General features: G+C 66.6%; 47 protein-coding genes and 1 tRNA gene (1 of these 48 running past the window's edge). 28 read left to right on the top strand and 20 right to left on the bottom strand.

Annotated elements, in window-relative coordinates; translation table 11 throughout:
- Nucleotides 1–82, top strand: a tRNA-Leu gene (locus tag LL964_RS14960); it begins 5 nt to the left of the window's first position.
- Between the two features lie 375 nt (nucleotides 83–457).
- Here LL964_RS14960 and LL964_RS14965 read toward each other — a convergent pair.
- The gene (locus tag LL964_RS14965; protein ID WP_146092387.1) at nucleotides 458–1,981 is read right to left on the bottom strand and encodes a platelet-activating factor acetylhydrolase IB subunit; all 1,524 of its coding nucleotides are present in this window, start codon (nucleotides 1,979–1,981) and stop codon (nucleotides 458–460) included.
- A 288-nt stretch (nucleotides 1,982–2,269) separates the two neighbouring features.
- On the bottom strand, nucleotides 2,270–3,388 hold the full coding sequence (locus LL964_RS14970; RefSeq protein WP_228329464.1) for an acyl-CoA dehydrogenase family protein: 1,119 nt from the start codon (nucleotides 3,386–3,388) through the stop codon (nucleotides 2,270–2,272).
- A gap of 153 nt (nucleotides 3,389–3,541) precedes the next feature.
- Here LL964_RS14970 and LL964_RS14975 point away from each other — a divergent pair, with 153 nt between their 5' ends.
- The 3 genes from LL964_RS14975 (at nucleotide 3,542) to metH (ending at nucleotide 8,668) form a co-directional block, all read left to right on the top strand.
- A complete protein-coding gene (locus tag LL964_RS14975; protein WP_167395366.1) occupies nucleotides 3,542–4,537 on the top strand; it encodes an ArsR/SmtB family transcription factor in 996 nt (331 codons plus the stop codon).
- Complete coding sequence (locus LL964_RS14980; protein WP_104587927.1) at nucleotides 4,534–5,673, top strand: homocysteine S-methyltransferase family protein; 1,140 nt, start codon at nucleotides 4,534–4,536, stop codon at nucleotides 5,671–5,673. Before LL964_RS14975 ends, LL964_RS14980 begins: the two co-directional genes overlap by 4 nt.
- A 241-nt stretch (nucleotides 5,674–5,914) precedes the next feature.
- A complete protein-coding gene (gene metH, locus LL964_RS14985) occupies nucleotides 5,915–8,668 on the top strand; it encodes a methionine synthase (RefSeq protein WP_104587928.1) in 2,754 nt (917 codons plus the stop codon).
- A 135-nt stretch (nucleotides 8,669–8,803) separates the two neighbouring features.
- Here metH and LL964_RS14990 read toward each other — a convergent pair whose 3' ends face one another.
- The 10 genes from LL964_RS14990 to LL964_RS15035 form a co-directional block, all read right to left on the bottom strand.
- Nucleotides 8,804–10,009 (bottom strand): AGE family epimerase/isomerase, encoded by a 1,206-nt coding sequence (locus tag LL964_RS14990; RefSeq protein WP_104587929.1) that lies wholly within the window; start codon nucleotides 10,007–10,009, stop codon nucleotides 8,804–8,806.
- Nucleotides 10,006–10,992, bottom strand: coding sequence for a carbohydrate kinase family protein (locus LL964_RS14995; protein ID WP_104587930.1), 987 nt, complete (start codon nucleotides 10,990–10,992; stop codon nucleotides 10,006–10,008). Before LL964_RS14995 ends, LL964_RS14990 begins: the two co-directional genes overlap by 4 nt.
- Nucleotides 10,989–12,299, bottom strand: a complete 1,311-nt coding sequence (fucP, locus tag LL964_RS15000) for an L-fucose:H+ symporter permease (protein ID WP_104587931.1) — start codon at nucleotides 12,297–12,299, stop codon at nucleotides 10,989–10,991. Before fucP ends, LL964_RS14995 begins: the two co-directional genes overlap by 4 nt.
- 13 nt (nucleotides 12,300–12,312) lie before the next feature.
- Entirely contained in the window at nucleotides 12,313–13,443 is a 1,131-nt protein-coding gene (locus LL964_RS15005; RefSeq protein WP_228329463.1) for a LacI family DNA-binding transcriptional regulator, read from the bottom strand.
- Between the two features lie 410 nt (nucleotides 13,444–13,853).
- On the bottom strand, nucleotides 13,854–14,681 hold the full coding sequence (locus tag LL964_RS15010; protein ID WP_104587932.1) for a transporter: 828 nt from the start codon (nucleotides 14,679–14,681) through the stop codon (nucleotides 13,854–13,856).
- 335 nt (nucleotides 14,682–15,016) lie between these two features.
- Complete coding sequence (locus LL964_RS15015; RefSeq protein WP_323132951.1) at nucleotides 15,017–15,727, bottom strand: DUF2058 domain-containing protein; 711 nt, start codon at nucleotides 15,725–15,727, stop codon at nucleotides 15,017–15,019.
- Between the two features lie 18 nt (nucleotides 15,728–15,745).
- The gene (locus LL964_RS15020) at nucleotides 15,746–15,982 is read right to left on the bottom strand and encodes a SlyX family protein (RefSeq protein WP_104587934.1); all 237 of its coding nucleotides are present in this window, start codon (nucleotides 15,980–15,982) and stop codon (nucleotides 15,746–15,748) included.
- Nucleotides 15,975–16,391, bottom strand: coding sequence for a hypothetical protein (locus LL964_RS15025; protein ID WP_104587935.1), 417 nt, complete (start codon nucleotides 16,389–16,391; stop codon nucleotides 15,975–15,977). The genes LL964_RS15020 and LL964_RS15025 overlap by 8 nt, the downstream gene beginning before the upstream one ends.
- Nucleotides 16,392–16,415: 24 nt before the next feature.
- The gene (locus LL964_RS15030; protein WP_146092389.1) at nucleotides 16,416–17,387 is read right to left on the bottom strand and encodes an FKBP-type peptidyl-prolyl cis-trans isomerase; all 972 of its coding nucleotides are present in this window, start codon (nucleotides 17,385–17,387) and stop codon (nucleotides 16,416–16,418) included.
- A gap of 89 nt (nucleotides 17,388–17,476) precedes the next feature.
- The gene (locus LL964_RS15035; RefSeq protein ID WP_104587936.1) at nucleotides 17,477–18,034 is read right to left on the bottom strand and encodes a glutathione peroxidase; all 558 of its coding nucleotides are present in this window, start codon (nucleotides 18,032–18,034) and stop codon (nucleotides 17,477–17,479) included.
- Nucleotides 18,035–18,170: 136 nt separating this feature from the next.
- Here LL964_RS15035 and LL964_RS15040 point away from each other — a divergent pair, with 136 nt between their 5' ends.
- The 7 genes from LL964_RS15040 (at nucleotide 18,171) to LL964_RS15070 (ending at nucleotide 22,738) form a co-directional block, all read left to right on the top strand.
- Entirely contained in the window at nucleotides 18,171–18,419 is a 249-nt protein-coding gene (locus LL964_RS15040) for a hypothetical protein (RefSeq protein ID WP_104587937.1), read from the top strand.
- A 2-nt stretch (nucleotides 18,420–18,421) separates the two neighbouring features.
- A complete protein-coding gene (locus tag LL964_RS15045; RefSeq protein ID WP_104587938.1) occupies nucleotides 18,422–18,784 on the top strand; it encodes a GntR family transcriptional regulator in 363 nt (120 codons plus the stop codon).
- Complete coding sequence (locus LL964_RS15050) at nucleotides 18,781–19,656, top strand: ABC transporter ATP-binding protein (RefSeq protein ID WP_104587939.1); 876 nt, start codon at nucleotides 18,781–18,783, stop codon at nucleotides 19,654–19,656. Before LL964_RS15045 ends, LL964_RS15050 begins: the two co-directional genes overlap by 4 nt.
- Complete coding sequence (locus LL964_RS15055) at nucleotides 19,653–20,639, top strand: ABC transporter permease (RefSeq protein ID WP_104587940.1); 987 nt, start codon at nucleotides 19,653–19,655, stop codon at nucleotides 20,637–20,639. The genes LL964_RS15050 and LL964_RS15055 overlap by 4 nt, the downstream gene beginning before the upstream one ends.
- 12 nt (nucleotides 20,640–20,651) lie before the next feature.
- Nucleotides 20,652–21,476 (top strand): GIN domain-containing protein, encoded by an 825-nt coding sequence (locus tag LL964_RS15060; RefSeq protein ID WP_104587941.1) that lies wholly within the window; start codon nucleotides 20,652–20,654, stop codon nucleotides 21,474–21,476.
- A 19-nt stretch (nucleotides 21,477–21,495) separates the two neighbouring features.
- A complete protein-coding gene (locus tag LL964_RS15065) occupies nucleotides 21,496–22,032 on the top strand; it encodes a DUF2884 family protein (RefSeq protein ID WP_208621458.1) in 537 nt (178 codons plus the stop codon).
- Nucleotides 22,033–22,315: 283 nt separating this feature from the next.
- Nucleotides 22,316–22,738 carry a hypothetical protein gene (locus LL964_RS15070; protein ID WP_167395371.1) on the top strand — a complete coding sequence of 141 codons (423 nt, stop codon included), beginning with the start codon at nucleotides 22,316–22,318 and terminating at the stop codon, nucleotides 22,736–22,738.
- Nucleotides 22,739–22,862: 124 nt separating this feature from the next.
- On the opposite strand, the gene LL964_RS15075 is transcribed toward LL964_RS15070, so the two are convergent.
- Nucleotides 22,863–24,269 (bottom strand): class II fumarate hydratase, encoded by a 1,407-nt coding sequence (locus LL964_RS15075; protein ID WP_104587982.1) that lies wholly within the window; start codon nucleotides 24,267–24,269, stop codon nucleotides 22,863–22,865.
- Between the two features lie 282 nt (nucleotides 24,270–24,551).
- Here LL964_RS15075 and LL964_RS15080 point away from each other — a divergent pair, with 282 nt between their 5' ends.
- From LL964_RS15080 to LL964_RS15090, 3 genes are all read left to right on the top strand, one after another.
- Nucleotides 24,552–25,874: a hemolysin family protein gene (locus tag LL964_RS15080; RefSeq protein WP_104587943.1), complete on the top strand. Its 1,323-nt coding sequence runs from the start codon at nucleotides 24,552–24,554 to the stop codon at nucleotides 25,872–25,874.
- Between the two features lie 35 nt (nucleotides 25,875–25,909).
- The gene (gene purB / locus LL964_RS15085; RefSeq protein ID WP_104587944.1) at nucleotides 25,910–27,277 is read left to right on the top strand and encodes an adenylosuccinate lyase; all 1,368 of its coding nucleotides are present in this window, start codon (nucleotides 25,910–25,912) and stop codon (nucleotides 27,275–27,277) included.
- A gap of 197 nt (nucleotides 27,278–27,474) precedes the next feature.
- Nucleotides 27,475–27,972 carry a DUF3060 domain-containing protein gene (locus tag LL964_RS15090; protein ID WP_104587945.1) on the top strand — a complete coding sequence of 166 codons (498 nt, stop codon included), beginning with the start codon at nucleotides 27,475–27,477 and terminating at the stop codon, nucleotides 27,970–27,972.
- Between the two features lie 170 nt (nucleotides 27,973–28,142).
- Here LL964_RS15090 and LL964_RS15095 read toward each other — a convergent pair whose 3' ends face one another.
- Nucleotides 28,143–28,406 (bottom strand): PDZ domain-containing protein, encoded by a 264-nt coding sequence (locus LL964_RS15095; protein ID WP_104587983.1) that lies wholly within the window; start codon nucleotides 28,404–28,406, stop codon nucleotides 28,143–28,145.
- Nucleotides 28,407–28,896: 490 nt separating this feature from the next.
- Here LL964_RS15095 and LL964_RS15100 point away from each other — a divergent pair, with 490 nt between their 5' ends.
- The 13 genes from LL964_RS15100 to LL964_RS15160 all read left to right on the top strand — a co-directional run bounded on the left by LL964_RS15100 (nucleotide 28,897) and on the right by LL964_RS15160 (nucleotide 46,560).
- Complete coding sequence (locus LL964_RS15100) at nucleotides 28,897–30,375, top strand: ribosomal protein uL16 3-hydroxylase (protein WP_104587946.1); 1,479 nt, start codon at nucleotides 28,897–28,899, stop codon at nucleotides 30,373–30,375.
- Nucleotides 30,372–31,301 carry a GNAT family N-acetyltransferase gene (locus LL964_RS15105; RefSeq protein ID WP_104587947.1) on the top strand — a complete coding sequence of 310 codons (930 nt, stop codon included), beginning with the start codon at nucleotides 30,372–30,374 and terminating at the stop codon, nucleotides 31,299–31,301. Before LL964_RS15100 ends, LL964_RS15105 begins: the two co-directional genes overlap by 4 nt.
- Nucleotides 31,302–31,481: 180 nt before the next feature.
- A complete protein-coding gene (locus LL964_RS15110; protein ID WP_104587948.1) occupies nucleotides 31,482–34,310 on the top strand; it encodes a 2-oxoglutarate dehydrogenase E1 component in 2,829 nt (942 codons plus the stop codon).
- 40 nt (nucleotides 34,311–34,350) lie between these two features.
- Nucleotides 34,351–35,568, top strand: a complete 1,218-nt coding sequence (gene sucB / locus LL964_RS15115; RefSeq protein ID WP_104587949.1) for a dihydrolipoyllysine-residue succinyltransferase — start codon at nucleotides 34,351–34,353, stop codon at nucleotides 35,566–35,568.
- A gap of 111 nt (nucleotides 35,569–35,679) precedes the next feature.
- Entirely contained in the window at nucleotides 35,680–37,122 is a 1,443-nt protein-coding gene (gene lpdA, locus LL964_RS15120; protein WP_017156789.1) for a dihydrolipoyl dehydrogenase, read from the top strand.
- 300 nt (nucleotides 37,123–37,422) lie between these two features.
- On the top strand, nucleotides 37,423–38,016 hold the full coding sequence (locus LL964_RS15125) for an LOG family protein (RefSeq protein WP_104587950.1): 594 nt from the start codon (nucleotides 37,423–37,425) through the stop codon (nucleotides 38,014–38,016).
- Between the two features lie 431 nt (nucleotides 38,017–38,447).
- Entirely contained in the window at nucleotides 38,448–39,050 is a 603-nt protein-coding gene (locus tag LL964_RS15130) for an IMPACT family protein (RefSeq protein ID WP_167395368.1), read from the top strand.
- The gene (locus LL964_RS15135) at nucleotides 39,047–40,816 is read left to right on the top strand and encodes an ABC transporter transmembrane domain-containing protein (RefSeq protein WP_104587951.1); all 1,770 of its coding nucleotides are present in this window, start codon (nucleotides 39,047–39,049) and stop codon (nucleotides 40,814–40,816) included. The genes LL964_RS15130 and LL964_RS15135 overlap by 4 nt, the downstream gene beginning before the upstream one ends.
- Before the next feature lie 89 nt (nucleotides 40,817–40,905).
- Nucleotides 40,906–41,805, top strand: a complete 900-nt coding sequence (locus tag LL964_RS15140; RefSeq protein ID WP_104587952.1) for a hydrogen peroxide-inducible genes activator — start codon at nucleotides 40,906–40,908, stop codon at nucleotides 41,803–41,805.
- 88 nt (nucleotides 41,806–41,893) lie between these two features.
- Nucleotides 41,894–43,582, top strand: a complete 1,689-nt coding sequence (locus LL964_RS15145) for an ATP-binding cassette domain-containing protein (RefSeq protein ID WP_104587953.1) — start codon at nucleotides 41,894–41,896, stop codon at nucleotides 43,580–43,582.
- The gene (locus LL964_RS15150) at nucleotides 43,566–44,651 is read left to right on the top strand and encodes an efflux RND transporter periplasmic adaptor subunit (RefSeq protein WP_104587954.1); all 1,086 of its coding nucleotides are present in this window, start codon (nucleotides 43,566–43,568) and stop codon (nucleotides 44,649–44,651) included. Before LL964_RS15145 ends, LL964_RS15150 begins: the two co-directional genes overlap by 17 nt.
- Nucleotides 44,648–46,051, top strand: a complete 1,404-nt coding sequence (locus LL964_RS15155; protein WP_104587955.1) for a TolC family protein — start codon at nucleotides 44,648–44,650, stop codon at nucleotides 46,049–46,051. The genes LL964_RS15150 and LL964_RS15155 overlap by 4 nt, the downstream gene beginning before the upstream one ends.
- A gap of 314 nt (nucleotides 46,052–46,365) precedes the next feature.
- Nucleotides 46,366–46,560 carry a hypothetical protein gene (locus LL964_RS15160; protein WP_104587956.1) on the top strand — a complete coding sequence of 65 codons (195 nt, stop codon included), beginning with the start codon at nucleotides 46,366–46,368 and terminating at the stop codon, nucleotides 46,558–46,560.
- A gap of 283 nt (nucleotides 46,561–46,843) precedes the next feature.
- Here the strand turns inward: LL964_RS15160 and LL964_RS15165 are convergent, their stop codons facing one another.
- The 6 genes from LL964_RS15165 to hrcA all read right to left on the bottom strand — a co-directional run bounded on the left by LL964_RS15165 (nucleotide 46,844) and on the right by hrcA (nucleotide 54,226).
- Nucleotides 46,844–47,971, bottom strand: a complete 1,128-nt coding sequence (locus tag LL964_RS15165) for a prephenate dehydrogenase (protein WP_104587957.1) — start codon at nucleotides 47,969–47,971, stop codon at nucleotides 46,844–46,846.
- The gene (gene pdxY / locus LL964_RS15170) at nucleotides 47,968–48,876 is read right to left on the bottom strand and encodes a pyridoxal kinase (RefSeq protein ID WP_104587958.1); all 909 of its coding nucleotides are present in this window, start codon (nucleotides 48,874–48,876) and stop codon (nucleotides 47,968–47,970) included. Before pdxY ends, LL964_RS15165 begins: the two co-directional genes overlap by 4 nt.
- Before the next feature lie 350 nt (nucleotides 48,877–49,226).
- Nucleotides 49,227–50,351: a molecular chaperone DnaJ gene (gene dnaJ, locus LL964_RS15175; RefSeq protein WP_104587960.1), complete on the bottom strand. Its 1,125-nt coding sequence runs from the start codon at nucleotides 50,349–50,351 to the stop codon at nucleotides 49,227–49,229.
- 160 nt (nucleotides 50,352–50,511) lie between these two features.
- Nucleotides 50,512–52,437, bottom strand: coding sequence for a molecular chaperone DnaK (gene dnaK, locus LL964_RS15180; protein WP_104587961.1), 1,926 nt, complete (start codon nucleotides 52,435–52,437; stop codon nucleotides 50,512–50,514).
- A gap of 140 nt (nucleotides 52,438–52,577) precedes the next feature.
- Nucleotides 52,578–53,096, bottom strand: coding sequence for a nucleotide exchange factor GrpE (grpE, locus tag LL964_RS15185; protein WP_167395369.1), 519 nt, complete (start codon nucleotides 53,094–53,096; stop codon nucleotides 52,578–52,580).
- Between the two features lie 98 nt (nucleotides 53,097–53,194).
- On the bottom strand, nucleotides 53,195–54,226 hold the full coding sequence (hrcA, locus tag LL964_RS15190; protein ID WP_167395370.1) for a heat-inducible transcriptional repressor HrcA: 1,032 nt from the start codon (nucleotides 54,224–54,226) through the stop codon (nucleotides 53,195–53,197).
- A 138-nt stretch (nucleotides 54,227–54,364) separates the two neighbouring features.
- Here hrcA and recN point away from each other — a divergent pair, with 138 nt between their 5' ends.
- Complete coding sequence (gene recN, locus LL964_RS15195; RefSeq protein WP_104587964.1) at nucleotides 54,365–56,029, top strand: DNA repair protein RecN; 1,665 nt, start codon at nucleotides 54,365–54,367, stop codon at nucleotides 56,027–56,029.
- Nucleotides 56,030–56,522: the final 493 nt, after the last annotated feature.

The following is a 56,522-nucleotide window of genomic DNA, read 5'->3' on the forward strand; positions in this document are numbered from 1 at the left end:
GGTGGCGGAATTGGTAGACGCACTAGCTTCAGGTGCTAGCGGGGGCAACTTCGTGGAGGTTCGAGTCCTCTTCTGGGCACCAGTTTAAAAAGACCTCCGAGCGATCGGGGGTCTTCTGGTTTCTGGGGTCCGATGTCTTCCGGCACCTCTGATCACCTCGGCCTGCACCATGCCCCTGCCTGTTCGATCAGTTCAACGGCCGCTGGCGACGGCGCAGCGTGCAAGCGGCTCTCGCATCGGCCCCACGCATGCCAGGACGGCCAACGATCATGCGCTGTGTCGTATCGGCGCCAATGCTTCCGGATCAGCCTGGCTGACGATTTAGCCGCGCAGTCCACTCGAGCGGATACAAGCGAACGCAAGCCGCAGCGCGACCCGCGATACTCACTGACCGGCACGCGCAGTCGATGTCAGCGCAGCCCTGGACTGCGCCACGCCTGGCACCTGCCCGACCACCTCATCGCCCCGCGGTGATGCCTGCAGCGCGCAAGGCCTGGGCCCAGATACGGTAGCCGGCGTCGCTGGGATGGGTGCTGTCGGGCATCAAGGCTTCGGGCAGGGATCCGTCCGGTTGCAGCATCCGCGGCCCGATATCCAGTAACTGCACCGACGGATCCCTGGCGAAACGGGCGGCAAGCAGACGATTGGTTTCGGCGATCGGCGCACGCAGCGGACTGTCGGCACGGAAGCCGCGCGGCATGATCGCCATCAGGATCAGCTTGCTGCCGGGCAACCGGCGGCGCACCTCGGCGACCACCGCCTCTACGCCCTTGGCAGCTTCGGCCGGCGTGCTGGCGCGCGCCTGCGCGGTGCCGGTGAGATTGTTGGTCCCGATGTGCAGCACCACCCAGCGCGGATCCAGGCCGTCGAGTTCGCCCTGGCGGATGCGCCACAACACGTTCTGGGTGCGATCCCAGCCGAAGCCCAGATTCAGCACCCGCCGTTTGCCGTACAGCCATTGCCAGGAATCCAGGCCGCTGACGCGGGTGGCCTGCGGCGGACCGGCCCAGAAATGGGTGATCGAGTCGCCGATCATCACCACCTCGGGCTTGAGCGTGCGCGCCTCGGCCAGCGCGGCATGGTGGCGGGCGTACCAGTCGTAGGAATCCTGTTCCAGCCAATCGACCGGCATCAGCGAGGTCGCCGCATCGCGGCCGAGCTCGGCCACCGGCTTGACCGGCGGCTCGCCTAGCAGCCGCGCAAGGGTCGGCTCGATCGCCTCGGCCAGCATGCGCTGACCCTGCGTATCCGGATGCAGGGCACCGGCGGCAGGGCGCAGGCGCGGGTCGTAGAACAGCTCGGTGCGCAGTGCGCCGCCGCGCTGGAATACCGAACTCACTTCCAGATAGGTCACGCGCGGATTGTCGCCGTAGCGCACGGCCAGCCCCTGATTGACCTGCGCGTCGCGCCGCGACTTCTCCACCGAGATCTCGCTGGGCAGCACGCTCAGCAGCAGGATGTGGGTGCGCGGCAACTTCTGTTCGAGCGCCGCGACCACCGCATCGATACCCAGTTGGGTCTGCTCGGCGCTCTGGTCGAGGTGACCGGTGTTGTTGGTGCCGATCAGCACCAGCGCGACCTTGGGCTGCAGACCATCCACTTCGCCATTGGCCAGCCGCCACAGCAGGTTTTCGGTGCCATCGCCGCTGAAGCCCAGATTCAGGGCGCCGCGACTGCCGTAGAAGGTTTGCCAGGTGGACTGGAAGTCTTCGTCTGGCAGCTTGGCTTTCTCGTAGTTCTGGGTGATCGAATCGCCGATCAGCAGCAGCCTGGTGTTCGGGTGCTGTTTGACCTGCTCCAGCACCTGCGCATGCCGCTGCACCCACCAGGGCTCCTGCAGCCGGTCGGTGGGCACGATGGAAGGCGGCGGCGTCTGCGCCCCTGCGGTGGCGCAGGCCAGCAACAGCCCCCCGCACATCAGCGCAAGCGCGATGGCAGACAGCGAAGCGCGGAAAAGCGCAATATGCAACGACCGGAACATGCGCGCACCAGAAACGGAGAGAAGCGGCGATTGTGGTCCGCTGCCGCGGCGAACGACAAGCGCCATCGCGCAGCATCTGCACTCAGGCGCGGCGCGATGGCTAATGTGCGCCACTGGCCCGATAACGCTGCTGCATCCCATCCTGCGCACCGGCCGATGCAGGAGCGTGCCGACACGCGATCACCAGGCGCTGGATTTGGGAGGCCTTCGTAGACATCGGTGATCTTCGCATCTCTGTGAGCGCTCCAGCGTTGCCGCGCCTGCGGCAGCGCTGGAGCGCGGCCGACCTCAGCGCAGCCCGGTCTCGCCACGCGCGATCACCAGGCGTTGAATCTCCGAGGTGCCTTCGTAGATCTCGGTGATCTTCGCGTCGCGGAAGTAGCGCTCCAGCGGCATTTCCTTCGAATAGCCCATGCCGCCGTGGATCTGCACCGCCTGGTGGGTGATCCACATCGCCGCTTCGGACGCGGTGAGCTTGGCCACGGCCGCCTCGGTGCCGAATTTCTGCCCCTGACCCTTGAGCCAGGCCGCGCGCAGCGTCAGCAGCAGTGCTGCGTCCAGCTTGCACTTCATGTCGGCGATCTTGGCCTGGGTCATCTGGAAGGTGCCGATCGCTGCACCAAAGGCCTTGCGCTCCTTCGCATAGGCCAGCGTCGCCTCATACGCGGCGCGCGCGATGCCCACCGCCTGCGAGGCGATACCGATACGGCCGGCATCGAGCACGCTCATCGCGGTCTTGAAGCCCTCGCCTTCGGCGCCCAGCACTTCGTCCGGCTGCGCCACGTAGTCGGTGAACTCGATCTCGCAGGTGGCCGAGGCGCGAATGCCGAGCTTGGGCTCGGTCTTGCCGCGGTGGAAGCCGGCGCGCTCGGTATCGACCATGAACGCGGTGATGCCGCGCGAGCCCTTGTCCGGTTCGGTCACCGCGAACAGCACGATGTACTTGGCCACCGGGCCGGAGGTGATCCAGCTCTTCTTGCCGTTGATGACAAAGCTGCCATCGCCCTGCTTGACTGCACGGCAACGCATCGCCGACGCATCGGAGCCGGACTGCGGCTCGGTCAGCGCGAACGCGCCGATGTGGGTGCCCTCGGCAATTGCGCGTACGTACAGCTGCTTCTGCGCCTCGGTGCCGTTCTTCAGGATGCCGGTGCAGAACAGCGAGTTGTTGACCGACATGATGGTCGAGTGCGCACCGTCGGCGGCAGCGATCTCGATCATCGCCAGCGCATAGCTGATCGGGTCCATGCCCGCGCCACCGTACTCGGCCGGCACCTCGATGCCCATCAGGCCGTTCTCGCCCAGCAACTGGATGTTTTCCAGCGGGAACTCGCCGCTGCGGTCGAAGTGCTCGGCACTGGGGGCGATCTTTTCCTGGCCGATCCGGCGGGCCACGTCCTGGATCATCAGTTGTTCTTCGGTAAAGCTGAAATCCACGTTCGACCCCTCCCGGGTATTGACTGTGCGCCCATTGTAGCCACAACCATTCGCATGCGTATGTAGTTGACCCCACTCCCTGCCCGGCCGAAAATATCTCCATATCGCGATATAGAGATATTCATGGATCTGGAAGACTGGTCGGCCCGCCTGAAGGTGTTCGCCGACGCCACCCGGGTACGCCTGCTGGCCTTGCTGGAACAGGAAGAGCTCACCGTGGCCGAGCTGTCGGCCATCACCCGCCTGGCCCAGCCGCGCGTGTCCACCCATCTGGCCAAGCTCAAGGAAGCCGGGCTGGTGCGCGACCGCCGCGCCGGTGTCTCCGCGTATTACCGCTACGACGAGGTCTCGCTGGATCCGGCCCAGCGCGCACTGTGGCTGGCGCTGAGTACCGGCAGCGACGACCCGCTGCTGCGTCAGGACGCCGAACGCGTGGCCGCCGTGCTGGCCAATCGTGCCGCCGACCAGAACTGGGCCGATTCGGTGGCCGGCGACATGGAGCGCCACTATTCGCCCGGCCGCACCTGGGAAGCGCTGGCACGCACGGCCCTGCCCTTGCTGGAAACCGGCGACGTGCTGGACATCGCCTCCGGCGACGGCGTGCTGGCCGAACTGGTGGCGCCGCACGCCACCCGCTACATCTGTATCGACACCAGCGCCCGCGTGGTCGCCGCCGCCAGCGAACGCCTGCGCAAGCTGGGTAACGTGGAAGTGCGCGAAGGCGACATGCATGCGCTGCCCTTCCCCGATGCCAGCTTCGACCTGGTGGTGCTGATGCACGCACTCACCTACGCCGCCAAGCCGGCGCAGGCGGTGGCCGAATCGGCGCGCGTGCTGCGCCCGGGCGGCCGCTTGCTGCTGTGCAGCCTGGCCAAGCACGAGCATCGCGCCGCAGTGCAGGCCTATGGCCACGTCAATCTTGGTTTCGCCGCCAAGGAATTGCGCCGATTCGTCGAAAAGGCCGGGCTGGACGTCTCCAGCCTGGAGACGGTCACGCGCGAGAAGCGCCCGCCGCATTTCGAAGTGATTTCGTTGATCGCGGTGAAGCCGGTATTGGGGAATCGGGATTCGGGATTGGTGGAACACACAGACACTGCGGCGAGGAGAACCGGACCATGACGCACGCGCGAATCCCCAATCCCGAATCCCCGATCCCGTTCTCGCTGCCGTGGCTGCATCCGGAGCGTGCAGCCAAGCTCACTGCCGCGCTTGCCGAACGCATCCTCATCATCGATGGCGCGATGGGCACCATGATCCAGCGCCACAACCTGCAGGAACCGGATTACCGCGGCACCCGTTTCGCCGACGGCTACGACAGCGCGCACGTGCATGGGCCTGGATGCGATCACGCGCATGCGCCGGAAGGCCACGACCTCAAGGGCAACAACGACCTGCTGCTGCTGACCCGCCCGGAGATCATCGCTGGCATCCACCGCGCCTACCTGGACGCCGGTGCCGACCTGCTGGAAACCAATACCTTCAACGCCACCTCGGTCAGCCAGGCCGACTATCACCTGGAACACCTGGTGTACGAGCTGAACAAGGCAGGTGCCCAGGTCGCGCGTACCTGTTGCGATGCGGTTCAAGCGCTGACCCCGCACAAACCGCGCTTCGTGATCGGGGTGCTGGGCCCCACCAGCCGTACGGCCTCGATCAGCCCGGACGTCAACGATCCCGGCTACCGCAACACCAGTTTCGACGCGTTGCGGGAAACCTACCGCGAGGCGATCGAAGGGCTGATCGACGGCGGTGCCGACACGCTGATGGTGGAAACCATCTTCGACACCCTCAATGCCAAGGCAGCGCTGTACGCCATCGAAGAAGTCTTCGAAGCGCGCGGCGGGCGCCTGCCGGTGATGATTTCCGGCACCATCACCGACGCCTCCGGACGCACGCTGTCCGGGCAGACCGCCGAAGCGTTCTATGCTTCGGTGGCGCATGGACGGCCCTTGTCGGTCGGCCTGAACTGCGCGCTCGGCGCCAAGGATCTGCGCCCGCACGTGGAGACGCTGGCGCAGATTGCCGACGCCTATGTCAGCGCGCATCCGAATGCAGGCCTGCCGAATGCATTCGGCGACTACGACGAAACGCCGGAAGAGATGGCGCACACGCTGCGCGAGTTCGCACAGGCCGGCCTGCTCAATCTGGTCGGCGGTTGCTGCGGCACCTCGCCCGACCACATCCGCGCCATCGCCGAGGCGGTGGCAGATCTACCGCCGCGGCAGTTGCCTGGCTCGCGGGAGCTGGCCGCGTGAGGCGCCAACCGCCCCCTCATCCGCCCTTCGGGCACCTTCTCCCGCAAGCGGGAGAAGGAAAGGGCGTCGCGTCGCCTGCCACGATGGCGCTCCGAGGACAGCGCACTTCCCTTCTCCCGCTAGCGGGAGAACGTGGCGCGAAGCGCCGGATGAGGGCTGCTTCGCGTCACCTTCCGTGGCACAGCCGTGAACACCGGTTCACCACCACCGATCGCGCCCTCAACGTCCGGCAGAGCCTTGCATGAGCACTCCCCGCTACACCCGCCTGTCCGGCCTGGAGCCTCTGGTCATCACCCAAGACCTGTTGTTCGTCAATGTGGGCGAGCGCACCAACGTCACCGGCAGCGCGCAGTTCCGCAAGCTGATCAAGGAAGAGCGTTACGAAGAGGCGGTGGAGGTGGCGCGCCAGCAGGTCGCCAACGGCGCGCAGATCCTCGACGTCAACATGGACGAGGGCCTGATCGACTCCGAAAAGGCGATGACCCGCTTCCTCAACCTGATCATGTCCGAGCCGGATATCGCGCGCATCCCGGTGATGGTCGATTCGTCCAAGTGGACGGTGATCGAAGCCGGTCTGAAATGCCTGCAGGGCAAGAGCGTGGTCAATTCGATCTCGCTCAAGGAAGGCGAAGCGGTGTTCATCGAGCAGGCCCGCAAGGTGCTGCGCTACGGTGCCGCCGCGGTGGTGATGGCCTTCGATGAGGCTGGCCAGGCCGACACCTGTGCGCGCAAGGTGGAGATCTGCACGCGCGCCTACAAGGTACTGACCGAGCAGGTCGGCTTCCCCCCGCAAGACATCATCTTCGACCCGAACATCTTTGCCGTGGCCACCGGTATCGAAGAACACGACAACTATGCGGTGGATTTCATCGAAGCCACCCGCATCATCAAGGACACCTTGCCGCATTGCCACGTATCCGGCGGCGTCTCCAATGTCTCGTTCTCGTTCCGCGGCAACGAGACCGTGCGCCAGGCGATCCATTCGGTGTTCCTGTTCCACGCGATCAAGGCCGGCATGGACATGGGCATCGTCAATGCCGGCGGCATGCCGATCTACGACGACCTGGACCCGGAGCTGCGCGAGCGCGTGGAAGACGTGATCCTCAATCGCCGCCGCGATGGCACCGAACGTCTGCTGGAGATCGCCGAGCGCTACAAGGGCAGCAAGGGCGCCGCGAAGACCGAAGACCTGGCCTGGCGCGACAAGCCGGTGCGCGCACGCCTGGCGCACGCGCTGGTGCACGGCATCGATGCCTATGTGGACATCGACACCGAGGAAGCGCGCCAGCAGTCGACGCGCCCGCTGGACGTGATCGAAGGCCCGTTGATGGACGGCATGAACGTAGTCGGCGACCTGTTCGGCGCCGGCAAGATGTTCCTGCCGCAGGTGGTCAAATCCGCACGCGTGATGAAGAAAGCCGTCGCCTACCTGCTGCCCTTCATCGAGGCGGAGAAGTTGCGCACCGGCGATGTCGGCAAGTCCAACGGCAAGATCATCATGGCCACGGTCAAGGGCGATGTGCACGACATCGGCAAGAACATCGTTGGCGTGGTATTGGCCTGCAACAACTTCGATGTGGTCGACCTGGGCGTCATGGTCAGCGCGCAGGTGATCCTGGACCGCGCCCGCGAAGAGAATGCGGACTTGATCGGCCTGTCCGGATTGATCACCCCGTCACTGGAAGAGATGTCGCATGTGGCGCGCGAGATGCAGCGCCAGGGCTTCGAGATTCCACTGCTGATCGGCGGTGCCACCACCTCGCGCGCGCATACCGCGCTGAAGATCGACCCGCATTACACCGCGCCCACCGTCTGGGTGAAGGATGCCTCGCGCGCGGTAGGCGTGGCGCAATCGCTGATCTCGCGCGACCTGCGCGAGGCCTTCGTGGCCGCCAACGACGCCGACTACGCCGAAATCCGCGCCCGCCACCGCAACCGTGGCGACGCCAAGCGGTTGGTGTCGCTGGAGAAGGCGCGTGCGCAGCGGTTCGATGGCGACTGGAGCAACTACACGCCACCGACGCCGCGTCAGCCGGGCCTGCACGTGTTCGACGACTACCCGCTGGCCGAGCTGGTCGAGCTGATCGACTGGACCCCGTTCTTCCAGGCCTGGGAACTGGCCGGCAAGTTCCCGGCGATCCTCAGCGACGAGATCGTCGGCACCCAGGCCAGCGAGCTGTACCGCGACGCGCGGCGCATGCTCACGCAACTCGTCGACGAACAATGGCTGAGGGCCAAGGCCGTGTTCGGCCTGTGGCCGGCTAATGCGGCTGGCGATGATGTTGAAGTGGTCCTGACCGACCACCGGGTTTCGGCAACCGAGATTGGGGATTCGCAGCAGCCTGGCCAATCTCCAATTCCCAATCCCGAATCCCGGCGTTTACTGCATTTCCTGCGCCAGCAAGTCGACAAGCCCATCGATCGTCCGGACTTCTGCCTGGCCGATTTCATCGCCCCCAGGGACAGCGGAAAACAGGACTGGATCGGTGCGTTTGCCGTCACTGCCGGCATCGGCATCGACCCGCATGTCGCCCGCTTCGAGGCTGCGCACGACGACTACAACGCCATCCTGCTCAAGGCACTGGCCGACCGTCTGGCCGAGGCGCTGGCCGAGCGCCTGCACCAGCGTGTGCGCACCGAATTCTGGGGCTATGTCGACGATGAGAACCTGGACAATGAGGCGTTGATCGCCGAACGCTATCGCGGCATCCGCCCGGCCCCCGGTTACCCGGCCTGCCCCGAGCACAGCGAGAAACGCACGCTGTTCGACATGCTCGACGCCGAGCGCAATGCCGAAATGTCGCTGACCGAGAGCTTTGCGATGCTGCCCACGGCGGCGGTGTCCGGCTATTACTTCAGCCATCCCAAGAGCCAGTATTTCGTGGTCGGGCGGCTGGGCAAGGAACAGGTGGCCGACTACGCAAGGCGCAAGGGCATTACCGTGGCACTGGCCGAGCGCTGGCTGGCCTCCAACCTGGATTACGACCCGGAATAAGAGCATCTGCAGACTGCAGACATCGCAGGAGCGCACCCGGCGCGACGGGCGTTATCGGAAAAGCTTCATCGCACCCGCGTGCGCCCCTAGGCGCCACCGACGCATCGCGCGGCGGCGCCCTTGATCACGCCAGCATCAAGCAACCGGCCGCAACACGTTCAAGACTTCGTAGCACGCGCCCATGGTGTGGTAATCGGTCTTGCCGGCGGGGCTCTTTTCGTCGCTGTACTTGCGGTTGTCCGCATCCAGAATGCGGTACCACGCGCCATGACGGTGGTCGATCATGTGTGTCCAGGAGTAGTCCCACAGCTTGTCGTACCACTGCCAATAGCGCGCATCGCCGCTGCGTTGAGCGAGCAAGGCAGCGGCGGCCAGCGATTCGGCCTGCACCCAGAAATACTTGTCGTCGTCGCAGACCTGGCCATCCGGCGCGAAGCCGTAGTACAGACCGCCGCGCTGTGCATCCCACGAGCGCTCCACCGCCACATCGAACAGGTGTCGGGCGGTGGGCAACAACCAGTCGGCCGGCGCATAGCGATCCAGCAGCATCAGCAGCTTGGCCCATTCGGTCTGATGGCCTGGCTGGAAGCCCCAGGGCCGGAACAGATGCTTGGGATTGTCGCGGTTGTAGTCCCAGTCGATGTTCCACTGCGGGTCGTAATGCTCCCACACCAGTCCATCGGCCTTGGCCGCCTGGCGCCGGGTCATGTGATCGGCCAGCTGCAGCGCGCGGTCGAGATAGCGCTGCTCGCCACTGGCCTCGTACGCGGCGATCATCGCCTCGCACATGTGCATGTTGGCGTTCTGGCCGCGATACGTGGTGAAGTTGAACCGCGCGTCGGCCTCGTCGCGATACAGGCCGAATTCCGGCTCCCAGAAGTATCGCTCCAGCAGCTGCCAGGTTTCGTCCATCCATGCGCGCGCCTCGGCGATGCCGGCCTTCAGTCCGCACGAATAAGCGAGCAGCACGAACGCAACGCCGTAGCAGTGGTTCATGTCGTCTTCGACCACGCCATCGCGCAAGGTCCAGGCATAGCCACCGGTGGCGGCGTTACGATGCACGTTGCGCAGGTAATCCAGGCCGTGGCGCACCGCATCCAGGTACTCGGCATTGCCGAATTCGCGGTAGGCCATCGCGTAGTTGAAGACGAAGCGCGTGCTGCTCACCAGATGCCGGTGGCCGGCGTCGTACACGGAGCCGTCGTCGCGGAAGTAGTGGAAGAAGCCGCCGGCAGGGTCGATCGCGCGCGGGTGGTAGAACGCCATGGTGTCTGCGATGTGCTGACGCAGGACATCGGCCGAACGGAAATCGGGTGTGGGGGATGCGGGCAACGGGCTCATGCTTGTTCCTGGATCAGGGTATGGACGTCATCGATACCGGGCATGGCGGCGAACGCGCCCTTGCGCGTGACCGCCAATGCGCCAACGGCAGCAGCGAAACGAATCACCTCGGCCATCGCCGCAGGATCGACGCACAGCCGCTCGAGCGGGAGCGCGCGCGCAGCCAGTTGGTACAGCAGGCCGCCCACGAAGGCGTCGCCTGCCGCAGTGCTGTCGCGCACCTGCACGTCGAAGGTCGGCACCTGGCCCGCGTCGGTACGCGTCTGCCAGTGCACCGGGCCACCGCCATCGGTGACCAGCAGCCAGCTCGCCCTTCCCTGCCAAAGCTTCTGCGTCACCGCGGATGCATCGGCGTTCAAGCTGCCGGCCAGGTAGTCGAGTTCTTCGCGCGAAAGCTTGACCACATCGGCCAGGGCCAGCGCCTCCCATAGCACCGGCGCCGGGTCCACCTGCTGCGGCCACAGCATCGGACGCAGGTTGAGGTCCAGGCTGACCATGGCGCCGGCATCGCGTGCGCGGCGCATGCCATCGAGCGTGCATTGCGCGATCTCCGGCTCGGTCATGCTGTTGGAGCACACATGCAGCACCGCTGCCTGCGCGAAGCCGCCGGCCGCGAAGTGTTCGGCGCGGAACAGCAGGTCGGCTGCCGGTGGCCGGTAGAAACTGAAGCTGCGCTCGCCCGCGGCGTCGAGCGCCACGAAGGCCAGCGCGGTCTTGGCCTGGTCGGTACGCACGATGCCATCGGTGGCCACGCCGGCCTGCTGCAGGCTCTGCAACAGGAAATCGCCGAACATGTCGCGCCCGAGCATGCCGACGAAATGCGCTGCGCCACCGAGTCTGGCCACTGCCACCGCCACGTTGGCCGGCGCGCCGCCGGCATACTGCGCGAAGGTGCGCGCATCGTCGCCGGCGGCCTGCGGCAAGGCCAGCATGTCGATCAGGGCTTCGCCGAAGCAGATCACCTGGTTCCTGACGGCACTCATGCGCGCGCCTCCGCCAGGTCACCACGCAGGCGCGAACCCCAGATGCCGTAGAACACGATGTACAGATAGCAGAGCAGTGGCAGCACGAACGACTCGTGCAGGCCAATGCTGTCGGCCAGCAGGCCCTGCAGGTAGGGCACGATGGCGCCGCCGACGATCGCCATGATCAGCAGACTGGAGCCGCGGCCGGTCAACGGACCCAGGCGCTCGATACCCAGCGTGAAAATGGTCGGAAACATGATGGAGTTGAACAGGCCGATCGCCACCAGCGCGTACACCGCCAGCATGCCGCCGCTGGCCATGGTCGCGCCCAGCAACAGCGCATTGATCGCGGCAAACACCGATAGCAGGATGCGCGGCGACAGCTTGGCCAGCAGCGCCGAGCCGATGAAGCGGCCGATCATCGCCAGCGTCCAGTACGCCGATACGTACTTGGTCGCCTCGCGCTCGGTGAAACCGCCGATCTGCGGCAACGAGAAGTAATTGACCATCAGGCTGCCGATCGCCACTTCCGCGCCGACATAGAAGAAGATCGCCAGCACACCGAAGCGCACATGCGGATGGCGCAGTGCATCGCGCAGCGTATGCGCGCTTTCGTCCTTGAGCGCACTGGCATCGGTCAGCGCCGGAAGGCGGAACAGGAATACGAAGATCGCCAGCAGGAACAGCACGACGCCCAGCCCGATGTACGGGCCCTGCACCGCCTGCGCTTCCTGCACGCGATAGGCAAGCTGCTCGGGTTCCGGCAGCGCCTTGAGCGCGTCGCTGCTCATCACCGTGTTGGACAGGATCAACCAGCCACCCAGCAGCGGCGCGATCGCCGTGCCCAGCGAGTTGAGCGCCTGCGCCAGGGTCAGTCGGCTCGATGCACTGCGCTCGGGGCCGAGCAAGGCGACATAGGGGTTGGCCGCCACCTGCAGGATGGTGATGCCGGTCGCCAGGACGAACAACGCACCGAGAAACGCGCCGTAGACGCGCAATTCCGCTGCCGGCCAGAAACCCAGCGCACCGACCGCCGCTACCGCCAGCCCGGCCACGATGCCCTGCTTGTAACCCAGCCGGTTCACCAGCCAACCGGCCGGCAGCGACATCAGGAAGTACGCGCCGAAGAAGGTGAACTGCACCAGCATCGCCTGCGCGAAGTTGAGTTCGAACACCGACTTCAGGTGCGGAATCAGGATGTCGTTGAGGCAGGTGAGAAAGCCCCACATGAAGAAGATCGTGGTGACCACCGACAACGCGACGCCGTTGTTGACGGGCGCCTTGCTGCCGCTTGGCACGGTGGATTGCGTGGAAAGGGAAACCATAGGAGTTGCCTGGTCAGCGGCCGGAGGCCTTGGTGGGAAAACGGGAGGGGGAGTGCGACGGCGGAAGCGGACCGGCCGATGGCGGGGTGCAGGCGCTGCTGGCGCGCACCTTCAACGCGACCGCGGCGGTGAGCCGTTGTGCGACCAGCTCGGGGCTGCCGATGCGTTGCAGCACCAGTTGCGCGGCCTGCCGGCCGCGCGCGCGCGGGTCGACGGCCAGCGTGGTCAGTGCGGGGGTGAACAACGCGGCTTCGGCAATATCGTCGAAGCCGGTCACCGCGAAGTCGCGCCCGGGCACGATGCCACGCATCGTCAGGGCCGCCATCAGGCCCAGCGCAACGCTGTCGTTGTAGCAGACCGCTGCGGTGACGCCGTGCGCGCCGCCGTCGAGCATGGCTGCGCCACACAGCGCCGCATCCTGGCGATTGGGCGCCGACTCGACGTAGTGCACGGCCAGCCCGGCCTCGGACATCGCGCGCACATAGCCGGCACGGCGCTGCCGGCAGGAGCTGGAATCGGCGTGACCGCCGAAGAACACGATCTGCCGGTGCCCCTGGGCGATCAGATGCGTACAGGCCAGCAAGGCGCCCTGCTCGTTATCCAGCGCCAGCAGATCCCAGTCCGCCCCTTCCACTTCGCGGTTGAACAGCACCACGTTGCGCTGGCGGCCGAACACCTGCGCCAGGCCCTGCGCCTGGCTGCCCTCTGCCGGCGAAAGGATGATGCCGGCCGGCGTGTGCTCCATCAGCGAGGTCAGCACCGCCTGCTGGCGTTGCGTCGACTCGCCGGTGCTGCCGAGCAGGGTCACATACCCGGCCGCGCCCAGCGCCTCGTCGACGCCAGCCGCGAACTCGGCAAAGAACGGGTTGGACAGATCGTTGATCACCAGCGCGATGCTGGACGAGGTCCGCTGGCGCAGATTGGCTGCCGCACGGTTGTAGACGTAATGCTGCCGATCGAGCTCGGCCTCCACGCGTGCGCGGGTCGTGGCATGCACCAGCGGGCTGCCACGCAACACCAGCGACACGGTGGCGCGCGAGACGCCGAGCGCCGCGGCGATATCGCGCAACGTCACCGCACCGCGCCGCGCCGGGCGCGCATCGACCGGCTCAGGGATGGCGGGCGCCGGCCTGGAACGCGTCAAGCGACCGGCCCTGCTGAATGAACGTCGCGCATGCAATGGACTTGAATTGGATCGATCCAATTAAGCCCGTTCCCCGCAGGCTTTGCATGCGGCAGCGCAACATAGGGCCGCGATCCGGGGCTGACGTGGCCCCTGCCTTTCGGGCTGTCGTCCCACTTCCAATCCCCCAAGCCTCGCACCGCCTGTCCCCGGACCATGAGGACGCAGCATTGCCGCTCCTGCGGTGCCACCTCATCCAGACGTCACGCACACGGTCGTCGGTCGGCTGCGGCAGCGCCCCCGTGGACGTCAGAACACCCGGCTGCGCCCCATCGCCGGCAGCCTATCGTTTTCCCGGTGCGCCGCCATGCTCGGTCATGCAACCGGTCGTGAAGCCTGTTCCAGCCTGCGCACCACCAGGGCATGCCCGCTTACCGGAAGGCGATCGACAAACCGATCCCGCCTTGCCAGTCCGGGCTCTCCGACGTCACTCCGCGCAGCACCGAGATATCCAGCTGCATGGCATGCGGCAGCTGCCAGGCGCCGCCGGCGCCCACCACCCGCGAATGCTCGCTGCCGGTGTCCACGCCCGCTTCGACATAGCTGCTGAAATGTTCGCCCGAAAAAAACGTGTAGTTCGGCGCGAAGGTCCAGGTGTGGCCGCCGTCGTTGCGCGCGTAATTGACGTACAGCGCCAGCGAGCGCGCCTGCGCCAGATCCCAGGACGCCGTCACGCCAAGCTCGTGCGCATAGCCGTCGCTGAAAGCGCGCCTGCCGGTGGGCATGCCATAGGTGCCCAGCGCAGCCCATTGAAAACTGTCCCAGCGCGATGGCAGCGCGACCTTCAGCCCGACATGGCTGTCGCCGCTTCCGCGCACGCGCGTGCCGGCCGTGCGTTGCCAGTTGTAGCTATCGCTACCCAGTTGCAATTCCACATGCTGCGACAGGCCCAGACGCAGGACGGTATCGGCGGTGTACTGGGTCGTGCGCTGCCCGTCCGCACGATCGGTACTCGCATCCGGCAAGCCCTGCTCCCAGGCGAACGCACCGGGTTGCAGCACCTGCGCCGCGAACGGAAGTCCCGGCCGATCGAACGCGGGTGGCTCGTCGGCCTGTGCCGCCACCCGCCCGCTGACAAGACCCAGCGCCAACAATGCCCCCGCCCGGATCCGGCCTGGCCGCGCGGGCTTGCGCCACAGGCGGCACGCCGCCGTTACGGCGTACGGGAAATCGACTGACATGGACATGGGCGACACCATCGGCAGGAAGTGGGCGGCAACACGGCAGACCATAGTCCCGGCCGCGTCCACCGACAACGGGGGCGCAACCCGGGCGGGCCGTGATGGGGCCGGAACGCGCCTGCCGCCCAGGCTCCAACTCGGGCACGCCCTGCCGGTCCTCCGTCGCCTGGACCGGGCCTCGTCCGGCAGACCAGGGCGACTGGGCGACCTGCACGACACGCGCGGCATCCTCCTGCAGCGCGCACGTCGGGTGTTACCACGAACAGGCGCATGTCGACGCCCGCCGCCGTCGCTGCCGTTCAACGCATGGACACCCTCAGGTGTCCGTGGACGACACCGCCCAATGCCGCCGGTTACCAGACCAGATCGTCGGGAACCTGATACTTGGGATCTGCATACGGATCATCGCCCGCGGGCGCATTCGGATCCACCTTCAACGCCACCGACGGAGCGAACACCGCCTCGGCCGCGGCCAGTACTTCGGCGGTGACCAGCAGGTAACGCCCGTTGAGCTGCAGCACGCCCAGCTCGCCGGCATTGAGCGCCTTGAGCTGATCGGCGGTCACGTAGATGCGCTTGATCTTGCCGCCGTACGGGAAATGCCGGGCGATATCGGCATCGGCATGATTGAGCCCCTTGTCCTTGAGCAGCTCTTCCAGCTTGGCCTTGGCCTCGCGGCGCAGGCGTGCCTCTTCCTGCTTCACGCGCTCGGCTTCGATACGCTCGTCCTTCTCGCGCTGCGCACGGATCGCATAGGCCTTGGCCAGGTCGATGTCTTCGCGGCTGCGCGCCGGCTTCGGGCCACGTCGGTCGGCAGCGGCCTGCTGCGGGCGTGCCGGTCCTCCCGGCCGCCCGTCGCGCCTGTGCGCAGGCCTGCCATCCGTGGGCGTGGCCGACTGCGGCCGCTGCGGCCCCCTGCCCTGGCCACCCGGCGTGTTGCCGGGCGCGGGCTTGCCGCCCTGCCCGTGTGCACGCGCGTTCGGCCGTGCGTCGGATTTGCGTTCGGGCTTGGGCGAGGACTTGAAGCCCAAGCCAAGCAACTGGTCACGTAAGGTATCGCTCATGGCGGCGGCAATCTGCAATCAGTAGTGCGGAGGCGGCGGTTCATCGGCCGCGTCGGCAAACAACGTGGAGCGCACCTTGCCCAGATCCTCGAGCAGGTGGCGGATCAGTTCGGCATTGCGGGCGCCCGTCAGCCGGGCGTCCGCGAGCGCTTCGCTGAGCTCGTTGAGCGCCTGCTCCTGAAAGGAAAGGCGCGTTTCCAGTTCGATCAACCGCTCTTCCAGTGCGCGGTCGTGCAGCGGGAGTTGCTCATGCATACAACGAAGAACCTCGTCCGATGGGGTAAGCGATCGGTTCCGGCATGGCGGACCCGCTGACCACGATCGCTGGACCGTCGTCATGACGACCTGCGGTTTGCGCCATCGCCATCAGATGCCGCAGCCCGGCGCCGCCGACCAGGGCCGGCGGCGTGCGCATGGCGGTGAAGTGATCCCGCCGTGCGCGACCGCCGCCGCTGCGGCGTCGGTGAATCGCCACCGGCAGCAGACACGGCAGGCTTTCAGCAGCGACGCCTGGCCGGGGACGCGACCGAGAGACCACCCGGTGGTCGAGGCCATCGACCTCGACCGGTTCGATGCCCACGCAGACGATCCGATGCTTCACGTCCGCCAGGCAAGTACCGGTGACATGACCCACGTAACCGGCGCCTGGGATCGCAACGCACATGGACGCAATGACTCCCGCGAACTATCAGGGAAGGATGCCCATCAATTCGACATCGAAGGTCAGGGTGGCATCCGGTCCGATCGGCCCACCCTGCGTCCCGTTCGGGCCATAGGCGAGGTTGGACGGAATCCAGAAGCGGTACTTCGAGCCCACCGGCATCAGCGCCACACCCTCGGTCCAGCCGGGAATGACCTGATCCAGGCCGAACTCGGCCGGCTGGCCGCGCTGGTAGGAGCTGTCGAACACCTGCCCGTTGAGCAGCTTGCCTTCGTAGTTCACGCGGACCTTGTTGGTGCGCATCGGGCGTTCGCCGCTGCCCTGGCGCAGCACCATGTACTGCAGGCCGGACGCGGTGGTGATCACGCCCTTCTCGGTCTTGTTCTTGGCCAGGAAAGCATTGCCTTCTTCGCGGTTCTTGGCACCGGCAGCACCCTGCTTGGCAGCGGCGAAGGCCTGCATGGTGGCAGCGGCTTCCTGCTGGGTCAGACGCGTGCTGCCCTTGGCGAAGACGGTGCGCACCGCCTCTATCAGGATCGACAGGTCGATCTCGTCCTTGATGCCGGCCAGCGACGGGCCGACCGCACGATCGCCAAGCATCAGGCCGACATTTTCCTTGGACGGCGCGGCCGGCGCCGACCCCGGCGCCATGCCCGGTACCTGCTGGCCGTTACGCGCCGCCAGCGCGGTGCGCAGGGCGGTATCGGTGGCCTGGGTCTGCTCGTCGGACAACAACGGCTTGCCGCCCTTGAACGCATTCTCGATGGCGCGCTGCATCGCGCTCAGATCGATGTCCTGGGCGATCGGCTCGAACGAGCGCGCCACGTCCATGCCGATGGCGTAACTGACGTTCTCGCGCGTGCTCTTCTCAGACGATGCATTCAAAACTGGCTTCTCCTTGGTGGCCGCTGCGGCCGGTTGCTGCGACATCGCCGGCACCGAAGCCGTCATTGCCACCATCAATAGCGACGCCGCCGCGCCGCGCTTTCCCATCTTCATTCGATGCACTTCCCGAGAGTGAAAAGACACGCCGCCCACGGCGCTGAACGCGCATTGTCGCATGCGCGCGCGGCATTGCGAGCGCTCGCTCAGCGCGACGGCGCCTGCAGTGCGCGTTCGATCGCCGCCAGTACGCGCGGATCGTCCGGTTTGATCTTGCTGGAGAACTGCTCGGCCACGCGTCCATCGCGGCCGATCAGATACTTGTGGAAGTTCCAGTCCGGCGCCACCCCGGTCGCCTGCGTCAACCGCTGATACAGCGGCGTCGCGTCCTTGCCCAGCACATGCACCTTTTCGAACATGGGGAACTTCACCCCATAGGTCAGCGTGCAGAATTCCTGGATCTGCTGCTCGGATCCCGGTTCCTGGCCCTGGAAGTCATTGGACGGGAAACCGAGCACGGCAAAGCCTCGGCTGCCGAACCGCTGGTTCAGGGCCTCCAGGCCCGCGTATTGCGGGGTGTTGCCGCATTTGCTGGCGGTGTTGACCACCAGCACCACCTTGCCCCCATAGCTACGGTTCAGGTTGATTGGCTGCTTGCCGGCCAGCGGGCGGTAGTCCACATCCAGCAACGGCGCATTCGCAGCGACCGCCGATGCCGCAAAAAAACCAATCAAAACAAGCATCAACAGAGGTTTGGTCGACATGACAATCCCTTCAGGGTGAGCAGGCAACCCAGCCCGTGCCAGGGGTGCCATCGGTTGGGTATGACAGGCAGTTGACTCGCCGCGTGTCGGTGTTATAGTTGAATACAACACCAGTCATCCAACGCAGGGGGAAAGCATGAACAGCACACGCTTCACGCGACCAGTACCGCTGTTGCTGTTCGGCAGCACCCTGTTCGCCCTTGGTTGTCTGGGAGCCGCTTCCAGTCAGGTCACGGAGTCCGGCGCCGATTATGGCGTGTCGGAGGCGGTTACGGAAAACGCGACAACTCCCCCCGATGCACGCCCCCGGCTCAGCCGGCATCCGCGCGCCTCGCTGTCGATGCCCTATTTCTCCTTCGCGCAGGTTCTGCGCCCACGGAGCTGATCATGAACGACATCCAGTGGAGCGACGGCGCTCCCATCTATCGCCAACTCAAGGAGCGGGTCATTGCCATGATGCTCGATGGAGTCCTCAAGCCTGGCGATGCCCTGCCTTCGGTACGGCAGGTGGCCGCTGACTACCAACTCAATCCGATCACCGTCTCGCGCGCCTACCAGGAACTGGCAGACGAGAACCTGGTGGAAAAGCGCCGCGGCCTGGGCATGTTCATGACCCCGGAGGCCGCGCAGAAGCTGCGCGGAAGCGAACGCGAGCGTTTCTTGAATGAAGAATGGCCAGCCGTGCTGGAGCGCATCCAGCGGTTGGGCCTGTCCATCGACGATCTGTTGCCACAGGGGAAAACATCATGACTGCCGTCTCCACCGACCACGTCGTCGAGGCACGCGGGCTGCGCAAGGCCTACAAGCATCGACAGGCGCTGGACAACACCAGCTTCACCATCGCCGCCGGCCGCATCGTCGGGCTGATCGGGCCCAACGGTGCGGGCAAGACCACCGCCCTGAAGGCGGTGCTGGGGTTGACCGATTTCGACGGCGAGCTGCGCGTGCTGGGCATGGATCCGCGGACCCAGCGCAATGCGCTGATGAACGAGGTGTGTTTCATCGCCGATGTGGCGGTGCTGCCGCGTTGGCTGCGGGTGGGCGAGGCGATCGATTTCGTCGCCGGTGTGCATCCGCGCTTCGATCGCGCCAAGTGCGAGCGCTTTCTGGCCAATACCCAGCTCAACCGCAAGTCGCGGGTGCGCGAACTGTCCAAGGGCATGATCGTGCAGCTGCATCTGGCGCTGGTGATGGCCATCGATGCGCGCATCCTGGTGCTGGACGAACCCACCCTGGGCCTGGACATCCTCTACCGCAAGCAGTTCTACCAGCGCCTGCTGGAGGATTACTTCGACGAACAGAAAACCATCATCGTCACCACCCACCAGGTCGAGGAGATCGAACACATCCTCACCGACGTGATGTTCATCCGCGACGGCCGCGTCGTGCTGACCGCCGACATGGAGGATGTGGCGCAGCGCTACACCGAAGTCCTGGTCGGCCCCGAGCAGCTGGATGCCGCCCGCGCGCTCGCGCCCATCGACGAACGCGCCCTGCCCTTCGGCAAGACCGTGATGCTGTTCGATGGCACCCCCAAGGATCAGCTCGCCCGCTTTGGAGAAACCCGCAATCCCGGCCTGGCCGATCTGTTCGTTGCCGTCATGAAGGGGACCTACGCATGAATGCCATGACCCACCAAGCATCTCCCGCCCGTACCTTCGGCTGGCTGCTCAGACGCGAGTACTGGGAAAACCGCGGCGGCTTCGTCTGGGCGCAGGTGATCACCGGCGGCATTGCCGTGTTCTTCGCGCTGCTGGGCGCGGTGATCGGTGCGATCACCGCACGCCGCAATCTGGTCAACGACAGCGTGAACCCCGGCGACATGGCCGAGTACGCTCGTACCCTGGGTCAGGTCGGCGACGGCCTGCTGCTGGGCGGCATCGGCATCGCCTCGGTGGTGCTCGCCTTCGTGGTGTTCTTCTATTCGCTGGGGAGCCTGTACGACGATCGCCGCGATCGCAGCGTGCTGTTCTGGAAATCGTTGCCGGTCTCGGATGCGCAGACCGTGCTGTCCAAGGCGGCCTGGGCGCTGCTGCTGGCGCCGCTGATCGCCATCGCGATCGGCCTGGTGGTGGGCCTGGCGTTGTGGCTGATCGCCATTGGCGGCGCGCTGATCGCCGGTGCGCCCAGCCCCTGGGCGATGGCCACGCACTCGCACCCGTTCGCGCTGTTGTGGCTGCTGCTCAAGACAGTGCCGATGAGCCTGTTGTGGTCACTGCCCACTGTGGGCTGGCTGATGTTCTGCTCGGCCTGGGCCAACAGCAAGCCATTCCTGTGGGCAGTCCTGTTTCCGCTGCTGGCCTGCGTGATGCTGAGCATTCTCTCGGCGATGCCCGGCGTGTCGCTGCCGATCGGCTGGATCTGGTACATCGTCGCCTACCGCGGCCTGCTCAGCGCCCTGCCCGGTACCTGGTCGCCACGCGCGGTCAGCGGCAACCTGGACAGCAGCGCCATGCAGAACCCCAGCGATCTGGTGCAGTGGGCGCTGCAGCACACCGACAGTTCACGCGTCTATGGCAACCCGGATATCTGGGTGGGTGCCGCCATCGGCGCCGCCCTGATCGCCGCCTCCATCTACCTGCGCCGCCGGCGTTCCGAAGCCTGAGGGAGTTCCATCATGCGTGTGCTACTGAGTCTGGTCATTGCCCTCGCACTGCCCGCCTCCGCCCTTGCCGAAGAACAATGCAAGTTTTCCGAGCCGCGTCAGCTCGACCTGCAACTGGCAGGAGTGAAATCGGTGCTGTTCGAGGTCCATTCCAACGATCTGCGGCTGCAGGCGCAGCCAGGCAACAACGGACGCCTGAGCGGACGCGCCTGTGCCGCCAAGGCCGATCTGCTGAAGGGCCTGAACGTCACCCAGAAGCGGGTCGGCGACAAGCTGGTGGTGACCCTGGCCGCGGATCGCCTGCCGCGCATGTCCATCGGCGAGCACTACGCGTATCTGGACCTGCGCGGAAGCGTGCCCGACGCGTTGTTGGTGCAGCTCGACGTCGGTTCCGGTGATGCGGAGATCGACGGCGCCGCGACGGTCAGCGCCGATGTCGGTTCGGGCGATGTGGCGGTCCGCCACAGCAAGGGCCGTGTCACCGCCAAGGTCGGCTCCGGCGATGTGGAGCTGCAAGACGTGGGATCGCTGCGTGTGCTGAGCGTGGGCTCCGGCGACCTGAAGGCCAGACAGATACGCGGCGCGGCGGACATCGGCGCGGTCGGTTCGGGCGACGTCCAACTGCAGGGGGTGGCGGGCAATGTCACTGTTGGTACGGTCGGCTCTGGCGATGTGGAGATTGCAGACGTACAAGGAAGCGTCACGGTCGAGGCGATCAGTTCCGGCTCGCTGGACGTGCGCAAGGTCGGCGGCGACCTCAGCGTCGCGCGCAAGGGCAGCGGCGATATCGACGTGAGCGATGTCGCCGGTGCCACGCGCGTGCCGACAGACAGGTAACTTTCCACATGAGGGGGGAATGCTGATGAAACTGTTCGTTTCTGTGGTGTTGGCGAGCGCATTGCTGGTGGGCTGCGGAAAATCCGAGCCCAAGGTCGTGGTCTCCGGCCAGAATGGCGGAAGCGGCGTGACGTTCAACGGCAAGAGCGTCACGCTCAAACGCGATGGCCTTGCTGCGGCGACGATCAGCGCCGATGGCGCGCTCAGTATCGACGGCAAGCCGGTGCAACTGAGCGAGGCGCAGCGACGTGCGATGCGCGAGTACTACGTGCAGATCCAGGGTGTCGCGGCCAAAGGCATCGACATCGGCACGCAGGGCGCAGCATTCGGCGCGCACGCCGCCGGCGAAGCGCTCAAGGGCGTCCTCAGCGGCAACGCAGAGCAGATCGGCGACAAGATCGAAGCCGAAGCGGAGACATTCAAGCAGAAGGCCTTGCTGATCTGCGACCAGCTGGAAAAGCTGCGCGGCGCGCAGGACACCGCAGCAAGCGCAGTGCCCGAGTTCGGGCCGTATGCCAACCTCACCCAGAAAGACGTGGCCGACTGCCGCGAGTGAATGCCATGGCAGGCTCCAGTTTCTGAGATCCGGCTGTGGATCGGCTTGCCGCTGGGGGCACGCAATTGCGCCGCCTATGTGCGTGCGCGCCCTGCTGGAGGGAGACATCGGCGCGCCGACGACAGCGTCGGCGCAATCACCGAGGCGCAATCACCGAGGTGTGGCGGCAGCTGCCGGTTGGCGCTGTCTGCGACAGCATGTCGCCCTCCGGCTCGCCCATGGCACCCGCGCCGGTGAATCGGGCGGGATTACACTAGTGCGCTCCCCTCGACCCACCGATCCCATGAACAAGTTCGTGATGCTTTGCATGGCACTGCTGCTTTGCACCCTCGCCGCCTGCGGCGACCAGTCGGCCCGGCGTGCCGAGCGCGGCAAGCCGCGGGTTGCCGTCACCACGCAGTCGGTGATGATCCGCCGCCCGCCGGCTGCCAACGCACAGATCACGCCCGACGGGACGCTCAAGATCGACGACATCGCGCTGCCGCAGAAGGAACCGACCCGGGCCAAGCTGCAGTTGCTGTTCGGGCATCTGCAGATGCTGCGCCAGCAGGCGGTCAACGATGCCGGCCCGGACCCGGAGTACAAATCCATCAAGCTGACGGCCACGCCGGAGATTCAGCGCCTCAGTCGCGAATTGCTGGATGAGATCCCCTCGCTGCATCCGTATCGCGAGAGCTTCGACAACGTGCAGGCCGAGCGGCACTGAGCCGCGCCGTCGAAGACCGATTGCCGGTTCCGGGGCGACGGGCATCCACCCATCGCCCACCGCGCCACCGGATTGCCACTTCGGCGGGCAGCCGGATGCTGCCATTGCAACAGGCTGGCGGCGGTCAGCCGCCGCTGCCCCCACCGCCGGCCTGGATCCCGCCGCGCGCCAGTGCTGCAGGATCCAGCAGCCGCCGCAGTTCGGCTTCGGGCAGGCCGCTGTCTTCCTTGGCAACGTCCAGCACCGGGCGCTGCTCCTTGTAGGCGCGCTTGGCGATCGCAGCCGCTTTTTCGTACCCGATGATGGGATTCAACGCGGTGACCAGGATCGGATTGCGATCCAGCGCCTCGCGCACGCGCTCCTGGCGCACCTTCAAGCCCGCGATGGCGCTATCGGCCAGCAGCCGCGCCACATTGCCCAGCAGCGTGATCGAATCCAGCAGGTTGTAGGCGATCAACGGCAGGGTCACGTTCAACTGGAAATTGCCGGTCTGTCCCGCCACGGTGATTGCGGTGTGGTGGCCGATGACCTGCGCGCAGGCCATCACCGTGGCCTCGGGGATCACCGGATTGACCTTGCCCGGCATGATCGAGCTACCCGGCTGCAGCGCCGGCAACTCGATCTCGCCCAGCCCGGCCAGCGGACCGGCATTCATCCAGCGCAGATCATTTGCGATCTTGATCAGGGCCACTGCCAGCGCGTTGAGCTGGCCGGACAACTCCACTGCATCGTCCTGCGCGGCCAGGCCCTCGAACTTGTTCTCCGCGCTTTCGAACCTGGCCCCGCTCAGGCTCGACAAGGCCTTGGCCACCTTGCTACCGAAACGTGGATCGGCGTTGATGCCGGTACCGATCGCGGTACCGCCCAACGGCAACCGGCGCAGGCGCTTGAGCGCATCGTCGATGCGTTCCTGCGCGGAACTCAACTGCGCAGACCAGGCGCCGAATTCCTGCCCGAAGGTCAGCGGCATCGCGTCCATCAGATGGGTACGCCCGGTCTTGACGATCTTGTCCAACCCTTTGGCGCGCTTGTCGATGGTCTTGCGCAGATGCTTGAGCGCCGGCTGCAGATGCTCCTGCACCGCCAGCAAGGCAGAGACACGGATCGCGGTGGGCACCACGTCGTTGGAACTCTGCCCCAGATTGACGTGATCGTTGGGGTGCACCGCCGTCTTGCCGGCACGCGTGGCCAGCGTGGCGATCACCTCGTTGGCATTCATGTTGGACGACGTCCCCGACCCGGTCTGATAGACGTCGATCGGGAACTGCGCATCGTATGTGCCCTCGGCCACCTGCAAGGCAGCATCCTGCACGGTCTTGCCGATCGCTTTCGGCAGCAGCCCCAGATCGGCGTTGACACCGGCGGCGGCGGCCTTGATCAAGCCCAGCGCACGAATGAAACCGCGCGGCATCGGCTGCCCGGAGACCGGAAAATTCTGTACGGCGCGTTGGGTCTGCGCGCCCCACAACGCATCGGCAGGCACCTGCAGCTCGCCCATGCTGTCGTGTTCGGTCCTGAAACGTTCGCTCATCTGCATTCTCCGCAATTGGTGATGTTGTGGTGACGCAATGGCTGGCAGCGGGCGTGCCCATGCTGGCGTGGCCGCCTACGATACCCGGTGGGTGCGTTGCGACCACGTCGTCGCATCAGCTGGGCTAGACTGGCCGTTCATTCTTTCCGAGGTACCACGCCGCCATGGGCGACGACCCTGACTGTAGAAACGCACCGAGCGTGTCGCTCTTCGCTGTAGACCTCATCGCCTTCTGCCCTGCTGCGCCGATGCGGGTGGCCACCGATCCGGGCGGAGGCGAACATGCTCGGTAACGTGCTGCTGCTGTTCGTCGCATTGCTGCTGGTGCTATTGAACGGCTTCTTCGTCGCCGCCGAATTCGCACTGGTCAAACTGCGTCACACCCAGGCGGTGGGGCTGGCGCAGAACAACGGCTGGCGCGGGCGTCTTCTACTCGGTGTGCATGCACACCTTGATGCGTATCTGTCGGCCTGCCAGCTGGGTATCACCCTGGCCTCGCTCGGCTTGGGTTGGGTGGGCGAGCCGGCCTTCGCGCACCTGCTGCAGCCGCTGTTCGATGCGCTGGGCCTGTCGCCGGATGCGGCGCAGTTCACCGCATTGGCGATCGCCTTCAGCCTGATCTCCTTCCTGCACATCGTGCTGGGCGAACTGGCGCCCAAGAGCATGGCGATCCGGCGCCCGGAGCGGATGTCGCTGTGGACCGCAGCGCCGTTGTACCTGTTCTACTGGATCATGTACCCGGCGATCTGGCTGCTCAATACCAGCGCCAACCGTCTGCTGCGGCTGCTGGGCTGGGGCGATGTCGAACATCAATCGCACCGTTACTCGCGCGAAGAACTCAAGCTCATCGTCGGCCGCCAGGACCCCAACGCGGCCGCACCCGATCACGGCCTGGCGCTGATGAGCCACGCACTGGAACTGCCGGACCTGGTGGCCGGCGACCTGATGCGCCCGCGCGAGCACATGCGCAGCCTGCGCGAAGGCATGGACCTGGAGGCGGTGCTCGCAGAATTCAGCGAGTCGCGCTACAGCCGCTATCCGTGGTTCGACACCGATGGCGAACAGGTGCTGGGCATCCTGCACACCAAGGATCTGTTGGTGGCGATGGCGCGCGGCCAGGATCTGGACGATTTGCGGCCGCTGCTGCGCCCGGCCACCCGGCTGACCCTGGAAACTCCGATCCCCCAGGCGTTGGAGCAGTTCCGCAGCGGCACCACCCATCTGGCGCTGTGCGTGGAAGACGAGGGCCGCATCCTGGGCTTCTTCACCCTGGAAGACCTGCTGGAAGTGGTGGTCGGCGAGATCGAGGACGAGCACCGCCATGTGGTGCGCGATGCCCCGGTCCGCAGCCAGGACGGCTCGCTGCTGGTGGCCGGCAGCACCTCGATCTTCCGCCTGGAGCGCCTGCTCGGCCAGGATCTGAGCGCCCCGGACCATGTCAATTCGGTGGGCGGGCTGATCGTGCATCGATTGCAGCGGCTGCCCGAAGAGGGCGAGACCCTGGAACTGGATGGACATGCGCTGACCGTCCGGCGCATGGCCGGCCACCGCATCCAGGCGGTCACGGTACGCCCGCTGGGCGAAGCCGGGGCCGGGGCGGCGTAGAATACCGGCCCCGCCAGCTTCCCAGTGCCCTGCCCATGTCGGATTCCGCCCTGCTCGCCCTGTCTCCGCTCGACGGCCGCTACGCCTCCAAGGTGGACGCGTTGCGCCCGATCTTTTCCGAATACGGCCTGATCCGGGCCAGGGTCAAGGTCGAGATCGAATGGCTGTTGGCGCTGGCCGCCGAACCCGGGATCGCCGAGCTGGCGCCGTTTTCGGACGCCGCCGCGCGGCGCCTGCGGGTGTTGGCCGAGGACTTCAGCGTGACGCATGCCGCGCGGGTCAAGGAGATCGAGCGCACCACCAACCACGACGTCAAGGCGGTGGAGTACTTCATCAAGGAGCAGCTCAAGGACGACGCCGAGCTGGGCCCGGCGCTGGAATTCGTACATTTCGCCTGCACCAGCGAGGACATCAACAACCTCAGCTACGGCCTGATGCTGGAGCAGGCGCGCCGCGAGGTGCTGCTGCCCACGCTGGACGGCATCGTCGCCTCGCTGCGCGCCCTGGCGCACGCGCAGGCCGCCCAGCCGATGCTCTCGCGCACCCACGGCCAGACCGCCTCGCCCACCACGCTGGGCAAGGAAATCGCCAATGTGGTCGCGCGCCTGGAACGCCAGCGCCGGCAGATCGCCGCGGTGGAACTGACCGGCAAGATCAACGGCGCGGTCGGCAACTACAACGCGCACCTGGTGTCGTACCCGCAGCTGGACTGGGCCGGCTTCGCGCAGCGTTTCGTCGAAAGCCTGGGCCTGGTGTTCAACCCTTACACCACCCAGATCGAGCCGCACGACAACGTGGCCGAGATCGGCGATGCCACCCGCCGTGCCAATACCATCCTGATCGACCTGGCACGCGATATCTGGGGCTACATCTCGCTGGGCTACTTCAAGCAGAAATTGAAGGAAGGCGAAGTCGGCTCGTCCACGATGCCGCACAAGGTCAACCCGATCGACTTCGAAAACGCCGAGGGCAATCTCGGCATCGCCAACGCCCTGTTCGAGCATTTTTCGGCCAAGCTGCCGATCAGCCGCTGGCAGCGCGACCTCACCGACTCCACCGTGCTGCGTGCCCTCGGCACCGCGTTCGGCCATACCCAGGTGGCGCTGGATTCGCTGGCCAAGGGGCTGGGCAAGCTGACCGTCAACCCCGAGCGTCTGGATGCCGATCTGGATGCGGCATGGGAAGTGCTGGCCGAAGCGGTGCAGACCGTGATGCGCCGTCACGGCCTGCCCAATCCCTACGAACAACTGAAGGCGCTGACCCGCGGCCAGGGCATCACTGCGGCCTCGATGCAGGCGTTCGTGGAAAGCCTGCAGTTGCCGGAAGAAGACAAGCAGCGTCTGCGCGCGCTCACTCCGGGCGGCTACACCGGCCTGGCAGAGCAGCTGGCCCGCGCGATCTGAGCCTGGCCATTGCGTGCGGTCGCACCGCGCCCCGAGCGGGCGCGGTCGGCAGCCGCTGACTGCCTGCACCCCACATCGGTGCGGCCTGCGGATCTTCATCTGCAGGATCTGCGGCATCAGCGCGCGCCCCGCCTCGTCGACAACGCGCAACACAGCGGCTGCTATGGTGCCGGCCTCATCCACCCAGGAACCGACCCATGCGCGTACTCCGGATCAATGCGGTTCTGCTTGCCTCGCTCAGCGCAGCCGTCAGCGGCTGCGGTGCCGATCGCCCGGCCGCGCAGGCGGTATCGGCCATGTCCTCCACCCTCACCGACCCTGCCAGCGGCGCGGACTGCAGCGGCAAGGATGTCCGGCTGACCCGCAACGACAGCGAGTGGATCCTGCACGGCGACTGCGGCGCAGTCACCATCACCGCCTCGCGTGGTGCGATGAACCTGGACAACGCGCGCAGCATTCGCGTGGAAGGCAGCAACTTCACCGTACTCAACCAGCAGCTCGGGCAACTGAGCGTGACCGGTCACGACAACACGCTCAATCTGACCAACGTCGACAGCGTGGACATCCAGGGCAACAAGAACCTGGTGCTGGCGCGCGAGGTGAAGCAGGTGCGGTTTTCGGGTAACGACAACACCGTCAACCCGTCCAGCAAGCCCACGCTGGACGACAGCGGCAGTGGCAACAAGCTGATGTAGGGCACTGTCGGGGGCCCACCGCCGCAAACGAGGCTGCGCCCTGACGACCGACAACAGGGCCACCAACGGTCACGCTCGTCCGTGGCGATGTTCCGGCATCTGCAGGCATCGCTTCGCCGCGCATGGCTTCATGCACTCGTCGCGCCATGGCCATGCCAGGTGCAGCCCGATCAGGGCCGAGGCGCCGCCACCAGCGTCACCTCGCGCGGCTTGGCAGTGCCTCGCACGATCATGAAACGCAGCGTTTCCCCGACCTTTCGATCGAGCGCGGACTTGAGCACGTCGGCCTTGCTGCCGGCCACTGGGATGCCCTGCGCCGAGACGATGGCATCGCCTACCTGCAGGCCGGCGGCGGCCGCAGGCGATGCAGGCTTGACCGCGTCGATGGTCACCGAGGTCAGCGTGGGATTGAACGAAAACCCTTCGCTCTGCACCGCGAAGCTCAAACCGAACCAGCCTTTCGCATCGCCCGCCTGCACCATGCCGCTCAAGCTCATGGCGGCAGTCAGCACGAGCGCACCCGGTTTCCATCGACGCATCACATCCATCCCTAGTCGAGATTGCAGCGCACAGCGGCTGCGGTCCTGCAGTGTGCAGCGCGTACCGCAGCGGACTCATGTGCCATCGGGCACCCTGCCCGCCAAGTCGGCAGCGGGCCTGCCTCATGCGGCGCCCGACACCTCGCATGCATATCGCCGCGCCGGACCGCCGTCTTGCAGCGTGATGGCATGCGCGCCCATGCCGGACCTGCACAGGCGCCGCCGATCCGCAGCGCACATCCGCTTCACCACCTCCCTGAAACCTTGCCTGTCTGCGCTGCCGTGTGCAGGTGCAGATCCGGCGCAGGCATCGGACAATAGCGCCGGTGCGCGCCGGCCTGGTCCGCGCCGCCAGCATTCCGTCGATCCCCTGCAAGGAAATCCCATGGCTGCACGCAAGGCAAACCCTCCCGTCATCGAAGTCCAGGCCCGCCCTGGCCAGCCGCTGGGCATGCCGGTGGAGCGCTTCCTGCGCACCTACTGGCACAAGCACCCGCTGCTGATCCGCAATGCGTTCGCGGACTTCGCTTCGCCACTGCAGCCGGGAGATCTGGCCGGGCTGGCTTGCGAGGAGGGCGTGCTGGCACGGCTGATCAGCCACGACCGCGCCAGCGACGACTGGAGCGTGCGTACCGGCCCGTTCCAGGAAACCGACTTCCCCGGCCTGCCCGACCATGACTGGACCCTGCTGGTGCAGGACGTGGACAAGTGGGATGCCGACGTGCGCGCGTTGCTGGAGCAGTTCCGCTTCCTGCCGCGCTGGCGCATCGACGACATCATGATCAGCTTCGCCGCCACCGGCGGTTCGGTCGGCGCGCATGTCGATCACTACGATGTGTTCCTGTTGCAGGGCCAGGGCCATCGCCGCTGGCAGATCGACGCACGCGCCTCGCAGGGCCGCAGGCCCACGCCGCAGGCATTCCGCGACGATGTCGACCTCAAGCTGCTGCGCGAGTTCAAGCCCACCCACGACTGGGTGCTGGGCCCGGGCGACATGCTGTACCTGCCGCCGCTGGTGCCGCACCACGGTGTGGCGCAGGACCCGTGCCTGACCTTCTCGATCGGCACCCGCGCGCCCTCTTCGGCCGAACTGATCGGCGACTACCTGGACACCCTGATCGCCGATGCCGACGAGTCCGTGCGCTATCACGACGAAGACCTGAAGGTGCCGGCCGATCCCTACGAGATCGACGTCACCGCGATGAACCGCGTGGTCGAAGCGCTCAACGCCTTGCGCATGAACGACCCCGATCGCCTGGGCGACTGGTTCGGCCGCTTCATGACCACCTACCGCGCCTCCGGCGATGTGGTGCCGGCGCCGGAACCGATTCCGCGCGCGGCAGTGGAACAGGCACTGGACGAAGGCGTGCTGCTGTATCGCCACCCGTGGTCGCGGCTGGCCTGGCGGCGTGCCAAGCGCGGCGCCACCCTGTTCTGCAGCGGCCTGGAGTTCGCCCTGTCGGCCAAGGACGCCGCACGCCTGGCGGCCGCCGAAGAGATCGATGGCGCGCTCTACGGGCAGTTGTCGGCGCGTGGCCGCGAGGTCGTGCTCGAACTGCTGGCCCAGGGACATTACCAGCGCGCCCACGACGACACGCGCGAGGATATCGACGACGAACCAGCACCTGCGCTGAGCGTGTCGGCCGCTCACGGCGATGCCGATGACGACGCCAGTGACGATGCCGACACCATGGACGCCGATGATGCGGTCGATGACGACGCCGATGTCGAAGCGGTCGCCGACGACGCCGACAGCCCGGAGGAGCGCGTCGCTGCCGCCGAGGCAGCGGACGACGAGGCGGACACGGACGACGAAGCAGACCCGTCTGACACCGGCGACGATGGAATCCCGTCTCGCGCATGAACCCGCAAGGCAGCCCGCAGATCGTCACGCTGGACCCGGCCACCGACGCCGCGGCCCTGCGTGCGCTGCGCCTGGCCTGTGCCACAGCCCCCGCGGCTGACCCGCTTGAGCCCGACTGGGACGCGCTGGACCCGCTCAGCCTGCATCTGGGAGCGCGGACCGAGCAGGGCCAATGGGTTGCCTCGGTCCGGCTGACGCCGGACCGGCGCATCGACCGGCTCGGCCTGCTGCCGCACTGGCGCCGCCGCGGCCTGGCCGACCAGTTGCTCACCGCAGCCGTGGCCAACGCCGCCCAGCGTGGCTGGCCCGAACTGCAGGCACGTGCCACCGCCAGTGCCCAGGCGGTGTTCGCGCGCCAGGGCTTTCTTCCCCGCGCTTCCGCCGGCGTTGCAGCCGAACATGGCGACGACGGCGACGCGTCCGGCACGCTGCTGCATCGCCGGCTCGACGGGCCGATGGCCGTGGACAGCCTCACCGCAGCCCTGGCCGCCACCGCCGGCCTGCTCTGCGGCGCACGCCGGCAGGTACTCATCTACAGCCGCGCGCTGGATCCGCCCCTGTTCGACAATGCAGCGGTGCTGGATGCGCTGCGCCGCTTCGCCACTGCCCGCCACGACAAGCGCGTGCAGGTGCTGGTACAGGATCCGGCAGCGGCCATGGCCAGCGGCAGCGCGATGTTGCGCCTGGCCCAGCGCCTGCCGAGCGTGTTCCGGTTCCGCGCGGTCAGCGATCCGGTCGATACGAGCTATGCATCGGCCTACGTGGTCGGCGACGACGCCTACTACTTTCGTCCAACAGGTCATCGCTACGATGACGGCGAAACCTGGCTGTCCGGGGCCGCGCGCAGCCGCCAGCTGGAGCGCGAATTCGCGCAGATATGGGAGCGCAGCGCGCTCTGGAACGAACCGCGCGCACTCGGCATCTGACGCCGCAAGTCCTTGCCGGCGCAGGCGCGCCCGCGATTGGTCTGCCTCGCCGGTCAGCTCACAGACGCCCTCTCACAAGCGCAAGGGGGTATAATTTTTCGAGATTTGAGACCGACCGACAAGGCATCCTGCCCTGCCGCTTCCGCACAATCATCCCCACAGCAGACCCGACTTACCATCGTGGATAATCTCCTAAAGCACTTCGCGCAGTCATCGCAGCTCGCCGGCGGCAACGCCGCCTACATCGAGGATCTGTACGAGCAGTACCTCGTCGCCCCGGACAGTGTCGATCCGAAGTGGAAGAGCTACTTCGATGGCTTCGAAGGTCGCAATGCCGGTGATGTTCCGCACTCGGCCGCCATCGCCCATATTCTCACCGCTTCCAAGCAGGCCGCCCATGCCGGCACCGGTGCAGGCGCCAGCGACGAGCGCGAGCGCAACGTCGGCCGCCTGATCACCGCCTACCGCGCTCGCGGTCACCTGGGCGCGCAGCTGGACCCGCTGGGCCTCACCCCGCCGGTCAATCCGCCGGACCTGGACCTGCCGTTCCACAGCCTGTCGCAGGCCGATCTGGACAGCGAGTTCAGCACCGGCGGTGTCGGCGGACAGCCGCGGATGAAGCTGAAGGACCTGCTGGCGCGCCTGAAGGCGACCTATGCCAGCACCATCGGCGCGGAGTTCATGCACATCCAGGAATTCGACCAGCGCCAGTGGATCTACCGTCGCCTGGAAGATGCCGGCGGCAAGATCGCTGGCGATGCGGCCAGCCGCAAACGAACCCTGGAGCGGCTCACCGCCGCCGAAGGCCTGGAGCGCTATCTGCACACCAAGTACGTCGGCCAGAAGCGCTTCTCGCTGGAAGGCGGCGATTCGCTGATCCCGATGATGGACGAAATCGTTCGTCAGTCCGGCAACGATCAGGTCAAGGACATCGTGATCGGCATGGCCCACCGCGGCCGCCTCAACGTGCTGGTCAATACGCTGGGCAAGAACCCACGCAAGCTGTTCGACGAGTTCGAAGGCAAGTTCGAACACGCCCATGACGACCGCGCGCACACCGGCGACGTCAAGTACCACATGGGCTTTTCGGCCGACATCGCCGTTGGCGCCGACAAGCAGGTGCACCTGGCGCTGGCCTTCAATCCTTCGCATCTGGAAATCGTCGACCCGGTCGTGGTCGGCAGCGTGCGCTCGCGTCAGGAGCGCTTCGGCGATACCGAGCGCAAGGCCGTGCTGCCCATCCTGATCCACGGCGACGCCGCATTCGCCGGCCAGGGCGTGGTCATGGAGCTGTTCCAGATGTCGCAGGCGCGCGGTTTCGCGGTCGGCGGCACGGTGCACATCGTGGTCAACAACCAGATCGGCTTCACCACCAGCACCCGCGACGATGCCCGCTCCACGCTGTACTGCACCGACGTGGCCAAGATGATCGGCGCACCGGTCTTCCACGTGAACGGCGACGACCCGGACGCGGTGATGTTCGTGTCCAAGCTGGCCTACGAGTTCCGCCAGCAGTTCAAGAAGGACGTGGTCATCGATCTGGTCTGCTACCGCCGCTGGGGCCATAACGAGGCCGACGAACCGGCCGCGACCCAGCCGGTGATGTACCAGACCATCCGCAAGCACAAGACCACCCGCGAGCTGTATGCCGCCAAGCTGGAAAGCGAAGGCGTGCTGAGCGCCGACGAGGCCAAGGCACTGGTGGATGGCTACCGCAACAAGCTCGATTCCGGCGAATACACCACCGAGCTGGCCAAGCGCAAGCCGGACGAATTCGCCATCGACTGGTCCAGGTACTTGGTCGGCACCGCCGCCGATCCGGTCGATACGCGCGTCAAGCGCGAGCAGCTGGACCGCCTGGCCAAGCTGATCACCACGATTCCCGAAGGCGTCGAGCTGCACGCCCGTGTTGCCAAGATCTACGAAGATCGCGTCAAGATGGCCGCTGGCGATCAGCTCGGCGACTGGGGCTTCGCCGAGAACCTGGCCTACGCCACCTTGTTGGCCGAAGGCCACAAGCTGCGCCTGGTTGGCCAGGACGCCGGCCGCGGCACCTTCTTCCACCGTCACGCGATCCTGCATGACCAGAAGAACGACAATTACTACCTGCCGCTGCGCCAGCTGGTGCAGAACCCCGAAGACGCCACCATCATCGACTCGTTGCTGAGCGAGGAAGCGGTGATGGGCTTCGAATACGGCTACTCCACCACCGACCCGAATGCGCTGTGCATCTGGGAAGCGCAGTTCGGCGATTTCGCCAACGGCGCGCAGGTGGTGATCGACCAGTTCATCGCCGCCGGCGAAGCGAAGTGGGGCCGCATCGCGGGCCTGTCGCTGTTCCTGCCGCACGGCTACGAAGGCCAGGGCCCGGAGCACAGCTCCGCACGTCTGGAGCGCTTCCTGCAGCTGTGCGCGCTGGAGAACATGCTGGTCTGCGTACCGACCACGCCGGCCCAGTGCTTCCACATGATCCGCCGCCAGATGCGCATGACCACCCGCAAGCCGCTGGTGGTGATGACGCCCAAGTCGCTGCTGCGTCACAAGCTGGCGGTGTCGAGCCTGGAAGAACTGGCCGAGGGCGAGTTCCAGCACCTGATTCCCGACGCCAAGGCCGATGCGCAGAAGGTCAAGCGCGTGGTGCTGTGCTCGGGCAAGGTGTATTACGACCTGCTCGAAGACCAGACCAAGCGTGGCCAGGACGATGTCGCCATCGTGCGCATCGAGCAGTTGTACCCGTTTCCGCGTGCGCAGCTGTCGGCCGAGCTCAAGGGCTATGCCAACGCCACCGACGTGGTGTGGTGCCAGGAAGAACCGCAGAACCAGGGTGCGTGGTACCAGATCCGCCACCACCTGAACTTCTGCCTGGCCGGCGGCCAGAGCCTGCACTACGCAGGCCGCGCCCGCTCGCCCTCGCCTGCCGCCGGCCACATGGCCGACCACATCGTCGAACAGCAGACGCTGGTTGCCGATGCGCTGATCAACCCGTTCAACGACCAAGTCGCTGAATAACTCCTTCCCCAAAGACCGAAAACCCTAGGACGCTCCCCGAATGGCCACCGAAGTCAAAGTTCCGGTACTGCCCGAATCCGTTTCCGACGCCACCATCGCCAGCTGGCACAAGAAGGCCGGCGAAGCGGTCAAGCGCGACGAGAATCTGGTCGACCTGGAAACCGACAAGGTCGTGCTGGAAGTTCCCTCGCCGGTCGACGGCGTGCTGAAGGAAATCAAGTTCGACACCGGCAGCACGGTCACCAGCAATCAGATCCTGGCGATCATCGAGGAAGGCGCCACAGCTGCCGCTGCACCGGCTGAAGAGAAGAAGGCCGATGCACCGGCAGCTGCCGCAGCTCCGGCTCCGGCGGCTGCTCCGGCTCCGGCGGCTGCCGCTGCACCGGCAGCTGCGTCCAAGTCCGCTGCCGATTCGCTGCCCCCGGGTGCGCGTTTCTCCGCCATCACCCAGGGCGTGGATCCGGCCCAGGTCGAAGGCACCGGCCGTCGTGGTGCGGTGACCAAGGAAGACATCGTCAACTTCGCCAAGGCCGGCGGCGTGGGCAAGGCCTCGGGTGCCCGCCCGGAAGAACGCGTGCCGATGACCCGCGTGCGCAAGACCATCGCCAAGCGTCTGATGGAGTCCAAGAACTCCACCGCGATGCTGACCACCTTCAACGAGGTCAACCTGGCCAAGGTCTCGGCCGCGCGCAAGGAGCTGCAGGACGAGTTCCAGAAGGCGCACGGCATCAAGCTCGGTTTCATGAGCTTCTTCGTCAAGGCCGCCGCCAACGCGCTGCAGCGTTTCCCGCTGGTCAATGCCTCGATCGACGGCGACGACATCATCTATCACGGCTACAGCGACATCTCCATCGCCGTGTCCACCGACAAGGGCCTGGTCACGCCGGTGCTGCGTAACGTCGAACGCCAGTCGTTCGCCGACGTCGAACAGGGCATCGCCGACTACGCCGCCAAGGCGCGCGCCGGCAAGCTGGGCCTGGACGACCTGCAGGGTGGCACCTTCACCATCACCAATGGCGGCACCTTCGGTTCGCTGCTGTCGACCCCGATCATCAACCCGCCGCAGAGCGCCATCCTGGGCATGCACGCGATCAAGGAACGTCCGATCGCCGAGAACGGCCAGGTCGTGATCGCCCCGATGATGTATCTGGCACTGTCCTACGACCATCGCATCATCGACGGCAAGGACTCGGTGCAGTTCCTGGTCGATATCAAGAACCAGCTGGAAAACCCGGGCCGCATGCTGTTCGGTCTGTGATGAAAGCCGGGATTGGGGATTGGGGATTCGGGATTGGCGAGAGCCGCCCTTTCCCAAGCATCCCGCTTTTACGAATCCCCAATCCCCAATTCCCAATCTCGTGAGCGAAGAATGAGCGAACAAGAACAATTCGACGTCGTCGTCATCGGTGCCGGTCCGGCCGGTTATCACGCTGCAATTCGCGCGGCCCAGCTGGGCATGAAGGTCGCCTGCATCGACGCAGCACTGGGCAAGGACGGCAAGCCCGCCCTGGGCGGTACCTGCCTGCGCGTGGGCTGCATTCCGTCCAAGGCGCTGCTGGATTCCTCGCGCCAGTTCTGGAACATGGGCCACCTGTTCGGCGACCACGGCATCAGCTTCAACGACGCCAAGATGGACGTGCCCACCATGATCGGCCGCAAGGACAAGATCGTGAAGCAGTTCACCGGCGGCATCGCGATGCTGTTCAAGGCCAACAAGATCACCCCGTACTACGGCTTCGGCCAGCTGCAGCCGGGCAACATCGTCAAGGTCACCCAGCACGAAGGTGGGGAGATCGAACTCAAGGGCACCAACGTGATCCTGGCGGCCGGTTCGGAATCGATCGAACTGCCGTTCGCCAAGTTCGACGGCGACACCATCGTCGACAACGTCGGCGGCCTGGATTTCACTGCCGTTCCCAAGCGCCTGGCGGTGATCGGCGCTGGTGTGATCGGCCTGGAGCTGGGCAGCGTGTGGAAGCGCCTGGGCGCCGAGGTCACCATCCTCGAGGCGCTGCCGGACTTCCTGGCGTTGGCCGATGCCGAAGTGGCCAAGACCGCGCTGAAGGAATTCAAGAAGCAGGGCCTGGACATCAAGCTCGGCGCCAAGGTCAGCAAGACCGAGATCACCGGCAGCGGCGATGCCAAGCAGGTGGTGCTCAGTTACACCGACGCTACCGGCGAGCAGACCCTGACCGTGGACAAGCTGCTGGTGGCCGTGGGCCGCAAGGCCGCCACCAAGAACCTGCTGGCCGAGGGCACCGGGGTCAAGGTCACCGACCGTGGCCAGATCGAGGTGGACGGGCATTGCCACACCGGCGTCGATGGCGTGTGGGCGATCGGCGACTGCGTGCGCGGCCCGATGCTGGCGCACAAGGGCTTCGAGGAAGGCATCGCGGTGGCCGAACTGATCGCCGGCCTGCCGGGTCACGTCAACTTCGACACCATTCCGTGGGTCATCTACACCGAACCGGAAATCGCCTGGGTCGGCAAGACCGAGCAGCAGCTCAAGGCCGAGGGCGTGGCCTATAAGGCCGGTAGCTTCCCGTTCGCGGCGATCGGCCGTGCGGTGGCCATGGGCGAACCAGCCGGCTTCGTCAAGGTGATCGCCGATGCCGAAACCGACCGCGTGCTGGGCATGCACCTGGTGGGCGTGGGCGTCTCCGAGCTGGTGCACGAAGGTGTGCTGACGATGGAATTCAACGGCTCGGCCGACGATCTGGCCCGTATCTGCCATGCGCATCCGACGCTGTCCGAAGCCATCCACGATGCCGCGATGGCCGTGAGCAAGCGGGCGATCCATAAGGCCAACTGAGGTCCGGATTTGGGATTCGGGAGTGGGGATTCGCAACTGCGGTTCCCGCTCCTGAACCTCTCCCGGCAATGACATGGCGCCGGGGAAACCCGGCGTTATGTTTTTCAAGCCTGAAGAGCAGACAAATGCATCGGCAAGGGCCGGCCCCGAAGCATCGCGTGCGAGCAGCGCAGCCCCGCTTTTACGAATCCCGAATCCCACGAAAGCATCTCCGTCTCTCGACGGCTTTTCCAGATGACATAGACGCGCCCCACCGCGCTTTTACGAATCCCAAATCCCAAATCCCGAATCCCGAATCCCATGAAAAGCATCTGCGTCTATTGCGGCTCCAACGCCGGTAACAAGCCGGTCTATGCCGAACGCGCCACCGCCCTGGGCACGCGCATCGCCGAGCAAGGCCTACGCCTGGTCTACGGCGGCGGCAACGTCGGCCTGATGGGGACGGTGGCCAACGCCGTCCTGGCCGCCGGCGGCGAGGTCACCGGTGTGATTCCCAAGCAGCTGGCGGACTGGGAAGTGGCGCACCGCGGCCTGACCGAACTGGAGATCGTCGGCTCGATGCACGAGCGCAAGATGCGCATGTTCGAGCTCTCCGATGCCTTCGTCGCCCTGCCCGGCGGCTTCGGCACCATGGAAGAGATCTTCGAGATGCTCACCTGGCGCCAGCTGGGCATCGGCAACAAGCCGTGCGCGTTCCTGGACATCGCCGATTTCTACGCGCCGCTGATCGGCATGATCGATCGCATGGTGGAAGAGCGCTTCCTGCATCCGGATCAACGCACCGACCTGTGGTATGGCAACGACATCGGGCAGATGCTCGAGTGGATGCAGCACTACACGCCGGCCCAGGCGTCGAAGTGGATCGACGAGAAGCGCCGCTCCACCCTGGTGTGATCACGCTGCCATCCGCATGCATTGCGGATGCACCGGGCTGCACGGGCCCGTTCGTACTGACGGGCATCTGCTGCCATGCCGGTCCGCGATACCCCCGGGCCGGCAGCGCACGGCGCGAACAGCGACCTGGGGCAGCCGGCGAGACGACTGCGCAACCACCAGGCCGGTGCGGCGGCACTCCCAGTCGGCATCGGCCACTTGTACATCCCTTTTCCAGCTGCGCGGTCCACGCCCCTCCGGCGATCGCTTCGCTACGTCCTGTTGGCCGCCGTTGTCCTCGCCCGTTATCCAGTCACGACCCGGCGATCGCCGCGCCCGGACCAGAGGCGCCGACATGCTCGCCTGCGCCGCTGCACCGTGGCCGGTCGAAGTCGAAATGGCCGCACCACCTCGCATCCCCCGCCACGGCGTGCCACACCGCTTCGCATAGAATGACCGCGATGCCCGATACCCTTGCCGCTGACGCGCACCACAGCCTGGAGATCAAGCACAGTCGCTTCGTGGCGACCGCCTGTGCGCTGGAGTCTGCGCAGCAGGCGCTGGCCATCGTGCAGGACGTGGCGGTACCCGATGCCACCCACAATTGCTGGGCCTACCGCTTCGAGCAGGACTATCGCTCCAGCGACGACGGCGAACCCAGCGGCACTGCGGGACGGCCGATCCTGGCGGCCATCGATGGTCAGGGCTTCGATCGCGTGGTGGTCGTGGTCACGCGTTGGTATGGCGGCATCAAGCTCGGCGCCGGCGGCCTGGTGCGTGCCTACGGCGGAACCGCGGCCGAGTGCCTGCGGCTGGCGACGCGGCGGCCATTGATTGCCTCGACGCGGCTCGATCTGCGCTGCCAGTTCGACGACCTGGGCCTGGTACATGCGGCCCTTGCCGCGTTCCAGGCCGACAAGCTCGATGAGCGCTTCGATGCCGATGGCGCAGCGCTGTGCGTACAAGTGCAGGCAGATCGGCTTGCCGGCTTGAAAACCCGCCTGTGCGACGCCACTCGCAATCGTGTCCATCTCTCAATGCCGGAAGCCGCATGAATCAGCCAGCCGCCGCCAGGCCCAATCCGTTGCGGAAGCTTGGCAGCCTGCGCACCCTGTGGCCGTTCGTGCGGCGCCAGCGCGGGTTGTTCGCCGCCTGGCTGATCGCATTGGCAGTGTCCTCGGCAGCCACGCTGAGCCTGCCGGCCGCAGTCAAGCGCATGATCGACCACGGCTTCTCCGGCGGTGCGCAGATCAACCAGGCGTTCGCGTTGCTGTTCGCGGTGGCGGTGGTGCTGGCGCTGGCCACGGCGGCACGTTTCTATTTCGTCTCGCTATTGGGCGAAAAGGTCGTTGCCGATCTGCGCGGCCGCCTGTACGCGCATCTGATCGGGCTGGATGCGGGCTTTCACGACCGTAGCCGCAGCGGCGAACTGGTGTCGCGACTGTCGGCCGACAGCGAACTGCTGCGCGGGCTGATCGGCACCACCATGTCGGTGGCGTTGCGCAGCTCGGTCACGGTCATCGGCAGCATGGTGATGCTGTTCGTCACCAGCCCACGGCTGGCCGGCTTCACCCTGATCGGCATTCCGTTGGCGGTGTTGCCGATCGTGCTGGGCGCGCGCCGGCTGCAGAAGATCTCGCGCGCCAGCCAGGACCGCGTGGCCGACGCCAATACGCTGGCCGCCGAGACCCTGGGCGCGGTACGCACCGTACAGGCACATGCGCGCGAGCGCTACGAAAGCCAGCGTTTCAGTCAGGCCTTGTTCGCCGCCATCGACACCGCCCGCGTGCGGATCCGCACCCAGGCTGCGGTGACGGCGGTGGCGATCGTGCTGATCTTCGGCGCCATCGTCGCGGTGTTGTGGCTGGGCGCGCACGATGTGGTCTCCGGACGCATGACCCCCGGCACGCTGGGACAGTTCGTGTTGTATGCGCTGATCGGCGGCGGCTCGGTGGGCGCACTGGCCGAGGTCTGGAACGAGTTGCAACGTGCCGCCGGCGGCATGGGCCGGGTGGGCGAACTGCTCGACGAGCAGCCGGTCATCGTCGCCCCGGCCACGCCCACGGCGCTGCCGCAGCCGCTGCATGGCGCGATCCACTTCGACAAGGTGGTCTTCCATTATCCGCAACGCCCGGATGCGCCGGCGCTGGACGGTTTCGACCTGCATGTCAGCCCCGGCGAAACCGTGGCGCTGGTCGGCCCTTCCGGCGCCGGCAAGAGCACGGTGCTGTCGATGCTGCTGCGCTTCCACGACCCGCTGAGCGGCCGCGTGCGCGTCGACGAAGTGGATCTGCGCGACACCGATCCGGTGCGGCTGCGCGAGCATATTGCGCTGGTACCGCAGCAGCCCACCCTGTTCGCCGCCAGTGCCGCCGACAACATCCGCTACGGGCGGCTGCAGGCCACCGACGCAGAGGTCGAAGCCGCGGCAGCAGCCGCCGAGGCCGATGGCTTCATCCGTGCACTGCCACACGGCTACGCCAGCGAACTGGGCGAACGCGGCACCCGGCTGTCCGGCGGACAGCAGCAACGCATCGCGATCGCGCGCGCGCTGCTCAAGGATGCACCGATCCTGCTGTTGGACGAGGCGACCAGCGCGCTGGACGCGCAGAGCGAGCGCGCCGTGCAGCAGGCGCTGGACCGGCTGATGCAGGGCCGCACCACTCTGGTGATCGCGCACCGTCTGGCCACCGTGCTCAAGGCCGACCGCATCGTGGTGATGGATGCCGGCCGCATCGTGGCGCAGGGCACGCACGCGCAGCTGATCGCCGAAGGCGGCCTGTACGCGGAACTGGCGCGACTGCAGTTCATCGATCAGTGATGCCCGGCCGAGGCGCCGACGGCCGACACGGTCCGTTCACCGCCTTGGCGACGATGCTGCGCCCTCCCTTTCCCTGCACCGCTGCGCCCATGCCCCGCCCCAGACTCACGCTGCGCCAGCTCAGTTACTTCGTGGCCCTGGCCGAGACCGGCAGTTTCACCCGTGCGGCCGAGCAGATGGGAGTATCGCAGCCGTCGTTGTCGCAGCAGATCCGCGGGCTGGAAGCCATCATCGGCACGGCGCTGTTCGAACGCGGCGTGCCTGCCATCCTGACCCCGCTGGGCCGCGACCTGCGCGACCGCGCGCGCAGCATCCTGCTCGATGTCGCCGATCTGGAGGAGCTGCGCGCGAGCTCGGCCGATCCCTTGCTCGGCACCATCCGGCTCGGCGTCTCGCCGACGCTGGGCGCGTACCTGATGCCCAGCCTGGTGGCGCGCCTGCACCGCGAGCACCCTGCCCTGCGCGTGCATGTGCGCGAAGGCCTGCCGACCGTGCTCGCCAACGACCTGGCCAATGGCGTGCACGATCTGGTGCTGGCGCAGCTACCGGTTGCCGGGCGCAATCTGCACAGCGAACGGCTATTCCGCGAGCCCTTGCACGTGACCATGGCCGCCGATCATCCGTTGCGCAGCAAACGCCATATCACCCCGGCCGACCTGCGCGGCGCCAACCTGCTGACGCTGATGCCGGAATACCGCCTGGCCGAACAGATCGGCGCGATCGCGGTGGATGTCGGCGCGAACGTCCTGCGCGATTACGAAGGAACCAGTCTGGATGCGATCCGACAGATGGCCGGCATGGGCATGGGGCTGGCCTTGTTGCCGGACCTGTACGTGCGCCAGGAAATCCGCGAGGGCGACGATGTGGTGGTACGTCCCATCAAGGGAGGGCGCTATTACAGGGAAATCGGCCTGCTCTGGCGACAGGGCGCCGGCCGCGCGCCCGCGTTCGGCCTGATCGCCGACTTGCTGCGTGCGGCGGCTGCATAGGAAAATCCTATGCAATGGATAAGCGGTTCGGCCTTGTCCTGATGCCGCAACTCGTCAATGCTTGTTTGAAATCAACAGTGGAAGGTACATGGCGGCAAAGCAGATCGGATGGCGGCAGGCAGCGGGCTGGCTGGCGGAAATCGTCGGGCCGGACATGCCGTATGTGCGCCTGACCCTGGTGTACGGCGTCGCAATCAGCCTGCTGTCGCTGGCCACCCCCATTTCGGTGCAATTGCTGATCAACAGCGTCGCCAACATCGCCTTGCCCACCCCGCTATGGACGCTGTCGGGCCTGTTGCTGGGCCTGTTGCTGCTGGTGGCGGGTCTGAGTGCAATGCGGGTGTGGGTCATGGCGCTGTTCGAGCGCCGGCTGTTCGCGCGAGTGGTGGCGGAGATCACGGTACGGGCGGTACATGCCCAGAACCCGTTCTTCGCCGATCAGAACCGCAACGACATGTTCAACCGCTACTTCGATCTGGTGGTGGTGCAGAAGGCCGTGCCCAGCCTGGCGATCGCTGCCTTCACCATCGTGCTGCAGTCGGCGGTGGGCCTGATCGTCACCAGTTTCTATCATCCGTTCTTCCTGGCCTTCAATGCGCTGCTGCTGCTGGTCATCTTCTCGATCTGGATGATCTGGTCGCGCGGTTCCATCCGCACCGCAGTCGAGTTGAGCCATGCCAAGCACAATGCCGCGCACTGGCTCGAGAGCGTCGGCGGCTCGAACGGCTTCTACAAGTCCAGCCGCCACCTCAACTTCGCGATGGACCGCTCCGAAGCGGTGACTGCCGCCTACGTCGAACGCCACCGCCGCCATTTCCGCTACACCTTCACCCAGACCCTGGCCTTCCTGCTGACCTATGCGGTGGCCAGTGCAGCACTGCTGGCCCTGGGCGGCAGCCTGATCCTGCGCGGAGAGTTGTCGATCGGCCAATTGGTCGCCGCCGAGCTGATCCTGAGCGCGGTGTTCTATGGCATTGCTCAACTCGGCGCCTATCTCGATACGTTCTACGACCTGGTCGCCAGCGCCGAGGAATTGTCGCTGCTGTACGCCATTCCGCAGGAGCGCGCGGTGGCGGTGCCCGGCAAGACCCCTAACAACAGCGCAGTGCGGCTGGATGGGGTGGTGATCGAAGGTGCGCGCTTCGATTTCGCGCTGGAAGCCGGTGAGCAATTGGTCACCTTGGCGTCCGGCGGCGCCGAGCGCCTGCTGGCGATGGTGCTCAAGCGCCACGCGGTCCCGGAGCGCGGGCTGGTGATGGTGGGCGGCGCGGACATGGCGACCTTCGACATGTATCTGCTGCGTTCGGAAGTGACGGTGCTCGATCGCCCCAGCATCGTGGAAGTCACCATCCGCGAGTACCTGTCGATGGCATCGCCGGACGTCAGTTCCGAGGCCATGCTCGAAGCGATCGATGCGGTGGGACTGCGGGCACGCATCGCCGCGCTTCCACAGGGCCTGGATACGCGCCTGGCCGCTTCGGGCTACCCGCTGTGGATCGGCGATGTGATGGGACTCAAGCTGGCCAATGCCTTGCTGGTACGGCCACGGGTACTGATGCTGTCGCAGTTGTTCGACCTCATTCCCACCGAACACCTGACCGCCGCGCTGCGCCGGCTCAAGGACGCCGGAACCACGGTGTTGCTCTGCACCGGCCGCCCGGAAGACATCACGCTGGATGGCTGGTTCCGCCTGGCACCCGGACACCAGCAACGCTACGCCACGCGGGCCGAACTGATCGCATCCGCGCAGGAGGCAGGCAATGCCGTACGCCGCTGACCGCGTCATGCACTTCCCCACGCTGGCGGCCATGCGCCCGCCCAGCATCGCCAAGGCGCTGGCGTGGATGCTGCTGATCGGCATCGTCCTCTGCGGCGCCATCCTGGCGCTGGTTCCCTGGGTGCAGACCGCCAGCGGCAAGGGCCAGGTGGTGGCGCTGGATCCCGACGATCGCCAACAGCAGGTCACCGCCTTCGTTCCTGGCCGGGTCGAGCGTTGGTACGTCCACGATGGCCAGCACGTCTCCAAGGGCGATCCGATCGCCCGGGTGGGCGATCTGGATCCGGACCTGCTCACCCGGCTCGCCAGCGAACGTGCGCAGGTGCAGGCCGAGATCACGGCCATCCAGCAATCGCGTGCGGTCGCCAGCATCGACGTGGAACGCAGCCGGCAATTGCTCGCCGAAGGCCTGGCCGGCCGTCGCGACTACGAGTTGACTCAGATCAAGGTTGCCGAGGCCGATGCCAAGCTGGCGGAGTCGCGCGCCAAGCTCACCCGCATCGACATCCAGTTGAATCGCCAGTCCGCCCAGCTGGTGCGCGCGCCTCGCGACGGTCGCGTGCAACAACTCAACGCTGCCAGCGGCAGCGCGATGGTCTCGCCAGGCACGGTGTTGGCGGTGATCGCCCCCGAACGCGTGGAACGCGCGGTCGAACTGTACATCGATGGCCGCGACGTACCGCTGATCCGTCCGGGCCGCCCGGTGCGGCTGGAATTCGAAGGCTGGCCGGCGATCCAGTTCAGCGGCTGGCCTTCGGTGGCGCACGGAATGTTCGACGGCCGCGTGCGCGCCATCGATCCCAACGCCGCCCCCGATGGCGTGTTCCGCATCCTGGTGGAACCGGCACCCGGCAAACCGGCATGGCCGGCCCAGGAATTCGCCCGCCAGGGCGGAAAGGTGCGCGGCTGGGTGCAGGGCGAGACGGTGAAGGTGGGCTACGAACTGTGGCGCCAGCTCAACAACTTCCCGCTGGAGTTCGGCCAGCGCCCCGCAGCGTCGATGCAGGAAGATGGCAAGGCCAAAGCCGCCGCCGGCAAGGCCGAAGACGACGCGACGGGCAAGAAATGATGCAGCGTCTTGCCGTCCTGTTGATCGCACTCTGCTCCGGTGCGGCGTTCGCCCAGTCCGCGCCGCTCACCCTGGACGAAGTGCTGCAGTCCTCGGCGCGTTCGGCGCCGCAGATCGTCGAAGCGCTGGCAAAGGTTCGCCAGGCCGAGGGCAAGGGCATCTCGGCCGATGGTGCCTTCGATACCGTGTTCGACATCGAAGGTCGCTCGCGCGAGGCCGGCTATTACGACGGCAGCACGATCGAAAGCGGCGTCAAACGGCCGTTCGAGAGCAACGGCGGCTATTACTACGGCGGCTACCGCTCCTCGCGTGGCGATTTCCCGATTTACGAAGACAAGTCCTACACCGACCGCGGTGGCGAGGTGAAAGTCGGCGCGCTGTATGCGCTGCTGCGCGATCGCGTGGTGGACGAACGCCGCACCCGTCGCAGCGTGGCCAGTGCCGACATCAACGTGGCCCAGTACGAAGCCGAGATGGTGGCCATCGGCGTCCAGCGCCGCGCCATCGATGCCTACCAGAGCTGGGTGGCGGCCGGCCTGAAGCTACGCGCCTACAGGGACCTGCTGGAGCTGGCCGAGCGCCGCCGCAACGCGATCTCCCGGCAGGTGACGCTGGGAGCCCGGCCGACCATCCTGTTGACCGAGAACGACCAGAACCTGGTGCGCCGCCGCGCACTGGTGGTGCGCTCGGAGCAGGAGTTCGCCAGTGCGGCCAACAGCTTGTCGCTGTATCTGCGCGACGACGCCGGCATGCCGCTGATCGTCACCGCCGAGCGCCTGCCGGCCGATACGTCGGCCCTGGAGGGGCTGGCCGGAGCCAGCAAGATCACCGCACCGGTGGAACGTCCCGATTACCGCGCCGTGCTGACGCGCATCGATCAGGCCACCGCGCGGCTGATGCTGGCGCAGAACGACCTGAAACCGCGCCTGGATGTCAGCGTCGAGGTCAGCAAGGACCTGGGCCCGCCCGGGCTGGGTGGCCCGAACCGTTCGCCGACCGATGCCATCATCGGCTTCCGTTTCAGCGTGCCGTTGGAGAACCGGGCTGCCAAAGGCCGCGTCGCCGAAGCGCGCGCCGAGATCGAGGCGCTCGACCAGCGCAGCCGCTTCCTGCGCGACCAGATCTCGGTGGAGGTGGAGTCGGTGGTCATCTCGCTCACGGCGGCCGAGCGGCTGGCCAGGATCGCCGACGAAGAACGCAGCCTGGCGGACCGCTTGGCCGATGCCGAGCGGCGGCGCTTCGAGCTGGGGTCGGGCGATTTCTTCCTGGTCAACCAGCGCGAGGAAACCGCTAACGATGCCCGCGTGCGCCTGATCGATGCGCAGGCCCGTATCGCCTCGGCGCGTGCAGAGCTGGCAGCGGCGACCGCAGACCGCGACGCGTTACGGCTGAGCCGCTGAAACAGCCGCGCGAACGCCACCTCCCTGCCATGCCGTACGCCCATGCCGTGTCGCCCGGGCCGCTGCGCACAGTGCAGCAACCGGCTTGCACATGGCAGTCATCGCGTGGCCGGCGGCAGTACACCGGGCTCGGTGGCTGAACGCCCAGCCTTGTAGGCCTCGGCAGATCGTGGACAGGCCTTGCGAACTCGACCGATCGGTACCGCCGATGACGCCTAGATAACAGCTGCCTGCGCATGCTCGGGGCGCCGGTCCGGTACCGGCAGTGCGATCAGACGATCCGCACGGCAACCCTGGCTCTTTCGGAGGTGCTTATGTCTTTCCGGCAGTTTCCCGCCATCGGCGCCGATGGCGAACCCTACGTCATCATCGAATTCCGCGATGAACACCCGTCCGGCTCCGCCACACAGGCTGCGCCGCGCTACGAGCTCCCCGACGGCCGCCATCTACAACGCCAAGGCCAGCGCTTCGTCACCGAAGGAGGCGAACTGCAGCTCTCGACGCCCTGACGACTGCCTGGTCATTTTTTGATCACTGCGGCCGAGTTCCTTGTCCGACAACGGCTGGCGGAAGTTATCCACATGCTTGTGCAGATTTCATCCACACCCGGTGTGGATGAAATCCGCGGCCGCGCTCCGGCTGCGCGGCGGTCTGCACTTGCACATGCATGCCTGCTGCTACACGCCGGCTGGCTTGCTCTTCCAGGCCAGCGACGCCAGCGGCAGCAGATTCTTACGGAACGGTCGGTCCGCTGGCTCGCGCGCCGGTGCCCGGTGCCACGCTCGCGTCAGCTCACACAGTACGGTCCGAACGCTCCAGCACCCGCCCGATCCCGCTGTCGTCGATCTCGATGGCGGCCCGGGACAGCGCCTGCCGATCGCTGTCCGGCTCGAATCCGATCCGGAAATGCAGCTCGCCCAGCGGCGTGCGCGAGGAATGGATGGAAGACAGATTCACCCCATGGCGTTCGAAGACATGCAGCAATGCGCGCAGCGAGCCGGGCTCATCCTGCGGCAGGTACACGCTCAAGGTCAGCGGCTCGGTGAGATCGGCCAGCAGGTAGCCGACGCGCTCATAGGTGTAGTTGCCTGCGGCCAGCGCGTCCTGCTGCAAGGCCTGTGCGTTGTCGTGCAGGAAGTGACGGCGGAACTGCGCACGCGCCGCGTCGTCGCCTTGCGCAACCAGGGCACGCAGCTGCTGCATCTGCGACAACAACCGATCGAGCATCTCGCCGGCGTACGGATTGCCGAACTGGATATCCTCGTAGATCGCCGGATTGAGCGAAAGGATGCGCGCAATGACTGCCGTGTCCAATTCGAACGAGGCCGAGCGGTAGGGCATCAGCGCCTGCAGGTCGCCCAGCAACGGAGCGTAGTCGCGCAGGGTACCGGCCTGCGCCAGGTGGGTGGCGTGCACCATCGCCTGCACCAGCGCCATCACCCTGTCGTGGTGTTCGGGCGTGGTGTGGACGCACTGCGCCTGCAAGGCCGTGCACAACGTGCGCACCCACCCCGACCAATGCTGCAGGCGTGCCTCGCAGACCACCATCACCCGACCCTTCAAGGTCGGCGATTTGGGCGGCGCGGTCATCGGATGCAAACCGACCACCTCGGCCGACGAGGCCAGCATCGCCGCCACCGGCGCCTGCTTGATCGAGGTGACGTCCATCCACAACTGCGACGCCGCACGGTCACCGGCCAGCGCGACATAGCGTCGTATCACTTCCGCAGTGTGGCGGATCGGCGCCGAGAAGATCAGCACATCCGCCTGCTGCGCCAGCGTGAGCTCGTCCATGCTCCCGACGTCGGCCGGGTCGAAGCCGATCACCTGCAACTGCAGACGCGTGCGCAGGAACTGCGCCAGCCATCGCCCATAGGCGCCGGCACTGCCGACGATCCCGACCACCGGCTGAGCGATCATGCCAGCCGCTCGACCGCGAAGCGCGACGCGGCGGCAAGCGTTGCCGGCGCGGCCGCCAACACATCGAACTCCTCGACACCTGCTGCCAGCGTGGCCTCCAGCGCAGCATGCACGCCGCCGAGCGCGTGGCCCACCGCCTGCTCGAACGGCACATCGCGCAACAGAAACCCGATCAGCAAGGCCATCAGCACATCGCCGGTGCCGGCCACGTCAACCGGCAGATGCGGGCTGGACCAGCGATACACCGCGGTGTCGCTGACCGCCAGCGTCACCAGCTCGCCCGCACCGCCGGCGACGCTATGCGCCAGGACCCACTGCGGGCCACGCGCCAGCAGCGCGCGTGCGGCCACGATGGCATCGTCCTGTTGCAGGCTCGGCAGGCCGGTCAAGCGCTCCAGTTCGAAGGCGTTGGGCGTCACCAGCCAGGCATGCGGCAGCAGGCGCTCGGCGAACACGCGCTCCAGGCCCGGTTCGACGTAGGGGCCGGTGTGCGTGTCGCCGATCACCGGATCCAGGCAATAACGCAGTTGTGGCGTCTGCGGCAGGGTCTGCTCCAGCCAGTCGGCGAAGGCCTCGCCGTTGGCCAGGCTGCCGAAGTAACCGGACACCAGCATGCGCGCACGCTGCGGCAGGCCGCGCTCGCTGGCGCCGAGCAACAGGTCGGCCAGCCAGTCGGCAGGCAGGATGCGGCCACGCAAGGTGGCATAGAACGGCGCGTTGCTCAGCAAGGTGGTGGGGACTTCGGCAACCCGCAGGCCCAATGCACGCAGTGGCGGCACGGCCGCGCTGTTGCCGGCATGGCCATAGACCAGTTGCGATTGCACCGAAATCACATCGACCGGCGCAGGACCATCCGGGCGCTGGCGGCGTCCGTGGACCAGATGACTATCGGGGGCATTGTTCATCGCAGCATCTTACGCCAGCGCCACGGCGTGCCCGCATTCGATCGATGCGACCGGCACCCGCTCGCCCCTACGTACATCGCGGCCAGGCCGGTCTTCGCTGGACCGGTCCGTGCGCTGGCAGCAACCGATATCGCCTCCGATCTGCGGGAACTCCTGCCGCAAGAACGCAGATGCCGGCCCCTGGGCCGGCATCCGTCTGGAGAACCTCGCTCCAATCGTGCAACTTTCCGGGCATTCGGGAGCCGACATCCGCTCCCGCGCATCCCGGATCGCCACGACGGCGCACCATCCCGGCGGGCCCGGCCATGCCGCCCTTGCGATTGCCCGATCCCGACTCCCGATTCCCTGCCTCAGGACGTCATGCGGTCCCAGAAACCCTTGACGCCATCGATGAAGGTGGCCGATTTGGGTGAATGCTTGCGGGCATCCTCACCGGTGAAGGTCGCTTCGAATTGCTGCAGCAACTCGCGCTGGTCGGCGGTCAGGTTGACCGGGGTCTCCACCACGACGCGGCAATACAGATCGCCCTCGCTGCGGCTACGCACCGAACGCACGCCCTTGCCGCGCAGGCGGAACAACTTGCCGGTCTGGGTCTCGGCCGGGATGCGGATCTCCGCCTCACCGCCCAGCGTAGCCACACGCACGGTGTCGCCGAGCGCCGCCTGCGAGATACGGATCGGCACCTCGCAATGCAGATCGTCGCCATCGCGCTGGAAAATCGCATGCTCGCGCACGCGCACTTCCACATACAGATCGCCCGGCGGCGTGCCGGCCGGGCCGGCTTCGCCTTCGCCAGCCAGACGGATGCGGTCGCCGGTATCCACGCCGGCCGGCACCTTGATCGACAGCACCTTGTTTTCTTCCACCCGGCCAGCACCGCGGCAGGTCTTGCAGGGATTCTGGATCAGCGTGCCGCGTCCGTCGCAATGCGGGCAGCTCTGCTGCATGGCGAAGATGCCGCGCTGGATGCGCACCTGGCCGCGACCATGGCAGGTGCCGCAGGTCTCCACCTTGCCGTCTTCCGAGCCGCTGCCATGGCAGGGCGCGCATTCCACCAGCGTGGGGATCTCGATGCGCCGCTCGAGGCCGGCGACGGCTTCTTCCAGATCCAGTTCCAGTACGTAACCGACGTCGGCACCGCGTCGCGCAGCGCGCGGACCGGCGGCGCCACCGCCGAAAATGTTTCCGAAGATATCGCCGAAGATATCGCCCATGTCCGGGCCACCCGCGCCACCACCGCCCATGCCATGCTCGAACGCCGCATGGCCGTGCGCGTCGTAGGCACGCCGCTTGTTGCCATCTGACAGCACTTCGTAGGCTTCCTTGCATTCCTTGAACGCCGCTTCGGCGGCAGCGTCGCCAGGATTGCGATCGGGATGGTGCTTCATGGCACACCGCCGATACGCCTTTTTCAGCTCGTCGTCGCTGGCGCCACGGGCAACGCCCAGCACTTCGTAGTAATCGCGTTTGCTCATAAGCCGGGATTCGTGATTCGTGATTCGAGATTCGTTGAAACGCGAAAGCGGACAGCGTGCGCTGGTCCGCCTTGGCGACGCGACGCGTAGAGGATATCGGGACGGGGATCGGCAAGCTTTAGCGCTTGCCGATCCCCATTCCCGACTCCCAAATCACGGCTTACTTCTTGTCGTCCTTGACCTCGGTGAACTCGGCGTCCACCACGTCGTCGGCAGCCTTGGAGGCCTGCGCATTGCCACTGGCCGCATCGGCACCACCGCCCTGCTCTGCCGCAGCGGCCGCTGCGTACAGCGACTGGCCGGCCTCTTCCAGGGTCTTGCTACGCGCTTCGATCTGCGCCTTGTCGTCGCCCTTCATGGCGGTTTCCAGGTCGGCCAGCGCCGCTTCCACCTTGCCGATCACATCGCCACCGACCTTGCTGCCATGCTCGGTGATCGCGGTACGGGTGGCGTGGATCAGGCCATCGGCCTGGTTGCGGGTCTGCACCAGCTCGTGGAACTTCTTGTCCTCTTCGCGGTTGGCTTCCGCGTCGGCGACCATGCGCTGGATCTCTTCGTCCGACAGGCCCGAACCGGCCTTGATCTCGACCTTCTGTTCCTTGTTGGTCTTCTTGTCCTTGGCCGACACGTGCAGGATGCCGTTGGCGTCGATATCGAAGGACACTTCCACCTGCGGCATGCCGCGCGGCGCCGGCTCGATGCCGGACAGGTCGAACTTGGCCAGCGACTTGTTGAAGCGGGCCTGCTCGCGCTCACCCTGCAGCACGTGCACGGTCACGGCCGACTGGTTGTCCTCGGCGGTGGAGAAGGTCTGCGAAGCCTTGGTCGGGATGGTGGTGTTCTTTTCGATGATCTTGGTGAACACGCCGCCCATGGTCTCGATACCCAGCGACAGCGGGGTCACGTCCAGCAGCAGCACGTCCTTGACGTCGCCGGCCAGCACGCCGCCCTGGATCGCCGCGCCCACGGCCACGGCTTCGTCCGGGTTGACGTCCTTGCGCGGTTCCTTGCCGAAGAAATCGGCAACCGCCTGCTGCACCTTCGGCATGCGGGTCTGGCCGCCGACCAGGATCACTTCGTTGATGTCGCTGGCGCGCAGGCCGGCGTCGTTCAACGCGGTGCGGCACGGCTCGATCGACTTCTTGACCAGGTCTTCCACCAGCGCCTCGAGCTTGGCACGGGTCAACTTGATGTTGAGGTGCTTCGGGCCCGATGCATCGGCGGTGACGTACGGCAGGTTCACCTCGGTCTGCTGGCTGGACGACAGCTCGATCTTGGCGCGCTCTGCAGCATCCTTCAGGCGCTGCAGCGCCAGCGGATCCTTGCGCAGGTCGATGCCCTGGTCCTTGTTGAATTCGTCGACCAGGTACTCGATGACACGGTTGTCGAAGTCTTCGCCGCCCAGGAAGGTGTCGCCATTGGTGGCCAGCACTTCGAACTGCTTCTCGCCGTCGACTTCGGCGATTTCGATGATCGACACGTCGAAGGTGCCGCCGCCCAGGTCGTACACGGCGATCTTGCGGTCGCCGCCATTCTTGTCCAGGCCATAGGCCAGGGCCGCAGCGGTCGGCTCGTTGATGATGCGCTTGACGTCCAGACCGGCGATGCGGCCGGCGTCCTTGGTGGCCTGGCGCTGGCTGTCGTTGAAGTACGCCGGCACCGTGATCACCGCTTCGGTGACCTTCTCGCCCAGGAAGTCCTCGGCGGTCTTCTTCATCTTCTCAAGCACGCGCGCGGAGATCTCCTGCGGCGCCATGCGCTTGGCATCGCTGGTCTGCACCCAGGCGTCGCCGTTGTCGTGCGCCAGGATGCCGTACGGCACGTGGGAGATGTCCTTCTGCACTTCGCCGTCGGTGAACTTGCGGCCGATCAGGCGCTTCACCGCGTAGAAGGTGTTCTTCGGGTTGGTCACCGCCTGGCGCTTGGCCGAGGCACCGACCAGCACTTCGCCGTCCTTGGTGTAGGCGACGATCGAAGGCGTGGTGCGGTCGCCCTCGGAATTTTCGATGACGCGGGCCTTGCCGCCGTCCATGATCGCCACGCACGAGTTCGTGGTGCCGAGGTCAATACCAATGATCTTGCCCATGGATACGCTCCTGATGAGTCTTTAGCTGTGTCCGGCGACGCCGGGTCTGGCTGAGATGTGGGGGTGGCGCGCAGGTGTTCAAGCCACCTGTGCGCATCTGTGTTTCATCCGTGCGCCTGGCAGTTCAGCCGGCGCTGCGCTCAGTCGTGCTTGGCCACGACCACCAGGGCCGGACGCAGCAGGCGATCGTTGAGCAGATAGCCCTTCTGGAAGACCTGCACGATATGGCCCGGCGCGACGCCCTCGGCCTCGCCCTGGCTGATCGCCTGGTGCTGGTCCGGATTGAACGGCTGGCCGACCGGGTCGAGCAGGGTCAGGCCGTTGTCGGCGGCGACCTTGAGCAATTGCTTGTAGGTCATGTCCAGACCGTCGCGCAGCGGGCTGGGTTGGCTGCCGGCGGCGGTCAGCCCTGCATCCAGGCTGTCGAACACCGGCAGCAACTCGCCCAGCAGCTTCTCGTTGGCGAACTTGCGGGCGTTTTCCACATCGCGCGCGATGCGCTTGCGCTGGTTTTCCAGATCCGCGCGTTCGCGCAGGGCGTCGGCCTTGACCAGGGCGATCTCGCTTCGCAACGACTCGATCTCGGCCTTGAGCGGATCGGTCTCGGGCGGGTTCTGGGACAGGTCTTCGGAGTCGAATTCGGGGTGGTCTTGAGTCATGTGCAGTTCCCGGGCAAGCGGAACGCCCGCCCCAACGTCACCCCGTATGTGGGCGCCGGCGCGCGTTTCAAGCAAGCGATCGCACCGATCGCCATCGGTTATCGCGCGCCGGGCGGCTCCATCGCCGCACCCAGCACCTGGGCGGCGGTCTGCACCAGCGGGATCACCCGGTCGTAGGCCATGCGTTTGGGGCCGATCACCCCCAGCACGCCCAGTACCTGCCCGCCGGCCGCATACGGCGCGGTGACCAGAGAGACGTCTTCCAGCGAGACCATGCCGGTTTCCTCGCCGATGAAGATGCGCACGCCCGGCGCCTGGATGGTGCGTTCGAGCAGCTGCAGGATCTCGCGCTTGCTGGCGAAGGCCTCGAACAGCTCGCGCAGGCGGTCCAGATCCGACAGGTCCTGCACCCCCATCAGCCGGGTCTGACCGGCCATCACCATGTCCTCGCCGGCAGCGGGCACCAGGGCTTCGCTGGCCAGGTCCACGCTGTGCGCCAGCAGTTGCTCCATCTCGTTCTTGGCCGTGCGCAGCTCGCGCAACAGGCTGGCGCGGATGTCCGCCAGCGCGCGCCCGGCAAACTGTGCGTTGAGATAGTTGGCCACCCGTTCCAGCTCGGCCGGCTCGTAGGCCCGGCGCGGCTCGATCACCCGGTTCTGCACCTCGTTGTCGGCGAACACCAGGATCGCCAGCACCCGCCGCGCATCCAGCGGCACGAAATCGATGTGCCGGAACGCGAACTGCTCGCGCCGCGGCGCGCTGACCACGCCGACGAAGTGGCTCATCGCCGACAGCATCTGCGAGGCGCTGCCGAGCAGCGACTGGGTCCCGTTGCCGCTGGCCAGCTCCGCGCGCAGGCGGCGCACTTCGTCTTCGCCCGGTGGCTGCATCTGCACCAGGCTGTCCACGAACACCCGGTAGCCATGCGCGGTGGGCACACGGCCGGCGGAGGTATGCGGGGAACTGAGCAGGCCCACGTCTTCCAGGTCGGCCAGGATGTTGCGGATGGTGGCCGGGCTCACGTCCAGCCCGGCATGCCGGGCCAGCGTCTTGGAGCCCACCGGCTCGCCGTCGCGGATGTAGCGCGCGATCAGCGTGCGCAGCAACTGCCGGGCGCGGGGGTCGAGCATTGGGGACTGGGACGCGCGCATGGGATCATCCGGTGAGACTGGGCATAGATAATGTCTGGCCCCAGGGATGGCAAGCGCCCGACTCCCTGCCCGCGCCCTCCTGCCCTAAGCTTCCCTAACGCATTCACGCCCATCCCCATGCTCAGACATCTCTCGATCAAGGATTTCGCCGTCGTCCGCGCCACCGAACTGGAATTCGGGCCGGGCATGACCGTGGTGTCGGGCGAGACCGGCGCCGGCAAGTCGCTGATGGTGGACGCGCTGGGCTTCCTGTCCGGCCTGCGCGCCGACAGCGGCGTGGTGCGCCATGGCGCCGACCGCGCCGAGCTGTCGGCCGAATTCCAGTTGCCGGCCGAGCATCCCGGGCTGCGCTGGCTGGCCGACAACGAGCTCGACGACGATGCCCAGTGCCAGCTGCGCCGAATCATCCGTGCCGACGGCGGCTCGCGCGCCTGGATCAACGGCCGCCCGGTCACCTCCTCGCAACTGGCCGAGCTCGCGGCGCGGCTGGTGGAGATCCACGGCCAGCATGAGCACCAGGCCCTGATGGCCCGCCACAGCCAGCTCGCCCTGCTCGATGCCTATGCCCGCAACAGCGCGCAGCGCGAACAGGTGCGCCAGGCCAGCCAGCGCTGGCAGGCGCTGCTGGACGAACGCGACGCACTGGCGGCGCAAGGCGATGTCTCCGACCGCATCGGCTTTCTGGAGCACCAGCTGGCCGAACTGGAACGTGAAGACCTGGATCCGGCGGCGATCGCGGCACTGGACATCAACCACCGCCGCCAGGCGCATGCCACGGCCTTGATCGGCGCCTGCGACAGCGTGGCCCGGCAGCTCAACGGTGACGACGGGGCCTCGGCCCTGGGCTTGCTGCAGGACAGCCGCCACGATCTGGCGCGCGTGGCCGAGCACGAACCGCGCTTGGGCGAGGTGGACGCGCTGCTGGACAGCGCCGTCATCCAGATCGAAGAAGCGCTGGCCCTGCTGGACCGCGTGCGCGACGACCTGGACGCCGACCCGGCCCAGTTCGAGGCCATGGAACGGCGTCTCGGCCGCCTGCACGACCTGGCCCGCAAGCACCGCGTGGCCCCGGATGCGCTGGCCGCGCACCGCGACCATCTGAGCGCCGAGGTCGAGAGCCTGCGCGGCGCAGACGAGCGCCTGCAGCAGTTGGACAAGCACATCGCCACCGCCACCGAGGCCTGGCGCAGCGCCGCGGCCGTCCTGAGTGCCGGCCGCGCCGATGCCGCCGACGCCTTGTCGGCGGCCACGACCGCGCTGATCGGCGAGCTGGGCATGGGCGGCGGGCAGTTCCTGATCCAGCTACAACCCCATGACAGCCTGCGCCCGGATCCCAACGGCGCCGAGCGCGTCGAATTCCTGGTCGCCGCCAATGCCGGCCAGCCACCACGCGCCTTGCGCAAGGTCGCCTCCGGCGGCGAGCTGTCGCGCATTTCGCTGGCCATCGAGGTGGCCGCACTTGGCCTGGACAGCGTGCCGACCATGGTCTTCGACGAAGTGGATTCGGGCATCGGCGGCGCAGTGGCCGATATCGTCGGCCAGAAACTGCGCGCGCTCGGCGAGGAACGGCAGGTATTGTGCGTCACCCATCTGCCGCAGGTCGCGGCCAAGGGCCATGCGCACTACCGGGTCAGCAAGGCGCCGGTGGACGGCATGACCCAGAGCGCGGTCGAACTCCTCGGCCCGCAGGCACGCCAGGAAGAACTCGCGCGCATGCTCGGCGGGGTGGAAGTCAGCAAGGAAGCCCGCGCGGCCGCGCGCAAGCTACTGCAGAGCGCCTGACCGGGGACGGCAGCGACGGGCCCTGCGGCAGTCTGACCGACCGGGACCACCCTGACACACCGAGGACCGCCATCCGAGGACTGCCCCTCGCCCATCAGCCTCGCTCCCTTCATCCGCCCGCGGGGGCATCAGCCTCGCTCCCTTCCCCCGCCTGCGGGGGAAGGTGCCCGAAGGGCGGATGGGGGCAACATTGCTGCGAGGCGACCAGCACACGCGCGACAAGCGCAAACGGTGTTGCCCCTCCCTCATCCGGCGCTGCGCGCCACCTTCTCCCGCCAGCGGGAGAAGCGATGCCTGGCTGCGCGTGATCTCTCGATCGAACTGCAACTGACCACCCACCGCCCCCTTTCCCACCCGCGGGGGAAGGTGCCCGAAGGGCGGATGGGGGCAGCATTGCTGCGAGGCGACCAGCAAAGGCGCGACAAGCGCAAACGGTGTTGCCCCTCCCTCATCCGGCGCTGCGCGCCACCTTCTCCCGCCAGCGGGAGAAGCG

It is taken from the genome of Xanthomonas melonis, assembly GCF_020783655.1.
Lineage (GTDB): Bacteria > Pseudomonadota > Gammaproteobacteria > Xanthomonadales > Xanthomonadaceae > Xanthomonas > Xanthomonas melonis.

Bases quoted from the DNA above. Each gene is read 5' to 3' on its own strand.
- grpE (WP_167395369.1), bottom strand. From the start codon at position 53,096: ATGACTCAAGACCACCCCGAATTCGACTCCGAAGACCTGTCCCAGAAC.
- LL964_RS15045 (WP_104587938.1), top strand. From the start codon at position 18,422: ATGAACGACATCCAGTGGAGCGACGGCGCTCCCATCTATCGCCAACTC.
- LL964_RS15050 (WP_104587939.1), top strand. From the start codon at position 18,781: ATGACTGCCGTCTCCACCGACCACGTCGTCGAGGCACGCGGGCTGCGC.
- LL964_RS15125 (WP_104587950.1), top strand. From the start codon at position 37,423: ATGAAAAGCATCTGCGTCTATTGCGGCTCCAACGCCGGTAACAAGCCG.
- LL964_RS15020 (WP_104587934.1), bottom strand. From the start codon at position 15,982: ATGCATGAGCAACTCCCGCTGCACGACCGCGCACTGGAAGAGCGGTTG.
- sucB (WP_104587949.1), top strand. From the start codon at position 34,351: ATGGCCACCGAAGTCAAAGTTCCGGTACTGCCCGAATCCGTTTCCGAC.
- LL964_RS15140 (WP_104587952.1), top strand. From the start codon at position 40,906: ATGCCCCGCCCCAGACTCACGCTGCGCCAGCTCAGTTACTTCGTGGCC.
- LL964_RS15060 (WP_104587941.1), top strand. From the start codon at position 20,652: ATGCGTGTGCTACTGAGTCTGGTCATTGCCCTCGCACTGCCCGCCTCC.
- LL964_RS15015 (WP_323132951.1), bottom strand. From the start codon at position 15,727: ATGAGCGATACCTTACGTGACCAGTTGCTTGGCTTGGGCTTCAAGTCC.
- LL964_RS15030 (WP_146092389.1), bottom strand. From the start codon at position 17,387: ATGAAGATGGGAAAGCGCGGCGCGGCGGCGTCGCTATTGATGGTGGCA.
- recN (WP_104587964.1), top strand. From the start codon at position 54,365: ATGCTCAGACATCTCTCGATCAAGGATTTCGCCGTCGTCCGCGCCACC.
- LL964_RS15070 (WP_167395371.1), top strand. From the start codon at position 22,316: ATGAACAAGTTCGTGATGCTTTGCATGGCACTGCTGCTTTGCACCCTC.
- purB (WP_104587944.1), top strand. From the start codon at position 25,910: ATGTCGGATTCCGCCCTGCTCGCCCTGTCTCCGCTCGACGGCCGCTAC.
- LL964_RS15165 (WP_104587957.1), bottom strand. From the start codon at position 47,971: ATGATCGCTCAGCCGGTGGTCGGGATCGTCGGCAGTGCCGGCGCCTAT.
- LL964_RS15055 (WP_104587940.1), top strand. From the start codon at position 19,653: ATGAATGCCATGACCCACCAAGCATCTCCCGCCCGTACCTTCGGCTGG.
- LL964_RS15150 (WP_104587954.1), top strand. From the start codon at position 43,566: ATGCCGTACGCCGCTGACCGCGTCATGCACTTCCCCACGCTGGCGGCC.
- LL964_RS14975 (WP_167395366.1), top strand. From the start codon at position 3,542: ATGGATCTGGAAGACTGGTCGGCCCGCCTGAAGGTGTTCGCCGACGCC.
- LL964_RS15040 (WP_104587937.1), top strand. From the start codon at position 18,171: ATGAACAGCACACGCTTCACGCGACCAGTACCGCTGTTGCTGTTCGGC.
- LL964_RS15135 (WP_104587951.1), top strand. From the start codon at position 39,047: ATGAATCAGCCAGCCGCCGCCAGGCCCAATCCGTTGCGGAAGCTTGGC.
- LL964_RS15160 (WP_104587956.1), top strand. From the start codon at position 46,366: ATGTCTTTCCGGCAGTTTCCCGCCATCGGCGCCGATGGCGAACCCTAC.
- LL964_RS14990 (WP_104587929.1), bottom strand. From the start codon at position 10,009: ATGAGCCCGTTGCCCGCATCCCCCACACCCGATTTCCGTTCGGCCGAT.
- LL964_RS15035 (WP_104587936.1), bottom strand. From the start codon at position 18,034: ATGTCGACCAAACCTCTGTTGATGCTTGTTTTGATTGGTTTTTTTGCG.
- LL964_RS15155 (WP_104587955.1), top strand. From the start codon at position 44,648: ATGATGCAGCGTCTTGCCGTCCTGTTGATCGCACTCTGCTCCGGTGCG.
- LL964_RS15075 (WP_104587982.1), bottom strand. From the start codon at position 24,269: ATGAGCGAACGTTTCAGGACCGAACACGACAGCATGGGCGAGCTGCAG.
- LL964_RS14970 (WP_228329464.1), bottom strand. From the start codon at position 3,388: ATGATCCAGGACGTGGCCCGCCGGATCGGCCAGGAAAAGATCGCCCCC.
- LL964_RS15065 (WP_208621458.1), top strand. From the start codon at position 21,496: ATGCTGATGAAACTGTTCGTTTCTGTGGTGTTGGCGAGCGCATTGCTG.
- LL964_RS15145 (WP_104587953.1), top strand. From the start codon at position 41,894: ATGGCGGCAAAGCAGATCGGATGGCGGCAGGCAGCGGGCTGGCTGGCG.
- LL964_RS15010 (WP_104587932.1), bottom strand. From the start codon at position 14,681: ATGGTGTCGCCCATGTCCATGTCAGTCGATTTCCCGTACGCCGTAACG.
- dnaK (WP_104587961.1), bottom strand. From the start codon at position 52,437: ATGGGCAAGATCATTGGTATTGACCTCGGCACCACGAACTCGTGCGTG.
- hrcA (WP_167395370.1), bottom strand. From the start codon at position 54,226: ATGCTCGACCCCCGCGCCCGGCAGTTGCTGCGCACGCTGATCGCGCGC.
- lpdA (WP_017156789.1), top strand. From the start codon at position 35,680: ATGAGCGAACAAGAACAATTCGACGTCGTCGTCATCGGTGCCGGTCCG.
- metH (WP_104587928.1), top strand. From the start codon at position 5,915: ATGAGCACTCCCCGCTACACCCGCCTGTCCGGCCTGGAGCCTCTGGTC.
- LL964_RS15100 (WP_104587946.1), top strand. From the start codon at position 28,897: ATGGCTGCACGCAAGGCAAACCCTCCCGTCATCGAAGTCCAGGCCCGC.
- LL964_RS14995 (WP_104587930.1), bottom strand. From the start codon at position 10,992: ATGAGTGCCGTCAGGAACCAGGTGATCTGCTTCGGCGAAGCCCTGATC.
- LL964_RS14980 (WP_104587927.1), top strand. From the start codon at position 4,534: ATGACGCACGCGCGAATCCCCAATCCCGAATCCCCGATCCCGTTCTCG.
- LL964_RS15090 (WP_104587945.1), top strand. From the start codon at position 27,475: ATGCGCGTACTCCGGATCAATGCGGTTCTGCTTGCCTCGCTCAGCGCA.
- pdxY (WP_104587958.1), bottom strand. From the start codon at position 48,876: ATGAACAATGCCCCCGATAGTCATCTGGTCCACGGACGCCGCCAGCGC.
- LL964_RS14965 (WP_146092387.1), bottom strand. From the start codon at position 1,981: ATGTTCCGGTCGTTGCATATTGCGCTTTTCCGCGCTTCGCTGTCTGCC.
- dnaJ (WP_104587960.1), bottom strand. From the start codon at position 50,351: ATGAGCAAACGCGATTACTACGAAGTGCTGGGCGTTGCCCGTGGCGCC.
- LL964_RS15025 (WP_104587935.1), bottom strand. From the start codon at position 16,391: ATGTGCGTTGCGATCCCAGGCGCCGGTTACGTGGGTCATGTCACCGGT.
- LL964_RS15130 (WP_167395368.1), top strand. From the start codon at position 38,448: ATGACCGCGATGCCCGATACCCTTGCCGCTGACGCGCACCACAGCCTG.
- fucP (WP_104587931.1), bottom strand. From the start codon at position 12,299: ATGGTTTCCCTTTCCACGCAATCCACCGTGCCAAGCGGCAGCAAGGCG.
- LL964_RS15105 (WP_104587947.1), top strand. From the start codon at position 30,372: ATGAACCCGCAAGGCAGCCCGCAGATCGTCACGCTGGACCCGGCCACC.
- LL964_RS15080 (WP_104587943.1), top strand. From the start codon at position 24,552: ATGCTCGGTAACGTGCTGCTGCTGTTCGTCGCATTGCTGCTGGTGCTA.